Consider the following 55,092-nt stretch of genomic DNA (forward strand, 5'->3'; position numbering starts at 1 on the left):
TCCTATGCGCGTGCCGATCAGCGATCACCCGAACGAGAGTGATGCGCGCGAAAATTCGAGCGGCAGCCGTGCCACGCGGTTTGGGAATCGCTTCTCACCTGTCGTCCCGGTCCCGGAACGGGGCCCCGCAGCCCCGAAACCACCCCCTGACCAGCGCCTTACAGGCGACAAGACAGGTGACAGGCGACAGGTGACACGACAGGCGACAGACAGGCCCAACCGCCCAGGAGAACACCTTGGCCAACCGCAGCACCCCGGCCGACACCCGACCCACCGTGGTTGCCCTGCCCGCCCGCTTCCTCACCCCCGAGGACATCGCCGCGATGTTCGGTGTCCCGCTGGAGACCGTGCACCAGTGGCGCCGCAAGCGCACCGGCCCGCCCGCCTTCCGTGTCGGCCGGCACCTTCGCTACCACCCCGAAGCCGTCGCCCAGTGGGTCGCCGACCAGACCCACCAGGCCGCCTGAACCACCGCCCGGCCCTGCTTCTGACGGCCCTGACACGTCTGACGCGTCAGACGACCGTGACGCCGAACGGGCCGATTTCCCCAGGTAACACGTGCGCGCGAGGGGTGTCTGACGCGTCTGACGCCCATTTCTGACGGCTCTGACACCCCTCCGGCGCCTGGCCTGACGCCTCCCTCCATCACGTCCACGCCCCAACCCCAAGGAGCGGCCTCATGGCCGGACACATCCAAGACCGCTGGTACAAGACCGAGCCTGGCCCGGACGGCAAGCCCCGCCGCGTCCGCACCGACCGCTACGGCACCGGCAAGCGGTACCGGGCCCGCTATGTCGCCCCGGACGGCACCGAGAAGAGCAAGAGCTTCCCCGACCGCCAGAAGCGGCAGGCGGAGGAGTGGCTGGCCCGGATCGAGGCCGACATGTCGCGCGGGCAGTACCTCGACCCGACGGCGGCGAAGACCACGTTCCAGGAGTTCGCCGAGCACTGGCTCAGGAGCCAGACCAGCGACCCCAACACGCAGGCCTCGATGCAGTCGCAGCTCCGGCGGCACGCCTTCCCGCGGATTGGGGCCCGGCCGCTCAGCTCGTTCCAGCCCAGCCACATCCGGGAGTTCGTGGCCGAGCTGGAGACCTCCGGCGTGTCGGGGTCGTACGCCCGGGTCATCTTCTCCAACGTCCGGGCCGTCCTGAGCGCGGCCGTGGACGACGGCATCCTGCTCCGGAACCCGTGCGTCGCCCGGACCGTGCGCCCGCCCGTGGTCGGGGCTCGGCGGGTCGTCCCCTGGGAGCCGGAGCGGGTCTTCGCCGTCCGGGAAGCCATGACCGAGCGCTACCGGGCCACGGTGGACGTCGGCGCCGGCTGCGGGCTGCGGGCTGCGACAGGGCGAGATCCTCGGCCTGGCCGTGGACGCGCTGGACTTCGACGCCAGCACGATGCACGTCACCCAGCAGCTCAAGCTGAGCCGGAGCAAGCCGGTGTTCGCGCCGCCGAAGGGCGGGACGCTGCGGAGCGTACCGCTCCCCCGGCCGGTGGCCGACGCGCTCAAGGCCCACATGGAGCGGTTCCCGCCGGTGGAGATCACGCTGCCCTGGATGAAGGTGGGCGGGCCGCCCGTCACCAAGCAACTGATCTTCACCAGCACGTCGGACCACATCGTCTGGCGCGGCATGCTCAACGAGGACTACTGGAAGCCCGCGCTGGCCGCCGCCGGGGTCATCCCGAAGCCGGGCAAGGGCGAGGGCTACGCGTCCGCCCGGGAGCACGGCATGCACGCCCTCCGGCACTTCTTCGCCTCGGTCCTGCTGGACGCCGGGGAGAGCATCAAGGCCGTCAGCGAGTACCTGGGGCACGCCGATCCGGGCCTGACGCTGCGGGTGTACGCCCACCTGATGCCGGACAGCCGGCACCGGGCCCGGAAGGCCATGGAAGGGGTCTTCGGGGTCCAAGATCACGAAGGCTGACGGCCCACAGACGGCCCGGGAATGACGACGGCCCCTCACCAGCGCCAAAAGCGCAGGTGAGGGGCCGTTTGGCTGTCAGGGTTACTTCTTGCCCTGGTTCTTGACCGCCTCGATGGCGGCGGCAGCGGCGTCGGCGTCCAGGTAGCGGCCGCCGGCGACGACCGGCTTGAAGTCGGCGTCGAGCTCGTAGACCAGCGGGATGCCGGTCGGGATGTTCAGGCCCGCGATGTCGGCGTCGGAGATGCCGTCGAGGTGCTTGACCAGCGCGCGCAGGCTGTTGCCGTGGGCGGTGACCAGAACGGTCTTGCCGGCGGCGAGGTCCGGGACGATGGCGTCGTACCAGTACGGGAGCATCCGCTCGACGACGTCCTTCAGGCACTCGGTGCGCGGACGCAGCTCGCTCGGGATCTCGGCGTAGCGGGCGTCACCGGCCTGCGAGTACTCGTTGTCGTCGGCCAGGACCGGCGGCGGGGTGTCGTAGGAGCGGCGCCACAGCTGGAACTGCTCCTCGCCGAACTCGGCCAGGGTCTGGGCCTTGTCCTTGCCCTGCAGCGCGCCGTAGTGCCGCTCGTTCAGGCGCCAGCTGCGGCTGACCGGGATCCAGTGGCGGTCGGCCTTGTCCAGGGCGATCTGCGAGGTGCGGATGGCGCGACGCAGCAGCGAGGTGTGCACCACGTCGGGGAGCAGACCCTCGGCGGACAGGAGCTCGCCGCCGCGGGCGGCCTCCTTCTCGCCCTTCTCGTTGAGGTCGACGTCGACCCAACCGGTGAACAGGTTCTTCTGGTTCCACTGGCTCTCGCCGTGACGGAGCAGGATGAGTCGGTACGTCGTGTCAGCCATGGCCCCCAGCTTAGTGGAGGGCCGGAAAACCCCTGGTGGGGACCTTGGCCCGGTGGGTAATGTGTGCGCCGCACATCTGCTGCTTACATGCGTCGGCTGACCGGGCCTGCCCGCGCCGCTCAGCGGACGCCTGCCCTCGGGAGCCCCCACATGCTCGTCAGCCTGGTCAGCAACCCCCGGATCCGAAGAGTGGTGCGGGAGACGGTGGGCGGGTTGCCACGGCAGTTCTGGTGGCTCTGGGTGAGCACACTGGTGAACCGGCTCGGATCCTTCGTCGTCACGTTCCTGGCGCTCTATCTGACCGCCGAGCGCGGGTACTCACCCTCCTACGCGGGCCTGGTGGCCTCGCTGTTCGGCCTCGGCTCGGCGATCTCGGCGGTCGGCGCGGGCGTGCTGACCGACCGGATCGGACGCCGGCCGACGCTGGTCGCCGCCCAGCTCGGCACCGCGGTGTCGACCGCCGTGCTCGGCTTCGTGGACGGCCAGGTGGCGATCGCCGCGGTGGCCTTCCTGGTGGGCCTGTGCAACAACGCGACCCGGCCGCCCACCTCGGCGATCATCGCGGACCTCGTCCCGGCCGAGGACCGGGTCCGGGCGTACTCGCTGAACTACTGGGCGATCAACATCGGCTTCGGCCTCTCCGCCGCCGCGGCCGGTCTGATCGCCACCCACGGCTACCTCACACTCTTCCTGCTGGACGCGCTCACCACCCTGGTCTGCGCGGTGGTGATCTTCGTCCGGATCCCGGAGACCAAGCCGCAGGCCTCGCCCGAGCACCCGGCCGACGCCGCCGAGCCGAAGACCAGCCTGCTCGCGGTGCTCCGGGACGCCCCGTTCATGGCGCTGGTCGGGCTGACCCTGCTGGTCGCCCTGCTCTTCCAGCAGGGCTCCACCACGCTGGCCGTGGACATGGGCGCCTCGGGCATCACGCCCACCGAGTACGGGCTGGTCATCGGCCTGAACGGGCTGCTGATCGTGGTGCTGCAGATCCCGCTCACCCGGTGGATGGAGGGCCGCTCGCGGACGGGACTGCTGATTTCCAGCTGCCTGCTCACCGGCTGGGGCTTCGGGCTGGCCGCACTGGCCGGCTCCTCGGCATGGCTGTTCGCGCTCTCGGTGGGCGTCTGGACCGTCGGAGAGATCCTCCACACCCCGGTGATGATGGGCCTGATCGCCGAGCTGGCGCCCACCCACGCGCGCGGCCGCTACCAGGGCGTCTACTCGCTGTCCTGGTCGCTCGCCTCGCTGCTCGGCCCGGCGGGCGGCGGGCTGCTGCTGCAGTACGCCGGGCCGGCCGCGCTCTGGCTGGCCTGCGGGGCGGTCGGCACGGTGGCGGCGCTCGGGTACGTGGCGCTGGCCCGCCGGACGGGTGCGGCCGGGCGCCGCACCGGGGCCGTGACCGAGGTGGCGGCGCCCGCGGCGGCGCCCGCAGCGGAGGTCGAGAAGGCTCCGGCAGGCGCCTGAGGGCCTGGCGCGTCCTGTGGATCTCGCCGGATCAGGACCCGGCGGGGATCCGCAGGACACGCCCGAGGTCAGTCGGCCTTCGGGCCGGTCAGGTGGGCGAAGGCGGCCAGGTTGCGGGTGGACTCCCCGCGCTTGGTCCGCCACTCCCACTCGCGCCGGATCGCCGAGGCGAAGCCCAGCTCCAGCAGGGTGTTGAAGGGCTCGTCGGCGTTCTCCAGCACCGTCCCGAGCAGCCGGTCCACGGCCTGCGGGGTGAGCGCCTCCAGCGGCAGGCGGCCGGCCAGGTAGACGTCGCCGAGCTGGTCGACGGCGTACGCGACGCCGTACATCCGGGTGTTGCGCTCCAGCAGCCAGCGGTAGACGGCCTCGTGGTTCTCGTCCGGGCGGCGGATCACGAAGGCGTTCACCGACAGGGTGTGGTCGCCGACCCGCAGGGCGCAGGTGGTGGACAGCTTGCGGGTGCCCGGGAGGGTCGCCACCAGCGTGTACGGGTCGGCGGCGGCCGGCTCCCAGGCCACCCCGGCGTCGTCCAGGGCGGTGCGCAGGAGGGTCAGGGCCTCGTCCTTGGTGCGGATTGCCATGGGGGTGACGTTACTCGCCAGTACCCGTGAAGCGCAGCCCGTGGAGCGCGGCCCGCAGGGCGCAGCCGCCGCGCGCACCGAACGCCCCGATGTCAGGCCGGGCGGCGGCGGGCCCCGGCCAGGCGGCCGGCCGGGCGGGCCAGGCTGCCGGCGTACACCTCGGCGGTGGTCGCCGCGGCGGTGTCCCAGCCGAAGGCGCCCGCGTGCCGGGCCGCCGCCGCGCCGCGCCGGGCCACCAGCGCCCGGTCGGTCACGTACGGCTCCAGCGCGCTGGCCCACTGCAGCGGGTCGTGGCCGTTCACCAGGGATCCGGAGTCGCCGTCCCGCACCGCGACCGGCAGGCCGCCGACCGCGGCCGCCACCACCGGGGTGCCGCAGGCCTGCGCCTCCAGCGCGACCAGCCCGAAGGACTCGCTGTACGAGGGCATCACCAGGGCCGTCGCCGCGCGGTACCAGTCCGCGAGGCTCGCCTGGCCGACCGGCGGGTGGAAGCGCACCACATCGCCGATGCCCAGCTGGGCGGCCAGCTTGTGCAGGCTCTCCGGACGGGCCAGCCCGGTGCCGGACGGGCCGCCGACCACCGGCACCACCAGGCGCTCACGCAGCTCCGGACGGCGCTCCAGCAGCGCGGCGACCGCCCGCAGCAGCACGTCCGGCGCCTTCAGCGGCTGGATCCGCCCGGCGAACAGCAGCACGGCCGCGTCCTGCGGCAGGCCCAGCCGGGCCCGGGCGTCGGCCGCGGCCGACGGGCCGCCGGGGCGGAAGACGTCCAGGTTCACCCCGGGGTGGACGACGGCCAGCTGGTCCGGCCGGGCGCCGTAGTGCAGCGCCAGCTCGGCGGCCTCCTCGGTGGTGTTGGCGATCAGCCGGTCGGCGGCCTCGACCACCTGGGTCTCGCCGATCACCCGGGCCGCGGGCTCGGGCGTGTCACCCTCGGCCAGCGCGGCGTTCTTCACCTTCGCCATGGTGTGCATGGTGTGCACCAGCGGCACCCCCCAGCGCTGCGCGGCCAGCCAGCCGACCTGCCCGGAGAGCCAGTAGTGCGAGTGCACCAGGTCGTAGTGGCCGGGGCGGTGGCCGGCCTCGGTACGCAGCACCCCGTGGGTGAAGGCGCACAACTGGGCCGGCAGGTCCTCCTTGACCAGGCCCTCGTACGGCCCGGCGGTGACGTGCCGCACCAGCACGCCCGGGGCCAGCTCGACGGTCGGCGCGTCGTCCGAACAGATCGACCGGGTGAACACCTCGACCTCGATGTTGAGCTCGGCCAGGCGCTTGGCCAGCTCGACGATGTAGACGTTCATCCCGCCGGCGTCCCCGGTGCCGGGCTGGTGCAGCGGCGAGGTGTGCACGCTCAGCATGGCTATTCGGCGCGGACGGCGGCGGCCCGGGACGAGCGACTGGAGCCGGCCGCGCGCGGGCGCGGCGGACTGGGCACGGCGTACCGAACGGACGGGGTGCTGGATCACCTGGCTGAAGCCTCCTCGTGTGCGGCCCGTCTCGGCGGTCCGCGTGGCGGGCCGCCGCATGTCCGGTGTGCGCTGCCCCGTCCGGGCACACATCACCACCAGTGTGCCAACCACGAGGCGGTCGTCCGGCATTCCCGGTCCGGGCAGTGAGCTGTCAGGGACCGGCCGGCGCCCCCGGCCGGGCCGACATCCGCCCAGGTCGCGGCACGGGCCGACTACCCTTCTGGACATGGCTGCCTCCTTCGACCCCGCGACCACCGCGCCCGCCCGCGGGCGGACCGGCCGTCCGGTGGGGACCGTCACCCGGGGCACCACCAACACCAACCGGCTGCGCCGGATGGACCGCTGGATCGCGCACACCCTGGGCCGTACGCTGCGCGCCGCCGAGCGGCCGCCGGTGGCGGTCGACCTCGGCTACGGCGCGGCGCCCTGGACGGCCGTGGAGCTGGCCGGGCGGCTGCGCACGGTGCGGCCGGACGTCCGGGTGGTCGGGATCGAGATCGAGCCGGAGCGGGTCGCGGCCGCGCTGCCGTACGCCGAGGCGCCGCTGCTCACCTTCCGGCGCGGCGGCTTCGAGGTGCCGCTGGACGGCGGCGCGCCGGCCCAGCTGATCCGGGCGGCCAACGTGCTGCGGCAGTACGAGGAGTCGGCGGTGGCCGGGGTGTGGGAGCGGCTGTGCGCCCGGCTCGCCCCGGACGGGCTGCTGGTCGAGGGCACCTGCGACGAGATCGGACGGCGACACGTCTGGGTCGCGCTCGGCCCGGAGGGGCCCCGGACGGTGACCTTCGCGGCCCGGCTGGGCGGCCTGGAACAGCCCTCCGACCTGGCCGAACGGCTGCCGAAGGCGCTGATCCACCACAACGTGCCGGGGCGGCCGGTGCACGCCTTCCTGGCCGACTTCGACCGGGCCTGGGCGGCGGCCGCGCCGTACGGGGCGTTCGGGGCGCGGCAGCGCTGGGTGGCGGCGTGCACGGCGCTGGCGGGCAGCTGGCCGCTGGTGGACGCGCGCGGGCGGTGGCGGCAGGGCGAGGTCACGGTGCCCTGGACGGCGCTCGCGCCGTAGCGGGCGGCCGGGGCACGGGCACCGGCGCAGATCAGAGCGACGGGGCACCGTAAGATCATCTCCGCTTACGGGGTGCTCGAACGATCGAGGACCCGTTGTACGGGGGGTCCAGGGGTGGAGACGAACGAGCGGAACAACAAGGCGGTCATCGCGGCGGGGGCCGTGATCGTCGTGGCCTGTGGCGCCGTGGCTGCCCTGGCCGGGACGGGCGCCCTCAAGCCCCACCGGGCGGACGCCACCTGCGCGCCGTCCTCGGCGGACCTCCCGGCGGACTACGCGGCGTTCTGCGCCGCGCTCAACCGCTCCGACCTGCCGACGCTGCTCGGCACGCCGGACGACCGGGTCTCGACCGCCGGGCCCGGCCCCTTCAAGGAGCAGAAGGAGACCATGGCGGAGGTGCGCCTCCAGGACACCGTCGTCAACCTCTCGGAGAGCCCTGTCTCGGCCTGGTCGATGGGCGACTGGACGTCCTTCGGCGCCACCCGGGTCACCGTCCTCGGCCACCCCGCGGTGACCACCTGGGGCCGGACGATGACGCTGTTCGCGCCGGGCGGGAAGAGCAGCCAGGACGGCCCCACCACGCGGAACCTCGTCATCGCGAAGAACGCCAAGGACCCGGGCGGCCGGGCCTTCGAGATCACCGTCTTCCGCCAGGACGGCAAGAACGTCGACGACGCGGTCGTGCAGCGGGTCGCCGAGGCCGTGGTCCCGAACCTCCCGGGCTGGGTCGCGGCCCCGTAGGACCGTACGGCCGCCCGGTCGGACAGGCGACGCGCGCCCTTCGCGCCATTCACCCGAACGAATTATCGAATATCTCTAGCATGTTGACGCCTCGCCACGTCACGATGGAGGCCATCGGGCGACGACATCACACGCCGCTCAGTGCCCACCACGCCCAGCCGCGCACAGCCGTCAGCCACCCTGGCCGAGCAGCACCCCCAGGGCCTGTTCGAACACCTCGTACATCTCCTCCCCGAACAGCACGAACCGCACCTCCGCCAGCTCCGCGCCCGCCCGCACGTCACCGCCGTCCAGCACCTCGGCGACGGTGCCGAGCGCGATCCGGGCCGCGTCCGCCGGCGGCCAGCCGAAGATCCCGGCCGACACCGCCGGGAAAGCCACCGTGCCCGCTCCCAACTCCGCCGCCACGCGCAGCGACTCGCGATAACAGGAGGCCAGCAGCTCAGCCCGCGCTTCGTACTCCTCCGCCAGATACACCGGCCCGACGGTGTGCACCACCCACCGGGCCGGCAGCCGTCCGGCCGTGGTCGCCACCGCGCGCCCGGTGGGCAGCCCCTTGCCCCAGTGCGAGGCCCGCAGCCGACGGCACTCCTCCAGGATCTGCGGTCCGCCCTTGCGGTGGATCGCACCGTCCACCCCGCCGCCGCCCAGCAGGGACGAGTTGGCGGCGTTCACCACCGCGTCCACTCGCTGTTCCGTGATGTCACCCTCGACCAGGGTGATCCGCATCACCATCACCTGCCCCCTTTCCCGAGCCCGCCCGGCAGCCGCCGGAACGGGATCCGAGCCGTCATCCGAGTCTGATCACCACACCGCCACCGGCGTGGCAATAACCACAACGGCGCCGGTCGGCCGAAGAAATCCCCGGAGATCACGTTATGGTCGCGAGAAGTTCCCCGACGCGAGGTGCCAGGCGGGCACCGCGGACGGACGCCGGCCGTTACGCAGTCGGGGAAAGGGAGGAACCACCGATGCCCGCAACGGGAGACGGGCGGGCACCTGGTGCCGCGGACCTGCCGGGCGCCCATGACGGCGCCCCCGTCGGCCATGCCCGTAAGCGCCCGGCAACGACCGGCCCGGCGACGGCAGCTCCCCCGATGCCTCACCCCCGGTCACAGCCGGTCCGGACCGCGCACGGCGGGCGGCACCCGTCACACCTGGCCGAGGTGGGAAACGTTCCGGCACCGGGTGACGGGCCCGCCGACGGCGGTGCCGCACCGCTGCGGCTGCTGGTCATCGAGGATGACGCCTCGGACGCCCAGCTGATCAAGGCCGCGGTCGCCGACAGCGGCACCTCGATCGAGATCCACTGGGCCCGCGGCCTCGACCAGGCCACCCGACTGCTGGCCCAGGCCGCCACCGCCGCCCGGCGCGGGCGCACCCGCAGTCCCGAATTCGGCTGCGTGCTGCTCGACCTGGCCTCCCCGGCCGACCTGCCCCACCCGTCCGACGCCTCGGACGGTCTGGAGGGCCTGCACGAGCTGCTCCGGCGCGCCCCGCACATCCCCGTCGTGGTGCTCACCGACGCCGCCGGGGCCGAACTCGGCGCGGCCGCCGTCGCCGCCGGCGCCCAGGACTTCCTGCTCAAGCACGACACGGACGGCCCGCTGCTGGCCCGCGCCCTGCGCTACGCCGTCGAACGCAAGCGCGCCGACGAGTCCCAGCGCCGCCTGGTCGAGGCCGAGCTGCGCGGCCAGGAGAACGCCCGCCTCCAGCGCCACCTGCTGCCCACCCCGCTGCTGGACGGCGCCGGGCTCTCCTTCACCCGGCGCTACCGCCCCGGGCGGCGCCGCGCCCTGCTCGGCGGCGACTTCTACGACGCCGTGCGCACCGACGACGGCACCGTCCACGTCGTGATCGGCGACGTCTGCGGCCACGGCCCGGACGAGGCCGCGCTCGGCGTCGCGCTCCGGATAGCGTGGCGCACCCTGGTCTTCGCCGGCCTCACCGGCGAAACCCTGCTCACCACCCTCCAGCACGTGCTGGAGCACGAGCGGCGCAGCGACGAGATCTTCGCGACGCTCTGCATGCTGGTCATCGAGCCCGGCGGCGCCGACACCGGCCTCGACTCGCTCGGCACCGGCGAGCGGGCCCGGCTCTACCTCGCCGGACACCCGGCGCCGCTGCTGCTCGGCCGCGACCACGCCCCCGTCTCCCTGCCCGCCGACCTCGCCGGGCCCGCGCTCGGACTGCTGCCCTGCCACGACGGGCAGGCCGCCTGGCCCGCGCACGAGCTCGAACTCCTGCCCGGCTGGCGGCTGTTGCTCTACACCGACGGACTGATCGAGGGCCGGGTCGGGGCCGGGTCGCGCCGCCTCGGCCAGGACGGGCTGACCGACCTGATCGCCGACCACCAGTCCGCGGGGCTGACCCGGGGGCGGCTGGTCGACAGCGCGATCGCCGAGGTGGAGGAGCTGAACGGCGGCGCGCTGACCGACGACGTCGCGGTGCTGCTGCTGGAGCGCAATCCGGTGCAGTTGATCCTCGGCTGAGGGGTTCCGCGCCGGGAGTCCGCGCCGAGGGGTTCCGCGCCGAGGGGTTCCGCGCTGGGCGGTGCCTCCAGGAAACGCCGCAGCCCGGGCGGGTGAGATCCCGCCCGGGCTGCGGCGTTGTCGTCGGCCTACCAGGGGCCGTACGGGCCGGTGTTGCTCCGGCCGCCACGGCCGCTGCCGCCGGTCAGCGCCCGGATCGCCGGGCGGACGTCCACCACGTAGACGATCGAGGCGACCAGGCCGACCAGGGTGCCGATGCTGCCGAGGAAGTTCGCCCCGAACAGCAGGTCCCAACCGAAGCTGATCCCGAGGATGGCCAGCCAGAACCCCTTGGTCTTCTTGTCCGCCGCTCGGTAGGCGTCCTCCCGGCGGGTGGCCGCGTCGAGCAGCGCGAAGAACTTGTAGCCCAGGATGGCCACGGCCATCCACCAGAACGGGTTCAGGTAGGAAAAGGCCAGGATCTGGAACACTCCGGTCATCGCGATCTCCTACGTCTCTCGGCTTGCCACGCCCCGGCCGCCGCCCATCCTGGCACGGCGACCGCCCGCAATGCTGTCAACGTCCGGCCGTCACCGGATGTGCCCGTGGCCGCGGGCCCCGATCACTCCGTGCTGTCGGGAGCGCCCTTCCGGACCTTGGCGGACTTCTTCGGCGTGGCGGCGGGGGCACCGTCCTCGACCAGTTCGGCGGTCCCGGTGGTGTCGATCGTGTCGATGGTGTCGGTGGTGTCGTCCTGCGGGCGGGCCTTGTCGACCACGACCTTGCCGCGCTCGGCCAGCTCGTCGTACGTCTCCTTGGCCTTCACCGCCAACTCGACCGCGCGGGCCACCTGCTGGAGGGCGAAACCCTGGGCCCGCTCCTGCAGCGCCTTCAGGTCGGCGGGGAAGGTGGTGACGGCCTCGGTGACCTTGGCGGGCGCCCCGGTCAGCAGCTCCTGCGCCTCGTGCAGCTTGGCGGTCGCCTTCTCCTGCGCGGTCTTGCGGTCCGCCGCCAGCGCCTCGACCTTGCCCGGCACCTCGCGCAGCTTCTCGTAGGCGAAGTCCCCTGCGCCGGCCAGGGCGTACAGCGGGGTCGGGTCGGTGAGAGTCTTCTTGATGTCGTCAGTGATCGGCATGGTTACCGGTCCTCCCGGTGGGTGTTCTGGATGGCTGCGCCGTCGGTCGTGGGACCGGAGGCCGATGCGGCGTTCTCCTTGAGGAAGGCGTCGTAGACCGCGAGCAGCGCTTGCTTCTGCTGCTCGTTGATCAGCGGATCGGCCAGGATCGAGGCCCGCAGCTCCAGCCCCTCACCCCGCCGTTCCTCCAGGATCCCGGCCTGGACGTAGAGCGTCTCCGCCGAGATCCGCAGCGCCTTCGCGATCTGCTGCAGGATCTCCGCGCTCGGCTTGCGCAACCCTCGCTCGATCTGGCTCAGGTACGGGTTGGACACGCCGGCGGCCTCCGCCAGTTGGCGCAGCGAGTACTGCGCGCTGCGGCGCTGCTCGCGGATGTACTCGCCCAGGGAGGCGACGTTGAGTGAGGCCATGTAGACAGGGTGCGGCAGGGTGCTTGCAATTGCAAGCAGGGTGCTAGCGGGGGCAAGCGGGGGGTGTCTGTTGGTGGGGGGCTTTCGGGAGGGTGGGTGGCCGGGGGCGCGTCCCTCTCGCTAGAGGGAGGTACGGGGTGGGTGGGGGGTTGCTGCGGGTGGGTTGGTGCGGGTGTGGGGGGGGTTGGTGGGTGGTTAGGCCAGGTGGGGGAGGAGGAGGGCGGTGAGGTGGTGGGGGGTGCGCAGGGGGAGGTAGTGGTCGGCGTCGGGGAGCAGGTGGTGGTGGGCGAGGGTGAAGTCCAGGGCGGTCTCGCCACCCATGCTCAGGCCGACCAGGGCGGCGCGGTCGAGGCCGAAGTGGTCCAGGACGGCGCGCAGGTCCTCGACGTCGTCGAAGGTCCGCTCCGGGGGCGTGGACCGGCCGAGGCCGCAGGCGTCGTAGCGGATCACGTCGTGGTGGCGGGACAGTTCGGGGACGACGGCGTCCCACAGCCGGGAGTCCATGCCGGAGCCGTGCAGCAGCACCACCGGGGTGCCGGCGCCGCGGCGTTCGGCCCACAGGTGGCCGCCGTCGGGGGTCTGGACTTCGGAGTCGGTGCTCATGCGGAGGATCCTTGCAGAGCCGCTTCAGGAGCAGGGTTCGTGTGGGGCAGCGTCGACGGCGGCGGGTTGCGGGCGAGGACCGCGGGCGCGCACCGGCCTTCGGTCCGGCCACATCACGGGTGCGTCCAGGGGCCGGGGGTCACGCGGCGTCGGGGAGCCGGACGGGCATCAGGACGGAGAAGGTGCCCGCCCGGCCCGGGGTGCGGATGGCGAGCGGGGCGATCGGGCCGCCGAGTTCCAGCAGGAGCTGCTCGGGGTGGCCGGCGCGGAGGGCGTCGAGGAGGAAGTCGCGGTTGACGGCGACCTGGACGTCCCCAGCCGCGGGGGTGGTGGCGACGGTGAGGCGGCCGTCCTGGGTGAGGGTCAGGACGGTGACGGCGCAGTCGGTGCCCTGGGGGCCGGAGGGGAGGGTGCGGGTGGCGCCGGTCTCGACGGCGGCGCGCAGGTCGGCGGCGGGCAGGGTGATCCGGTGCTGCGGGTCGAGCCGGGTGAGGACGCGGTGGTCGGGGTAGTCGAAGTCGAGCGCGGCGCCCTCGATGCGGTGGCCGCCCGTCTCGGCGCGGAAGGTGCCGGTGCCCAGGGTGAGCGTGACCTCGGCCGGGGCGGTGGGGAGCAGGGCGCGCAGGGCGTCCGCCAGCGGGGTCGGGACGATGGTGCCGGCGGTCGGCTGCTCGGGTGCGCCGGTGGCGGGGACCTCGGCGAGGGCCAGCCGGTAGCGGTCGGTGGCGACCAGGCGCAGCACCGGGCCGTCCGGTTCGAACAGCACTCCGGCGAGGGAGGGCAGTTCCGGGTCGCCGCAGACCGCGAAGCGGACCGCGTCCAGAGCGGCGGCCAGGCCGTCCGCGGGGACGGTGAGGCGGGTCTCGGCGGGGGTGGTGGTCATCGGCTGCTCCCTCTGGTCGATCATCGTGCGGATCAGGGAGAGCTCGCGGCGGGCGTCGGCCAGGCCGTCCTCCAGTCGGCGCAGGTGCGCGTCGAGGACGCGTCGGGCCTCGCCGCTGCCGGGGTCGGCGCCGAGCACGGCGCGGATGGCCGCCAGCGGCAGGCCGACCCGGCGCAGCCGGGCCAGCAGCCGGGCGTCGGCGAGTTGGGCGGGCCGGTACCAGCGGTAGCCGGTGTGCGGGTCGACCCAGGCGGGGCTGAGCACCTCGGCGCCGTCGTAGTAGCGCAGGGTGCCGACGCCCAGGCCGCTGTTGCGGGCCAGCTCGCCGATGCTGTGCAGCTCGCTCTCCATGCCGATGACTCTCCGGGCTCGACCTGGTCGAGGGTCAAGCGAGGTGGGCGAGCTTCTGCGGGTTGCGGACGGCGTGGATCGCGGAGATCAGCGGCTCGCCGCCCGGTCCCCGGGTGAAGTCGAAGACCGAGACGGAGTCGACGGCGCCGTGCACGGTGATCAGCACTCCGGGCTCGCCGTTGACCAGCACCGGGCGGGCGGCCGCGCCCTCGCCCAGCTTGTGGAGCAGGCCGAGGATGAAGCGGGCGACCTTCTCGGCTCCGGTGATCGGCCGCAGCGCGGCGGTGATCACGCCGCCGCCGTCGTTCCAGGAGGTGACGTCGGGGGCGAGCAGTTCGAGCATCCGGTTGAGGTCGCCGCCGACGCAGGCGGCGAGGAACTCGTCGGTGGCCCGGCGGCGCAGCTCCGGCGGGGCGTCGTAGCGGGGGCGGCGGGCGCGCACGTGGGCCCGGGCCCGGCTGCCGACCTGGCGGCAGGCGGCCTCGGTGCGGTCCAGGGCCTCGGCGATCTCCGGGTAGGAGAAGCCGAAGGCCTCCTTGAGAACGAACACCGCCCGTTCCAGCGGGGACAGGCTCTCCAGCACCACCAGCAGGGCGACCGAGACGGCCTCGGCGCGCTCGACGCCGTCGGTCGCGTCCGGCTCGGTGACCAGCGGCTCGGGCAGCCAGGGGCCGACGTAGGACTCGCGGCGGACGGCGGCCGAGTCGAGCCGGTTGAGGGCGAGGTTGGTGACCGTGCGGGCCAGGTAGCCGCCCGGGCTGGCGACCGGGCCGGCGACCTGGCTCCAGCGCAGCCAGGTGTCCTGGACCAGGTCCTCGGCGTCGGCGACGCTGCCGAGCATCCGGTAGGCGATGCCGAAGACCATCCGCCGGTGCTCTTCGAAGTCGGCCAGACGGCTCTCTGAAGTGTCGGTCACCCTCGGGACGTTACCGCACGGTAGACGGCGGGGTTCAGCTGCGGAAGGTGTCGTAGGCGGGGGCGAGCAGGGTGGCGAGGTCGCGGCCGTGCACGGTGATGCCGGAGCGGCCGAGGCGGCGCAGCGAGGGTTCGTCCGGCTCCTCGTCGGGCTGTTCGGGGCGCAGGGTGAAGTCGCCGCGCCAGTAGGCGGCGATGTTGACCATGGGCGCCTTCGAAGCGACCGGGTGCTGCGGCTGGTCGGTCACGCGTCCTCCTCGGCGACGGCGTCCTCGCGGGTGAGGGCGACGAGTTCACGCAGGGCCCCGACCGGCAGGTCGGTCAGCCAGTGCTCCCCCTCGCCCACCACGGTGTCGGCCAACGAGCGTTTGGCGGTGAGGAGTTCGTCGATCCGCTCCTCGACGGTGCCGACGCAGACCAGGCGGCGGACCTGGACGTCCCGGCGCTGGCCGATCCGGAAGGCGCGGTCGGTGGCCTGCTCCTCGACCGCCGGGTTCCACCAGCGGTCGAGGTGGATCACCTGGTTGGCGGCGGTCAGGTTGAGTCCGGTGCCGCCGGCCCGCAGCGAGAGCAGGAACACCCCTGGCCCGTCGGGGGATTGGAAGCGGCGGACCAGCTCCTCACGGCGGGCCCGGGGGACGCCGCCGTGCAGGAAGAGCACCTCCTCGCCGAGCCGGCGCTCCAGGTACGGGCGCAGCATGGTGCCGAACTCGGCGTACTGGGTGAAGACCAGCGTCCGGTCGCCCTCGGCCAGCGCCTCCTCCAGCAGTTCGGCGAGTCGGGCGACCTTGCCCGAGCGCTCGCCCAACGGCGAGCCGTCGTGCAGCAGTTGGGCCGGATGGTTGCACACCTGCTTGAGCTTGCCGATCGCGGCCAGCACGGTGCCTCGCCGCTCCACGCCCCGGATGCCCTCGACCCGCTGCAGCAGGTCGGCGACCACGGCCTGGTAGAGGCCGGCCTGTTCGGCGGTGAGGTTGCACCAGACGGTCATCTCCTGCTTGGCGGGCAGTTCGACCGCGACCGCCGGGTCGGACTTGAGCCGGCGCAGCACGAACGGGGCGGTGCGGCGCCGGAGTTCGGCGGTGCGCTCGGGGCTGCGGTGCAGTTCGACCGGGATCGCGTAGCGCTCCTTGAAGCGCTCGGCCGGGCCGAGCAGGCCTGGGTTGGCGAAGTCCAGGACGGCGTGGAGTTCGGCGAGCCGGTTCTCCACCGGGGTGCCGGTCAGGGCGATCCGGTGGCGGGTGACGGTCAGTGCGCGGATCGCCCGGGACTGCGCGGTGCCGGTGTTCTTGATGTACTGCGCCTCGTCGGCGACCACCCGGCGCCAGCGGATCGCGCGCAGGGCGGCGAGGTCGCGCTGGACCAGCCCGTAGGTGGTGATGACCAGGTCCACGCCCCGTACGGCTTCGGCGAGTTGCTCCGCGCCGAGGCGGTCGGTGCCGTGGTGGACGTGGCGCCGCAGGCCGGGGGCGAAGCGCTCGGCCTCGCGCTGCCAGTTGCCGACCAGGGACATCGGACAGACCAGCAGGGTGGCTCCGGTGGCGCCCTCGGCCTGTTCGGTGGCCAGCAGGGCGAGGGTCTGCACGGTCTTGCCGAGGCCCATGTCGTCGGCCAGCACGGCGCCGAGGCCGAGCCCGGACATCGTGCGCAACCAGGCCAGGCCGCGCCGCTGGTACGGGCGCAGCTCGGCACGGAAGTCCGGCGGCAGCGCGAGGGCGTCGGGGTCGGCCGACTCGGCGGCGGCGCGGCCGGCCAGCAGGTCGCCGAGCGGGCCGTCGGCGCGGACGCCGGTGACCGGCAGTCCGGCGACGGTCGCCTCGGGGTCGAGGGCGAGCCGCAGCAGGTCGGCGGCGGCCAGCAGGCCGTCGCGCTGCTCTGTGAGGAAGGCGAGGGCGGCGGCGATCTGTGCCGGGTCGGCCTCCAGCCAGGTGCCCCGGACGCGCACCAGGCCCTGTTTGGCGGCGGCGAGTTCGGCGAGTTCCTGTTCGGTGAGCGGGGTGCCGTCCGGGCCGAGCGCGGCCTGCCAGCGGAAGGCGACCACGGCGTCCCGGTCGACCTGGCTGGTGACGGCGAGGGTGCCGGGCGCGGGCGGGGTGACGGCGCGCAGGGCGAGCCCGAGCCGGGGGCGGCGGCGCCACCAGGCGGGCAGCAGCACGCCGAAGCCGTTCTCGGCGAGCGCGGGCGCGGCGGCGCGCAGGAAGTCGAGCGCGCCGGCCCGGTCGAGCGGGAGGGCGGACGGGCGGGGGCGGTGGCGCAGCCCGTCCAGGGCGGGCCAGCGGTGGGCGGCGCGGGCGAGTTCGGCGGCCAGGACGTCGGCGGGTTCCCGGCCGTCCGTGGTCTTGCGGGCGAGCGCGGCGTGCGCGGCGCCGCCCTCGTGCAGGTCGGCGGCGCGGACCAGCAGGGAGGGCTCGTCGACGGCCTGGAGCAGGAACTCCAGCTGCCAGGCGTCGTCGGAGGGGCGGCCCTCGGGGTCGTCCGGGTCGGGGCCGAGCGGTTCGAGCAGGCGGAAGCAGAGCCGCAGTGCGGGGTCCGCGGGTTCGGCGGCGGCGTACCAGGCGTCGATCCGGTGGCGCAGTTCGGCGAAGTCCTCGGCCGGGACGTCGCCGAGTTCGCCGGAGGGGGTGGCGAGGGCCTGCAGCCAGCGGTCGGCGGTGGCGGCGCCGGCCGTGGGAAGGGGCTGGTCGGCGAGTGCGGCGCGGGCCTCGGCGTCCACCAGGGCGCCGAGGGCGGCGTCCAGCAGGGCCTCTCCCGTTCCGGCGCCGGTGGGCCACTCCCCCAGCAGCACCGGCGGGCAGCCCGCCGCCAGCGCGGCGGCCTCGCGGCGCCCGGCCGGGGTGGGGTCGGGCCGCCAGCGGGCCTGCGGGCGGCCGTCGGCCGACACGGGCAGCGGCAGCAGCCGACCCCGGCCGACCGCGCGCCAGGCGAGGTCGTGCACCCCGGTGAGCCAGCGCAGCGAGGGGCCGTACACCACCTCGACCCGGCCGGTGCCGGGCAGGTCGGTGCCGGTGACGGCCCAGTGCGGGTCGTGCACCTCGCCGAGCAGTTGGGCGGCGGCCGCGGCGTCGAAGAGCAGTGCCGGGACCCGCCAGGGGGTGAGGACGGCGCCGCCGCGCGGCGGGGTGACCGGCAGGTCGGGCGAGGGGGCGGGCAGGGCGCCGACGGTTGGCAGCAGCAGGGTGGCCCAGCGTTCGGGGGCCTGGCCGGCGAGCCAGCCGAGGCCGGGTCCGATGCCGCCGAGCACGGCGGCCAGTTCGCCGGCCGGGCAGGCGTAGGGGTGGGCGCACGGGGCGGGCCGGTCGGGCTGCGGTTCGGCGGGGCCGGGGTGGGTGCGGGCGTCCTCGGCCCAGAGCGCGAGCCGTCCGTCCGCCCGCCAGAGCGCGTGCAGGACGAACATGAGGGGCCTCTCGGGGCGGGGAGCCGGTTCTTCGCAGCCTAGCCGCGTGGTCCGACAACGGCCGTCGGGCCGGGCTGTGGGGCCGATCGGGTGAATCAGAGGAACGCCCCCACATCTGTGGTTGAAAATTGAACGACATCGCCGTACGCTGGAGCCAAGAAGTTGAAGCCTAAACAAATGGCTTCGAACCCGAGGAGGAGCCATGGGCCTGTTCAACCGCACCAAGACCACCGCCGTCCCCGTCCCCGTCCGGACCCCGGCCGGCCCGGACCTGTCGCACCTGAGCGGCGACTGGGCGATCGACACCATGCACAGCGAGATCGGCTTCTCGGTCCGCCACGCGATGGTCACCAACGTCAAGGGCCGCTTCGCCGAGTACGACGGCAAGCTCCACCTCGACGGCGCCACGCCGGGCAACTCCTCGGCCGACCTGGTGATCAAGGTCGCCAGCATCGACACCAACCAGGCCCAGCGCGACGAGCACCTGCGCACCGGCGACTTCTTCGCCGCCGACACCTACCCGGAGATCCGCTTCCGCAGCACCGCCACCGAGCAGCTCGGCGACGACTCCTACCGGATGACCGGCGAGCTCACCATCAAGGACACCACCCGCCCGGTGGTCCTGGAGCTCGAGTACACCGGCAGCGCCACCGACGCCTACGGCGCCGAGCGGGTCGGCTTCGAGGGCAAGACGGTCGTGGACCGCACCGCCTTCGGCCTGACCTACAACGCGGCCCTGGAGACCGGCGGCGTGCTGATCGGCGAGAAGGTCAAGCTCAGCTTCGACATCTCCGCCGTCAAGGCGGCCTGACCCGGCCGTCCACGGCCCCGGTGACCCGGCGACCCCTGCCGCCGCCCACCGACCGCCGCCCCTGCCCACACCCCCGGGGCAGGGGCGGCTTCCCATGCTCCTACCGGCGCCGCGCCCTACCCGCCGACCAGCGCCGCGTCCGCCGACGGCAGCCAGCTGCCCTGCGGGCGGCGCAACCAGCCCTCGGCCGTACCGAGTCCAGCCGCCGCCCCGGCGAGCGCCCGCAGGCCCGGATGACGCTCGCCGGGCCGGTGCACCAGGCTGACCAGGCTCAGCGGCACCGGCTCCACCAGCGGCACGTTCACCGCCCCCGGGATCCTCGGACCGCCGACCGTGGTCAGCATCGGGTCACCGTGCCGGGCCAGGTAGCGGGCGGTCTCGTCCAGGCCCACCGGCGGGACGTACGGCGCGGCGGCGGTGAGGCCGTGCTCGCGCAGCAGCCGCTCGCCGAGGTCGGTCCACTCGGTGGTGGCCGGGTTGCCCGCGCAGATGTCGACGGGGTGCCCGGCCAGCTCCGCCAGCCGCAGCACCGGGCGGCCGGCCAGCGGGTGGGTGTCCGCCATCATCACCGAGATCCGCTCCAACCGCACCGGCAGCTGGGCGAGTTGGCCGCACACCGGGGCGGGCAGCCCGGCGAAGCGGCCGAAGGAGGCGTCCAGCCGGTGCGCCAGCAATTCGGCGGCGGCCGCGGCCAGTCCACCGTGGAAGCGGGCCAGCAGCTCGCCCTCCGGCCAGTCGGCGCGGGCCCGTTCGAGCACCCGGTCGGCGGTCAGGTCGGGGCCGGTGACATCGCTGTTGAGGTCGAGCAGCAGCGGCCGGGCGGCGGCCCCGGCTCCGGCCTCGGCGAGGATCTCGTCGTGCAGGGCGAGGAGTCGGCGCACCCGGGGCACCAGCCGCCGCCCGGCCGGGGTGAGCTCGACGCTGCGGGTGGTGCGGGTGAACAGCGCCTCGCCGAGCAGCCCCTCCAGGGAGCGGACGTCCCGGCTGAGCGCCTGCTGGGCGACGTGCAGCCGCTCGGCGGCCCGGCCGAAGTGCAGCGTCTCGGCGGTCGCGAGGAAGCCGCGGAGCAGTCGGGGGTGCAGGTCACGGGGCATGCCCGGCAGATTAACAACACGGTGTTGTGAGTACGGCGAAACAGGTGTTGGACGCCCGGCCGCCACCGCCGCCAGGCTTGGCGCATCCCCCTCCGTCCTGATTCCCAGGAGCCCGCTTGCCCTCGCCCGCCCTCCTCGCCTCCTACCGCCGGCTGTTCTCGGCCCCTGGCGCCGCCGCCTTCACCCTGGCCGGGCTGCTCGGCCGGCTCGCGCTGTCGATGAACGGAGTCTCGCTGGTGGTACTGCTCGCCGAGCGGCGCGGCTCGTACGCGCTGGCCGGGACGGTCTCGGCGGCCGGGCTGGTCACCGGGGCGATCGGGATGCCGCTGCTCGGACGGCTGGTGGACCGCTACGGGCAGTCGCGGGTGGCCGTACCGGCCGCGCTCTACAACGCCGCCCCGCTGCTCGCCCTGCTGCTCTGCGTCCGGCTCGGCGCACCGGACTGGACGCTGTACGCCTGCTGGGCGGCCTGCGCGGCCGCGCCCAACCTCGGCGGCATGGCCCGGGCCCGCTGGGCGCACCTGTACCGGGACGACCCGGCCGCCCGGCACCTGGCCAACTCCCTCGAACAGGCCCTGGACGAACTGTGCTTCATGGCCGGGCCGGTGCTCGCGATGCTGCTCTGCACGACGCTCGCCCCGGAGGCCGGACTGCTCACCGCCGGCACCCTCGGCACCACCGGCGCCCTGCTGTTCGCCGCCCAGCGGCGCACCGAACCGCCGCTTCCCGTACGGGCTTCGACCGAGCAGCGGCACGGCTCCCCACTGCGGGTGCCCGGGCTGCGGGTGCTGGTGCTGACCTTCCTGGCCACCGGCACGGTCTTCGGCGCGACCGAGATCACCACGGTGGCCTACGCCGACGCGCTCGGCCACAAGGCGGCGGCCGGCGGACTGCTGGCCCTGGTCGCGGCCGGCTCCTGCGTGGCCGGGCTGCTGTTCGGTCTGCTGACCCCGCGTCGGGCACCCGGCACGCGCTTCCTGGCCGGGGCGGCCGCGATGGCCGGGGTGCTGCTGCTGCCGCTCGCGGCCGGACTGGGCGGGGCCGGGCTCGGGGTGCTCGGGGTCGCGCTGTTCGCGGCGGGCACGGCCACCGCGCCGACCATGGTGACGGGTGTGACGCTGGTTCAGGAGCTGCTGCCGCAGCGGCAGTTCAACGAGGGGATGGCGGTGGCGGTGTCCGGCATCGTGGTCGGCATCTCGGCCGGCGCGGCGCTCGCCGGGACGGTCGCCGAGCACGCCGCCCCCGGCACCGGCTACGCGCTGCCGGCCTCGGCCGCCGCGCTCGCCCTGCTGATCGCGCTGGCCGGGCGGCGGCACCTGATGGCGCGAAAGGGACCGGCCGCGGCGCGAAAGGAGCAGGCGCCGGAAAATCCCGAGCGGGTTGTCAGTGCCTCCGTCTAACTTCGAGGCATGGCGGAAATCACCTACGTCCAAGGCGATGCCACCACGCCCCGGGGCAAGGGCGTGAAGGTGATCGCGCACGTCTGCAACGACCTCGGCGGCTGGGGCAAGGGCTTCGTGCTCGCGCTCTCCAGACGCTGGCCCGAGCCCGAGGCGGCGTTCCGACGCTGGCACCGGGAGCGGGCGAAGAACGACTTCGGCCTCGGTGCCCTGCAGTTGGTGCAGGTCGAGCCGTACGTCTGGGTGGCCAACCTGGTCGGCCAGCGCGGCATCCGGACCGGGCGCTCCACCGGAGTGCCGGTGCGGTACGAGGCCATCGACACCGCGTTGGCCGCCCTGGGTGAGCGCGCGCTCGAACTCGGCGCCTCCGTCCACATGCCGCGGATCGGCTGCGGACTGGCGGGCGGGCGCTGGGCCAGGGTCGAGCCGCTGGTGGCGGCCCGGCTGACGGCGCGCGGCATACCGGTGACGGTCTACGACATCGACTGACCGCTGGTCGACGTCCGGCCGGAGGCCGGCCCGGGCGCGGCCGGCCAGGCGTACACGTACTCGGGCAGCAGGTAGCCGCCCGGGAAGACGCCTTCCTGCGCTCTGATCCGTATCCCGCCCTCGCGCTCGTAGAAGGCGACCGCGCGGGTGTTGCCGCTCAGCACCTCCAGGTACAGCTCGGCGCCGGGGTGCCGCTCGGCGACCTCGGTGCGGGCGGCGGCCAGCAGTTCGCGGCCGATCCCGCCGCCGGTGCGGCCGGGGCGGACGTGCAGGTTGTCCACCAGCACCCGGCCGTCGGGCTGGGGCACCAGATAGACGAACCCGGCCGTCTCACCGGCCTGTTCGGCGATCAGCAGGACCGGAGTATTCTCCGGCTCACCGTAGTCCGCCGCCAGGCGCAGCTCCCACAGCTCGCGCCGCTGGGCGGCCAGTCCGTCCCCGATCGCCTCGTCGGGGACGATCCCCCGGTACGTGGTGCGCCAGCTGTCTGCATGCAGCTCGGCGACGTGCGCGGCGTCCTGCGCTCCGCCGTGCCGGATGGTGGTCTGTCCTGAACCGATCATGTGACGAGCCTCCCACAACAATGGAGTTGAACATGTTCAATCGAACCCGCTACAGTTCCCACCAGCTTTTGAACGCGTTCGAAATAACGGGGGTGGTGGTCGCGGTACCGGATGCGGAGGGGGCATCCGGTGCCGCGAGCACCGACAACACCGACACCGGATGGAACGTCGTCTCCGGTTAGGCTCGTGCACGTGGACGACCTGGCAGCGACGAACCGAACGGACGGCGAGACGGGTGCGGCCGATCTTGCGGCCGCACCCGGCACGGACACCGGGCCCATGCCCGGCGGCCGGGCACAGCCGAAGACCGACAAGAGCGAGGCGACCCGGGCGCTGATCCTGGAGACGGCCATGCGGCTGTTCCAGGAACGGGGCTACGAGAAGACCACGATGCGCGCGATCGCCACCGAGGCGGGCGTCTCGGTCGGCAACGCCTACTACTACTTCTCGGCGAAGGAATTCCTGATCCAGGGGTTCTACGACCGGATGACCCACGACCACGCGGCCGACGCCAGGCAACGCATGGCCCACACCCGGGACTTCGCCGAGCGGCTGCAGATCGCGCTGGTCTCCTGGCTGGACACGGCCGCCCCGTACCACGAGTTCGCCGCGCAGTTCTTCCGCACCGCGGCCGACCCGACCAGCTCGCTGAGCCCGTTCTCCGACGAGTCCCACCCGGCCCGGGCGACGGCGGTCGAGCTGTTCCGCGAGGTCCTCCAGGGCTCCGACCTGGCACCGAAGCTGGACGCCGAACTGGGCGAGCTGCTGCCCGACGTGCTCTGGCTGCACCTGATGATCGTCGTCCTCTACTGGGTCTTCGACCGGACCGAGGACACCGAGCGGACCAGGGAGTTCGTCCGGCGCTCGACCCCGATGGCGGCCCGGCTGATCAACCTCTCGCGCTACCGGGTGTTCCGGCCGATCGTGCGCGACGCCAAGGGACTGATCCAGGATTTCATCCTGCCCACGATCGGCAAGACGGCCGTCAAGTAGCGCCTCCGCCAAGGACCTTGTGGCACGCCTCAGGCCGGCCCGCGAAGCGCGGGCCGGCCTGGGTGCGTATTGGCGGCTCAGAACTCGGTCGGCGTCCAGGCCCGCAGCGGGGCGCGCAGCAGCAGGTCGGCGGCGGCCGCCGCGCCCGGGCGCAGCTCGGTGAGCAGGGCGGCCGCCGCCAGCCTCGGAGCCGTCTCGGAGCCCAGGTAGAGCGAGCCCAACTCGGAGGCTCCGAGGGCGAGATCGGCGTCGTCGGTGGTCCGGGTGCAGCGGCCGGTGCCGTCCCCGGCGACCTCGATCGCGAAGCGGCCGGAGGCGTAACCGAGCCGGTCCTCGACCTCCAGCACGACCCGGCCGGGGGCACCGTACGTCCGGGCGTTGAACGCGGCCTCGACGTCCAGCAGCCGCAGCCACATGGCGTCGGAGTTGTCCTCGCGCGGCGTCGCCGCGCGCGGGTCCTGGAGCAGCAGCGGCAGCGGGTCGTCCGGGGAGAGGCTCTCCACCACGACCTTGCGCACCCAGTCGACGGAGAGGACCAGCCGCCACAGCTCGGCCGCGGTGGGCAGGTCGAGGGCGATGAACTCGTCCACGGTGAGCACCGAGTCGGGGTAGGCCCCGTCCCACTTGTTCTCGACCCGGTAGACCACCAGGCCGGTGACCTCGCCGTCGGCGTCCCGGTGGACGGCGGTGAACGGCTCCTTGAAGTCGCTGCCGGGCACCCGGATCTCGTTGGTGCGGCGTTGCCACCAGATCTCGCCCCGGGTGATCGCGCCCGGCTGGGTGAGCCGCCAGCGGTCGTACAGCTCGGCACCGAACTCGCGATGCTCGGCCAGGGTCACGAAGTCGATCCGGCCGCCGGGCACGCCCGGCAGGCCCTCGCGCAGACCGCGGGTGCGCCCCAGGTCGATGTTCCAGCCGCAGCCCCAGGTGGCCGGGCCGAAGCCGAAGCGGCCGTAGATGTTGTACTCGGCGGCCATCAGGACGGCGACCGCGCAACCGCGCTCGGCGGCGGAGGCGAGGTCGCGCCGCATCATCGCGCTGAGCAGGCCCCGGCGGCGGTGCGTCGCGCTGACCGTCACGTTGGTGACCGCGTCGGCCTGGACGACGGCCCCGCCGGGGACGGCCAGTTCGACGTCGAAGCTGCGGTAGGTGGCGATCTGGCGGTCCCCGTCGAACCCGGCCAGCATCCGGCCCGGCTCCCACTGCATGCGGCGCAGCTCCGGCGCGACACCCGCGTGCGGGCGCAGGAAGCCGAAGTTGAGCGCCCGGTTCCAGGCCTCCACCTCCTCCACGGAGACGGCTCGGACCTGGAGCCCGTTCACGGTGTCAACGGAGGTGTCATCGATGGTGTTGCCCATCGGGCCACCGTACGGCGGTGGCCCGATGGGCGGCATCCGATTTATTCCGTGCCCGACCCGGTGTGCTCCCCCGGTGTCACGACCCAGTGGTTGGTGCGCAGCATCCGGTCCGCGAAGTCGAGGTCGCGTTCGCCGAGCAGCCGGAAGCCGAGCGCCCGGCAGATCCCGTTGGACGGGCCGTTGGTCACCCCGGGGTTGGCGTGCACCTCGCCCCAGCGGCCGTCCTCGGCGGCGGCGTCCAGCAGTTCACGCACCGCCGCCTTGGCGAGGCCCCGGCCCTGGTACTCGGGCAGCACCATCCAGCCGATCTCGGTGACGACGGCGCCGTCCTCCTCGTCCTGCCAGAGCGTGATCGTGCCGGCCGCCCCGCCGTCCTCGGCGCCGTCCGGGACGATCACCTTGATCCAGGCGCTGTCCGCCGCCGCCAGTTCGATGTCCTTGCGCAGCCGCGCCTCCACCTTCTCCCGCGGCAGCGGCCCGCCCAGCTCGGCCATCATCGCCTCGTCGCACCGCATCCGGACGTACGCCTCGATGTCGCCCGCTTCGACGTTCCGCAACCGCACGATGCCTCCTCAGAAGTGGTCGGAGCGGCCACGTTAGCGTCGGCCACCGACATTGGTGCTCCGGCTGGTCGTCGACCCGGTCGACGGGGGTTGCGGCGGGGGTTGCGGCTCACCGACCGGTCGGTAGCCTGCGGAGCACACCATCGACGCACAACGGGGGGAAGCGTGGGAGTCGGCGAGTTGCTCGCGGAGAAGGAAGCCCGGGCGAAGCGGAACGTGGACCTGTTCGGGCAGGCCTGCCGGGTGGTCCTGACGCTGCTGGTGCTGGCGGGCTGGGCCTGGACCCTCTACCTGGCCTTCCTCGCCTCCTGTGAGGTCGGCCACCACGAGAGCCAGTGCGCGGACCGCACCTGGAGCACCGTCCGCGTCGGTGTGGTGACGGTGCTGGTCACCTTCGCCCGGCTCTGGCAGGTGGCCGCCCGCCGGATCCGGCGGCTGGAGGACGAGCTCGCCGAGCGGGACTGACCGGGCCGGCCCCCGCGACACCTCCGTCGGGTTCCGCCGCCGGAGCCGCCACCGCCGGTTGACTGGTCGCCGCATTCGTTCGTGCGCGGCGAGGAGGCCGACGACTGTGGCGAGGTACGTGATCACCCCGGAGGTGGCCCTGCGGCTGACCCGGGACGGGACGGCCGTCCCCGACGGGCACCGGCTGCCGGCCCCGACCCTGCTGCGCTCGCAGCTGCTGGCGCTGCTCTACGGCGCGGTCCGGCGGTCCGAGCTGACCAGGGCGGATGCCGAGCGCGCACTCGACGGGGTGCGCGCTCTGCGGATCCGGCTGCTCGGCGACCGCGTCCTGCAGGCCACCGCCTGGGCGATCGCCGAGCAGCTCGGCCACCCCGACACCCTCGCCGCCGAGTACCTGGCACTGACCCGGCTCCAGGCGGACGCCCTGGTCACCCTCGACCCGAGGCTGGCGAGGGCCGCGAAGGGTGTGGTGGCGCTCACCCCGCTCGAGGAGCTGACCGGGCGTTGGCCTCGGCCGTCAAGGGCGGGCGTAGAAGTCCGGGGTGCCCATGATCCAGAGGCTGGCCTGTTTGACCGGCATGCCGACGCGGGGGGCCTCGATCATCTGGTCGTCGCCGATGTAGAGGCCGACGTGGTGGATGTCGGCGGCGCGGCCGGTGTCGGTCCAGAAGACCAGATCGCCGGGGCGCAGTTGGCGGTAGGTGATCGGGGTGGACTGGGCGTACTGGTCGGCGGCGAAGTGGTTGAGCTCCTTGCCGCCGGTGCGCCAGGCCATCATGGTCAGCCCCGAGCAGTCGTAGCCGTCCGGGCCCTCCCCGCCCCAGATGTACGGAAGGCCGATCTTGGAACGGGCGAAGGCCACGGCGGCGGCCGCGCCGTCGGCGGACCAGGGGCGGGCGACCGGCGGCACCGCCGGCGTCTTGGCCGCGGCGGCGGCAGCGGCTGCCGCCTCGGCGTCGCGGGCGGCGATCGCCTCCAGGGCCTCGCGGCGCTTGCGCTCCAGCTCGACGGTGGTGTTCCGGGCGGCGGCCAGGTCGGCGAGCAGGCGTTCCCGGCGCTGGGTGGCGGCGGCGACCTCGTCCTGCTGGGCGGCCAACCGCTGCCCGGCCCGTTCCTTGGCGGCGCCGACCTCGGCCGCGGCCTTCTCGGCGGCCGCGGTGGCGGTGCGGGCGGTGGCGGAGGCGGCCTTGGCGGCGGCGGCCGTGGAAGTGGCGGCGTCCAGGATCTGCCGGGTGCGCTCGCTGGCCACACCGACCGCGGCCGCCCGGTCGCCGGCCTCGCGCGGACCGTGGGCGCCGAGCAGGGCGTTGAGCGCGGACAGTTCGGCGCCCGCGCCCTGGCGGTACGTTTCGGCGGCCAGTCCGGCGGCGGCCTCGGCGGCCTCGGAGCGCTCGGCCTCGGCGGCGGCGGCGCGGCGGGCGGCGGCGGTCTCGTCGGCGCGGGCCCGGGTGAGGGCGAGCTGGGCGCCGTTGTAGGCCTCGACGGCCTGTTCGGCGCTGCGGCCGGCCCGGTCGAGTTCGGTCCGGGCGGCGGTGAGCGCGGTCTCCAGGGCGGCGACCGTGGTGGCCTTGCCGTCGGCCTCGGCGCGGGCCCGGTCGATCTCCTCGCTGGTCGGGTACGGGTCCGCTCCCCCGGCTTCTCCCCGGGCCTGGCCGGCCGCCGGTTCGGGGTCGGCGGGGGCGGCCTGGGCGGCGGGGAGCAGCCCGAGCAGGGCGGTGAGGGACAACAGGAGAGTCGGCAGGAGCCTGCGCGCCACGAGACATCCCTTCTCACGGGTCCGGAGGGGACGGCGGCGGACGCCGAGCGGCGCGCGGGCGGGCGGCCGGGTGGCGGGGAGTCCGCGACGAATCGTCCCATTACATGACAGAACGGTCACTTGCCGATCATGTTCTCAACTCCGGCGCTTTTCACACCTCGAACGCGCCCTGCCAGCCGGGTGACCGTCCGATGATCCGACCGGACGTCAACTCCCGCCGGGCGCGCACGGCATACGAACTACCGGTGGATCCGGCGGGTCCGCGTTCGCAGGTGGGGGTGTCGCTCGGGCCGGCGCTCCTGCCCGGTCGGGCCGAGCACGTACGTCCGATTGCGCCCGGCCCGGACCGTACGGCGGCGCTGCTTCGCCCCTCGGGAACGGCCCGGACCGCTGCCGGAGGCGCCCTCCACCGGCTGCGCCTGCGCCGTGGGCAGGAGCGCCGCCGCCCCGGCGGCGGCCGCCGAGCGCCGGTCGACCAGCCGGGCCTGGCGGCGGGCCAGCGCCCGGGCGGCGTGCGCGTCGAGGTGGGCGGAGGCCCGGGCGGCCATCCGCTCGGCGACCCGGTGGGCGGCCGGGTGGTTGGCGGACACCTTGTCGGGGGCACCGGCGATCAGGTCGAAGAGCCAGGTGCGGGCCCGGTCGGCGCGCCGGTGCAGCAGGCGCTCACGCCGCAGCGCACGCGCCCGGCGCCGGGAGCGCGGCTTGTACCGCCAGCGGGCCCACGGGCTGCTCGGACGGGCCAGCCGGATCGCGCCGATCCAGGACAGGCCGGGAATCATGATCCCGAGCAGACCGGTCCACATCTTGCCCTTGAGCAGGGAGATCACCGAGGCCAGCGCGTTCACCGAGATCACCGTGATCAGGCCCCACCGGGTCTCCTCGCCGGGCAGGGCGCCGAACGGCACGTACCCGATCAGCAGCAGGGCGGTGAACAGGATCCCGAAGATCACCGCGTCCACCGACTTGCGGCCCTGCTCGCTCCAGTACACGTCGTCCAGGTGCAGGATCAGCGCGAACTCGTCCAGCACCAGGCCGCAGCCGATGCCGAAGAGCAATCCGAACAAGTTGATCCACGGGGTCCCGCCGTGGGTCGCGAACACCCCGATGCCGCCGACCAGCAGGAAGCCCAGGCCGAACACCATGTGGTGGATGTGCAGGCCGCCCGGGGTGACGTTGCCGGGCCACCAGCGCACCTGGGCGCGGATCATCCGCACGCTGAAGCGGATGAAGACGAAGGAGGTGATGAAGCCGACCAGCAGCAGGAACAGCGGTTGCTTGTGCGCGTTGACGATGTGCTCGCGGTAGCCGTCCAGCAGTGTGGTCATGGGTCTTACCTTCGTTCCTGGTCCTGCGTCCTGCCCGCTGTGACATGGCCCGGGGCCCAACACGCCTCCAACGCCGGCCGACGTGCGATCAGAACCCCCGGGTGCGCTTCGCCGCCCGGCGCGGCACCGCCGGGTAGAGCGAGGGGAGCTCGGCGCCGACCGGCAGCTTCAGGAACAGCCGGGCGATCTCCCCACCGAGGTTCACCCCGACCGCCAGCGCCATCGCGATCGCCGCCGCCCGGAAGACCGACACCAGGCCGGTGCTGGAGTGCCCCTGGGCGAAGGCCAGCATCCCGAGGTAGAGCGCCGAACCCGGCATCAGCGGGCCGATCGCGGCGGTCACGTACGGCAGCGCCGAACCGTTGCGGTAGCGCGCCATCAGCTGGCCGAAGAGGCCGACCAGGCCGGCCGCCACGCCCGTCGCCGCGATCGGGTTGACACCCGCGTTGTAGACCAGCGCCCCGTAGCTGGCCCAGCCGATGCCGCTGTTGACGGTGACCAGGGCGAGGGTGCGGCGGTCGGTCTGCAGCAGCATCGCGAAGGCCAGGGTCAGCAGCATCGCGGCGACCATCTGGACCGGCGGGTAGCTGATGCCGGCCAGGCTCTCGTCCGGCTTCAGCTTCGCCTCGAAGCCGACCCCCAGGTAGAGGATCACCATCACGCCGATCACGATGCCCGCGACCAGGTAGACCACTTCCAGCAGGCGGGCCGCGGCGGTGATGTAGAAGCCGGTCAGACCGTCCTGGACGGCGGCGACCAGGGCGCGCCCGGGCAGCAGGGCGAACAGGCCACCGGTGATCACGACCGAACCGCGCAGGCCCCAGTCGTTGAAGGACAGGATGATGCCCGAGGCCGCGGCCGGCATCGCGGCCGCCACGAACTGGTAGAACTCCGGCAGCCGGCGCCGGGCCAGCGCGGAGGCCAGCCGGTCGCCGAGCACGGCCGCGACGAAGGCGCTGGCGAAGACCAGCCAGGCCTTGTCGTCGATCCGCCCGCCGACCAGGAAGGTCGCCGCGCCGGCCAGCAGACCGGTGGTCAGGGCGAGCAGCCAGGCCGGGTACGGGTGCCGGTTGCGGCGGATCAGGGCCAGCCGGCGGTAGGCGTCGTTGACCGTCACCTTCTCCGCGGTGATGTCGGCGACCAGCTCGTACACCGCGTTCAGCCGGGTGTAGTCGGAGGTGCGGCGGCGCACCACGCGGTCGGCGGTGACCGGCGGCTCGACCAGCGAGGGCTGGTACGAGATGCCGATCAGGGTGAAGGTCACCTGCGGCTCGCAGCGGTCCAGCCGGTAGGCGTGCGCGATGCCGAGCATCGCCGCCTCGACGTCCTCGGCGCCCTCACCGCTGGCCAGCAGCAGCTCGCCGATGCGCAGCGTCAGGTCGAGGATGCGCGGAACGTTGCGGGTGGTGCCGGCGGAGGGGTGCAGCTCACGGGCGGTCCGCTCGAAGGCGGGGCGCTCGGACATCGGGGTGCGCAGCAGGGTACGCATCCGGTCCGGCCAGGGCGCCTCGCCGGGGCCGCCCGGGGTGAGTTCGGGGATCGGGATGCCGGTGGGCGGGGTGTAGCCGGCGGCGCGCCACTCCTCGGGGGTGAGGGTGTCCTCGGCGACCGAGCGGCGGCGGGCCGGGCGTTCCGCCCCGGGGCGGGGATGCACGTCGACGGCGAGCTCGGGGTGCGGCTCGGCGCGTGGCGGCGGAGTCGGTTCCGGGGTCGGTTCCGGAGTCAGCAGGCCCTTGGTCTCGGGGACGGGCGGGGCGAGCGGGACGACGACGGTCGGCTCGACGGGCGGGGCGGGGTGGCCGAGCAGGCCCTCGGTGGGCGGTGCGTCGGCGGGGTGCACCGGCTTCGGCGGTGCCTGCCGCGCCTGACGGACCGCCCGGCCTCCCCTCGCCCGCTTGCCCGCACTCGGTCGGCCCCGCTTAGGCACTTCCACTCCTCGCCGCCCCTGGTGGCCGCCGGCCACCGTTCGATCTCGGGTTACACCTTGCCTGATCGAACAGCGTGACGCACATGTACGCGACGTCCCGTGACCTGCGCCGCGATCGCCTACCCGGCGCGATGGCGGGCGGCGGACGCCGTGCCGGAACGGCGGGCCCGGAGCAGTTCGATCGCCACCGGGATCACCGAGACCAGCACGATGCCGACCAGGATGGCCTCGATGTTGTCCCGGACGAAGGGGATCTGCCCGAGGAAGTAGCCGAGCACGGTGACGCCCCCGCCCCAGAGCACGCCGCCGACCACGTTGAACACCACGAAGCCGCGGTAGTTCATCCTGCTCACCCCGGCGACGATCGGGGTGAAGGTGCGGACGATCGGCACGAAGCGGGCCAGCACGATCGCCTTGGGGCCGTGCCGCTCGAAGAAGGCGGCGGCCTTCTCGACGTTCTCCTGCTTGAAGACCCGGGAGTCGGGGCGGCGGAACAGGCTCGGCCCGACCTTCCGGCCGAACAGGTAGCCGACCTGGTCGCCGGCGACCGCGGCCAGCACGATCAGCGCGCAGACCAGCCAGAGCGGCTGGTGCAGGTAGGTGCCGCCGGCCACCAGCAGGCCGGTGGTGAACAGCAGCGAGTCGCCGGGGAGGAAGAAGCCGATCAGCAGACCGGACTCGGCGAAGACGACGGCCAGGATGCCGATCAGGCCGAAGGCGGAGATCAGGTTGGTCGGATCGAGCCAGGAGGGGCCGAGGGCGAGGCTGGTCACGGTGCGGGCACTCCCGGGAGCGAGGCTTGGCAATGAAAGAGTAAAGCACTGACAAAGACTCGACTGCGGTTCGAATGGTTCCCCGGCGGAGGCGGGAGCACGAACGCCGGGGAACGCCGCCGGCCCCGGCGGTCAGTGGTGACCGTCGGGGCCGGGGTGTCCGGGGGAACGGGGGCTCAGAGCCCGTAGCGCTCGATGATCTCCGTGTGCCGGCCGAGGTCCGCCTCCGCCGCCTTGGCCAGGTCGAGCCAGGCGAGCGGGTGCTCCCAGCCGGCGGTGAGCCGGTGCAGCAGCGCGTCGGCCTCGGCGGCCGAGGCGGTAGGGGGCACCCCGAGCGCGGCGTAGATGCCGGGCAGCTGCTCCTCCTCGTCCTCGTCCGCCGGGTCGTGGACGCTGTACTGCTCTCCGCTGTACGCCCAGACCGCGTAGCCGCTCTCCCGCAGGTCGTCGCGCAGCGCGGCCCAGGCCTCGTCGCCAGGCCAGGCGCCGTCGATCCAGTAGGTGGTGTAGCCGGCCGGGTCGAGCGGGGCCAGCAGCTCGAACACCGGGCGCCAGCGCACCCGCTCCGCCTCGGGGACGTCCTCTCCCGGCGGCTGCTCCAGCAGGGCCGGGGCGAACACCACCACGTCGCCGTGGTTGAGCGTCAGGTCGTCGCCCAGCACCGGCAGGATGCGGGCGGTGGCCGGGCCGGTCCGGACGGCGGGCAGGTCGGCCGTCGCGCCGTTGGTACGGGTGGCACGGACCGTGACGAGCTGCCACTCCTCGTCGACCGGGCCCTCGGGCTCGTCGAACTCGATGCCGATCCGCGCGCCGGTGGAGCGGACCACGGGCCAGTCCCGGTTGGCGGTGGCCGCGGTGATCAGGTGCCAGAGGTCGGGCTCCTGGACCGTCCGGTGCAGCTGCTCCTCCCCGGCCTCCTCGGCCGGCAGGGCGTGCTCCAGCAGGTCCTGGTAGAGCCGCTGCGCGGTGGCGTGGTCGCCCAGCCGGGTGGCGGCGGTCGCGGCCAGCCGACGGGTGTTGATCCGGCTGTCGTCCAGCGCGAGGATCGCCTCGCACTGCTCCAGCACCTCGGCCCAGCGGCCCTCGGCGGCGGCCCAGCGGGCGCGGATCCAGTGCCCGTCGGACGGGCTGGTCACGGCCAGCCGCTCGGCGAGGCGGCGCACCCCCTCGGCGTCCGCGGCCTCGATCAGGGCCTGGCCGAGGGTGCCGGTCAGCTCCTCGCTGCCCGGGTCGGCCTCCAGCCGCCGCCACAGCAGGTCGGCGGCGGCCCGGGCGTGGCCGAGGCCGCCGAGCACGTTGGCCAGCAGGAGGGTCAGTTCGGTGGCGCCGGCCTGCTCACCCTGGTACCGGTCCAGGGCGACGGAGAGCAGGTCGGCGCCGGTCTCGTAGGACACCCGGGCCTCGGCCAGGTGCGCCGTCAGTTCGCCGGGCGGAACCGGCAGCTCGGACACCGGCAGTGCCTCGGCGGCCGCGCGCAGCGCGGCGACCTCCTCGGCCACGCCGTCGGCGCGAAGCAACTGGGTGAGCTTACGCTCCCCCGTCGCGGCGAGCGTGAGCGCCACCGTGCGGGCGCCGCGGGCGACGGCCAGCCGACCCGCCACCAGCAGCAGGTCCACGCACGGGCGGTGCGAGCCGGTGGCGTCCAGGTACCCGACCCAGTCGGCCAGCACGGCGCCCAGCTCGGCGTCGTTCTCCCAGGCGCCGGCCGCGACCAGCAGGGCGACCGTCTCCGCCCACGCCTGGCGCAGGTCGGCGTGGTGCCCGGCGGCCTCGCGGGAGGGCAGCAGCGGGAGCGCCTGCGCCGTCCGGCCGAGCGAGGCCAGCGCACGGGCCCGCAGCAGGCCGCCCCAGAGCCGGTCGCTCTCGTCGAGCTCGCGGCCCCGGGTGCGCTCGGCCTGTTCGGCGGTGTCGACCAGCGCGAGCACCTCCTCGTGCCGGCCCAGCCGGTGCAGGGTGCCGGCCCGGGCATGGTGGAAGTGCAGCGAGAGGCGCTCGCCGGCGGCCTGTATTCGGGCGGCCGCGGTGTCCAGGTGGCTGAGCGCCTCGGCCGGGCGGCCGTCGTCATCCAGCGTGTCGGCGTACTCGCGGGAGAGGCAGTCGAAGCAGGCGCGGGCGGGCTCGATCCGCTCCAGCGTCTCGGCGAGCACCTCCAGCCGCTGCGGCACGTAGCCGGGGCCGTCGACCCGGGCGTGGCAGATCGCGAAGTCCTGCACCACGCAGACCGACTGCGGGCAGCCGGCCGTCTCCTCGCGGTGGGCGAACTCCAGCAGCTCGACCGCCTCGGGCAGGGCCTGCTCGCCCTGGTGGCGCTTGTTCAGCAGGTTCTGCATCCGCCAGTGCCGCAGGTAGACCTCGACCCAGGGCAGGCCGAGCGCCCGGGCGGCGGCCACCGCCTCCGGGTAGACCGCGTCCAGCTGCTCGTTGCGGCCCTCGTTGGCGTGGCCGGGGAGCTCGTAGATGGCGTCGGCCAGCCGCCGGTGGCCGGCCTCGGCGAGCTGGCGGTGGGTGTCGTGGACCCAGGCCCAGATGTCGGTCGTCATGCGCGCTCCCCGTACGTCGTGCTGATCAGTTGTCTACCGCAGGCCACTGACAATCCGTCGGCCACGCCCGTCACGCCTCGCCCGAGAGCGCCCCGGGGCTGTCCGGGACGGACGGCAGGCCGGCCGGGACGGCGGCGGTCAGTGCGGAGACCGCGGTGCCGATGCCGGCCAGCGCGGCGCCGAGGTCCCCCTCGGCGGGGCCGGCCGAGGCGGAGGCCATGATCACCTTGAGCGAGCGGAGCAGCCCGGCCGCGGTGGCGCTGCCGGTGTGCCCGGTGCGGTAGGCGGTGAGCAGGTCCTGGACGGCCGGGCAGGCCAGGTTGAGGTAGAGCCGGGCCTTGGCCCCGCCGTCGGTGCGGGCGGTGAACGCCCGGGCCAGCCGCAGCGCGGCGGACGGGATCCGGGCGTCGGCCTGGTCGTCCTCGATCCGGGCCTTCAGCTCGGCCTCACGGTCCGGCACCAGGACCAGCGGCAGGCCGGGCGGGTCGAAGCGGGCCGGGACCAACTGCTCGCCCGGCTCGGCGAGCGCGCCGGCCAGCCAGGCCGACTCCTCGGGTGGCAGGGGGCGCTCCGGGTCGCGGAAGAGTTCGCGGTTGCCCCGCTCGCTGCCCAGCTCGACCAGCCGACAGCCGCGCAGCTGGGCGTAGCGGCGCAGGAACGGCAGGACGGCGTAGCGGTCGCCGCGGGCGATCGGCACCTGCATCGCCCGGTAGAGCATCTCCTCGAAGCCGCCGCCGCTGCCGAGCGCGACGTGCACCGCTCCGCCGCCGGCCGCGCGCAGGCCGCCGGCGGTGAGGTCGCCCTGCGAGGTGGGCACCGGGACGTCGTCGGCGAGCAGGGTGAACAGCCGCTCGTCGCAGAGCGCGGCGCCGAGCAGGTCCTGGCCGTGCCGGGTGAGGATACGGCGCCAGGCGGCGGGCCGCAGCCGGGCCGTCTCGTACAGGCCGTCCACGATGGCGTCGGCGAGGGCCTTCTGCAGCGCGCGGTAGTGCTCGTCGCGCTGGAGGTCCTCGCGGCTGGCGGTGGGGGTGAGCCGGCTGGACTCGACCACGCCGCCGATGAACCCGGCCCAGCTGGGCAGCAGGTCGCGGGCGTCCTCGGCGAGCAGCATGCCGCGCAGGTAGACGGCGAGGTCGCGGTTGTCGCTGCTGCCGTAGGTGCCGCCGTCCTGGACCCAGAGCAGGCCGATCGCGTCGGTGCCGCCCTCGGCGGCCCCTTCTTCCCGGACGGGCTGCACGGGGAAGGCGGTGAGCGGCTCGAACCGGCGGCCGAAGGCGGTGGCGAAGCGCATCCGCGCGGCGTGCTGGTCACCGTCGAGGTTCTGCCGCCAGGGCACCTGGACGGAGTTGACGGGCTCGGTGTCGTCGCCGACGTAGACCGGTATCGGCAGCAGCACGCAGTAGCGGCCCAGGACTTCGCGCAGCGCGTGTTCGTCGGCGAGGTGGGCGTGCCCGGCCTTGAGCGCCAGCTCGACCACGGTGCCCGGCTGCGGCCGGGCGGGGACCGGCTCGACCTGGTACTGCTCGCCGCCGCGGCTGCGGTAGCGGTGGCCGAGCCGCGGCTCGCGGTGCGAGGTGGTGGTGACGGTGACCTCGTCGGCGACCGAGAAGGCGGACAGGAAGCCCAGGCCGAAGGCGCCGATCAGCTCCTGGTTGCCGGTCAGTTCGCGCAGCATCCGGGTGTAGCCGGTGCCGACGGTGGCGAGGTAGGAGTGGATCTCGGGCTCGGTGAGGCCGGCCCCGGTGTCCTCGATGGCGACGGTCCGCCGGGTGGCGTCGGCACGCACCCGGATCAGCGGACGGTGGTCGCCGTCCGGGTCCTCCAGGAACCGGCGGGTGTGCGAGTCGTGGGCGTTCTGGACGAGTTCGCGCAGGGCGACCAGCGGGGTGGAGTAGAGGTGGGTGGCGAGGACGTTCACCAGGCCGCCGAGATCGACCTCGGTGGTGCGCAGGTCCTCGGCGGGGGTGGGCTCGGTCGGGGCACCTTCAGACATGGGTCCCCAGTGTGCCAGTGCGACAATCCGCCGACCATTTCTTTCCTCCTGACGGAATGACGGACGACGAGTCACGGAATGACGGACGACGAGTCGATGACGCATGACGGTCAACTCCGAATTGACCGATCCCCCACCATCGAGGGAAGTGCCACCCGTTTGGTGGAGTTTGTCCACGTCGCCGGGGGATGCTGATCGCGCGACGCCAGGCAACGGCGCCACGGAGCGGCCACTCCGGAGCGCGCCACTCTCGCACTTCCAGCTCAGGGAGACCAGCGTGTCCCGTATTCGCGCAGCCGCCGCCGTCACCGCCCTCGGGGCCTTCCTCCTCGTCGGCGTCGGCGCCGCCACCGCGCACGCCGACAACGGTGTCGGCGCGATCGACCACTCCAACGGCAGCGTCGTGAGCAACGTCGGCTCCGGCAACGTCATCGGCAGCGTCCACGGCAACGTGGTCAACACCCAGCAGACGGCCACCGGTTCCGGTGCGAGCAACCAGAACAACGGCCTCGTCGTGGCCGGCAACGGCGGGAACATCGGCGCCGTGCAGGGCAACGGGAACTTCGACGCCCGGGTCCACTACCCGCACGTCCTCCACTAGGCCGGCCGGCCCCGAACGGGCCGGGTGCCCGCCCCGCGCCGACGGGGTGGGTGCCCGGCCCGACCCGTGCGCCGGGTCGGCACCGGCCGCGCCGGGTCGGCCCCGGCGGGTCAGGACAGTCCCAGCACCGCCCGGCCGAGCCGCAGCAGACAGTCCCCGAGGTCCGGCCGGGTGCTGTGCGGACGGTTCCGCACCCCGTCGTTGACCAGCGCGAACAGCGCGTGCACCCGGATCCGGGCGTCCACCGCGTCGACCGTGGGGCTCACCTGCCGCAGCAGCTCGACCCAGGTGCGCAGGAAGTCCCGCCGGAAGTCCACCGCGGCCCGGCGGTCCGGCGGGGCCAGCCGCTCGGTCTCGCTGAGCATCGCGCCCAGGTAGTCGCCGTTGCGCAGCGCGAAGTCGACGTACGCGCCGAGCCCGGCCGTCAGCGCCGCCTCCGGTCCGGCGGCGGCCGCGATCGCGCCGTCCACCTCGTGCCGGAGCCGCTCGCGGCTGCCCACCAGGGAGGCGGCGAGCAGCTGCGCCTTGCTGTCGAAGTGCCGGTACACGCTGGGGCCGGATATGCCGACGGCGGCGCCGAGTTGGTCGGTGCTGACGTTGTCGAAGCCGCGCTGGTGGAACAGCCGGACGGCCGCCGCGAGCAGTTCCTCCCGGCGCGCCCGCGGCCTGGCCTCCGGCGCGGATGCGGGTGCGGGTGCGGGGACCGGGGCGGAGGCGGCCGCGGGGGCCGTCTCGGGGGCGGCGGCCGTACCGTCCAGGGACACCGTGAGGACGGCCGCGACCATCCCGCGCAGCAGCGCCTCGGCCCGACGGGGCTGCGGTGCGGCCGACTGGTAGGACAGCCCGGAGCAGGCCGAGAGCGCCGACCAGCAGAGCAACTCGGCGTCCGCCTCGGCCAGTTCGGGCCGCTCGGCGCGCAGCACGGCGGTCATCAGGGCGGCGTCGGCACGGAGTTCGCGCCGCAGCGCCGCCCGGCGGGCCGGCGGCAGCAGTCGGGCGTCGCGCTGCACCAGGGTGCCGAGCGGGCGGTGGCCGACCGCCACGGCGGCCAGCACGGCACCGAGTTCGGCGGTGGTGGCGGCCGCGCGCAGGCCGTCGGCAAGCGCGTCCAGGCCCAACCGGACGGCCCGGTCCAGCAGTTCGGGCTTGCCGCGGAAGTGCCGGTAGAGCGCGGGCGCGGTGATGCCGACCCCGGCGGCGACCTCGGTCATCGAGACCTGGTGGTAGCCGCTGCGGTGGAAGCGGTCGGCGGCCACCGCGAGGATCTGGGCGCGCCGACCGGGCGGCCGTCGGACCACCATGACGCACCTCCTCCGGGGGCTTCTTTGAACGCCGTCCAAAGGCTAGCAAGGATTCACTTGCCGCCCCTGTCCGCCCGGAATCCCGGGCCGGACAACTCTGGACAGTCGAAGCTACCCGGGATTAACTTGTCGGGCCACCACCTGGGCCGTTCCGCCGTGGCCGGTACTCCGGCCGGCACCGTCGAAGGGAGCGCCGCCGTGCGCCGCACCGTGTTCAACGAGGACCACGAGGCCTTCCGGGAGACCATCCGGGACTTCATCGCCAACGAGGTCGTCCCGGTCTACGAGAGCTGGGAGACCGACGGCCACCCGCCGCGCGACTTCTACCGCCAGCTCGGCGAACTCGGCATCTACGGCATCGAGGTGCCGGAGGAGTACGGCGGCGCGGGCGAGAGCGGATTCAAGTACCAGGCGGTGACCGCCGAGGAGACCGCCCGGGCGGGCGTGAGCTTCGGCTCCTCCGGCGTGCACACCGGGCTGGTGCTGCCGTACCTGCTGGAGTACGCGAACGAGGAGCAGAAGCGGCGCTGGCTGCCCGGCTTCGTCTCCGGCGACATCATGACCGCGATCGCGATGACCGAGCCGGGCGCCGGCTCCGACCTCGCGGGCATCACCACCACCGCGCGGCTCTCCGAGGACGGCACCCACTACGTCCTGAACGGCGCCAAGACCTTCATCACCGGCGGCGTGCTGGCCGACCTGGTCCTGGTGGTCTGCCGCACCTCGCCGTACGACCCGGAGAACCGCCGGGCCGGCCTGTCCATCCTGTGCGTGGACACCACGTCGCCGGGCTACACCGTCGGCCGCAAGCTGCAGAAGATCGGCCTGCGCACCTCGGACACCGCCGAGCTGGCGTTCAGCGACGTCAAGGTGCCGGTGGAGAACCTGCTCGGCGAGGAGGGCAGGGCCTTCTCCTACCTGACCCACAACCTGGTGCAGGAACGCCTCGCGATCGCCGTCAGCGCGTACGCGTCGGCCGCGGCGGCGGTGCGGTTCGCGGTGCAGTACGTCAAGGAGCGCAAGGTGTTCGGCAAGGCGGTGGCCGAGTTCCAGAACACCAAGTTCACCCTGGCCGACTGCGAGTCCCAGGTGATGGCGCAGCAGTCGATGGTGGACCGCGCGCTGGAGCTGTACCAGAACGGCGAGTTGAGCGTCGCGGACGCGGCCGCCGCGAAGCTGTTCTGCACCGAGTCGGCCTCCGTGGTCATCGACAAGTGCCTTCAGCTGCACGGCGGTTACGGCTACATCCTGGAGTACCCGATCGCCCGGCTCTACACCGACAACCGGGTGTTCCGGATCTACGGCGGCACCAGCGAGGTCATGCGCAGCATCGTCGCCAAGTCGCTGGGACTGTAGGCGCGCTGCAGGAGCACTGGAGGATTTCCAAGCTGCGGCGGGCCGTACCCCCATGACGGCCCGCCGCGCCCGTCCCGTACGGGCGGACGCGCCCGGCTTGGCGAGCAGGCCCAGCTGGGCGAGCCGGCTCAGTTGGGCGAGCCGTGCTCCGCGCGCCAGGCCTCCCAGCCGGCCGCGGAGGCCACCCTGGCCTCGCGCAGGGCCCGCTGGGCGAGTGCGGTCGGCGGGGTCTCCAGGCTGCGCACCCAGTTGCGGCCGGCGGTGAGCAGCGCCGCGCACACCATCGCCGCCCCGGCCGCGCCGAGCATCGAGCCGATGCCCGTGAGCACCAGGCCGCCGGCCAGCATCGAGCGGCTGACCTGGACCCCGCTCAGGATTCTCTCGTTGGTCGCCATGCCTCCACGATGGGGGCAGTCGGCGGGGGCTGCACCTCGGGCGACCCGCTCCGGGCCCCTCCGGGTGCGCTTCGACAGCGCGTCCGCGACCCTGGGCACGGGGTGAGGAGGAGCGATGCCCGATCTCGAACAGCTCGCCGTGGAGCACGCGGCCCTGGCGGCCGAGAGCCCGCACGGCCGCAGCGCCCACCTGGTGCTGCACGACGGCGTGCTGCGGCAGACCGTGATCGCGCTGACCGCCGGCACCGCGCTGGACGAGCACACCCCGCCCACCGCCGGAAGCGTCCAGGTGCTGCGCGGCCGGGTCTCGCTGACCATCGCCGGGCGGCGGACGGAACTGTCCGTCGGCGAGCTGGAACCCGTCCCGCAGGAGCGGCACGGGCTGCTCGCCCACGTCGACTCGGTGGTGCTGCTGACGGCCGTCACCGCGTGACGGCGGCCGCCGTCAGCCCGCGGTGGTGCCCAGTACGCTGCCGCTGACCAGCCGCAGCCCGCGCAGGAACTCCTGCCCGCTGGGTACCAGTTCGGGCGCGGCCAGCCACTGGGCGACGTACCCGGCCAGCAGGATCTGGTAGAAGGCGCCGCGGGCGAGCTCCTCCTCGGTGTCCGGCACCTCGGGCAACCCCTGGAACAGCGCGGCGAGCCCGAGCCGCCCCTCCTTCTGTGCCTCCGCGAGGGCCTGCGCGAGCTCAGGCTCGTGACCGGCCTGGGCGAGCGCCTCGAACTGGGCCGCCCAGAGCCCGCGGTGCTCGGCGAAGACGCCCTTGAGCCCCTCCCAGGCGGCGGCGAAGCGTTCCTCCGGGTCGCCGGAGCTCTGGTTGGCGGCGACGACCACCGCCCCCAGGGCCTGCCCCAGTTCACCGATCGCCTCGATCATCGCGGCGTTGAGCAGGGCGTCCTTCGAGCCGAAGTGGTAGCCGATCGCGGCCAGGCTGACGCCCGAGGCGCTCGCGATGTCGCGGGCCGTGGTGCGCCCGTAGCCCTTCTCGTACAGGCAGCGCTTGGCGCCGGCCATCAGGTCTTCGCGGTTTCCCATGCCCTTGATCCTACGGAAGGACTGCACAGATGTCTTGCACGCACGTCTAGGACAATCGATTTACACATACGTACTAGACAAGCGTCTGGCACGTCCGTACCATCTTCCCCATGACCGCAACCACCGGCCGCGCAGGCCGCCGCGAATGGATCGGCCTGGCCGTCCTCCTGCTCCCCACGCTCGTCCTGTCCATGGACATGGGCGTGCTGTTCTTCGCCGTCCCGTACATCTCCACCACGCTGGCGCCCAGCGGCACCCAGCAGCTGTGGATCATGGACATGTACTCGTTCCTGCTGGCCGGGCTGCTCATCACGATGGGCGCGCTGGGCGACCGGATCGGCCGCCGCCGGCTGCTGGTGATCGGCGCCGCCGGCTTCACCGGCGCCTCGCTGCTGGCCGCCTGGTCCGGCAGCGCCGAACAGCTGATCGCCGCCCGCGCCGTGCTCGGCGCCGCCGGGGCCACCGTGATGCCCTCGACCCTCGCGCTGATCCGCAACATGTTCCACGACCCCAAGCAGCGGCAGATCGCCCTCGGCGCCTGGGGCGGCATGCTCACCGCCGGAGCCACCCTCGGCCCGGTCGCGGGCGGCCTGCTGCTCGACCACTTCTGGTGGGGCTCGGCCTTCCTGCTCGCCGTCCCGGTCATGGTCCTGGTCCTGCTGACCGCACCCGTCCTGCTCCCCGAGTACCGCACCGCCGCCCGCACCGGCCGCTTCGACCTGCCCGGCGCCGTGCTCTCCCTCGCCGCGATCCTGCCGCTGGTCTACGGGATCAAGACCCTCGCCGTGGACGGCTGGAGCCTGCCGCCCGCGCTCGCCGTCGTCGCCGGGCTGCTGATCGCCGCCGCGTTCGTCCGGCGCCAGCGCACCGCCGCCAGCCCGCTGATCGACCTGAGCCTGTTCCGGATCCGCACCTTCAGCGGGGCGATCAGCGTCAACACCCTCGCGATGTTCGCGATGATGGGCTTCGCCCTCTTCACCTCGCAGTACCTGCAACTGGTCAAGGGCATGAGCCCGTTCACCGCCTCGCTCTGGTCACTGGTGCCGAGCGTCGGCGTCGGCGCGGCGATCGGGATCAGCTCCGCGCTGGCCGGCAAGGTCCGCCCGGCGGCGCTGATGGGCGGCGGCTTCCTGGTCGGCGCGGCCGGGTTCGCGATGATGACCCAGGTCGGCGCGCACTCGCCGCTGGCGCTGATCCTCACCGCGGCGGGCGTGCTGGCCGCGGGCACGGTCGGGACCATGACGATGACCGCCGAGATGGTCGTCTCCGCCGCTCCCGTCGAGCAGGCCGGCGCCGCCTCCGCCACCTCCGAGACCGCCGTCGAACTCGGCAGCTCGCTCGGCATCGCCCTGCTCGGCGCGGCGGGCGCCGCGGTCTACCGCCACCAGCTGGACGGCGCCCTCCCGACGGGCGTCGGCGGCCAGGCCGCCGACACGGCCCGGGACACCCTCGGCGGCGCGGTCGCCGTCGCGGCCCACCTGCCCGGACAGCTCGGCACGGACCTGCTGGAGACCGCCCGCAACGCCTTCACCGACGGCCTGCACGTCGCCGCCGTCGTCGGTCTCCTCTTCGCGCTCGGCGCCGCCCTCCTCGCCCACCGCCTCCTCCGCCACCTCCCGGCCGCCACCCCGGCCCCCGCCCCCGAGGCGGTTGCCGCCTGACCCACCCGACGGCCCCGGCCCACGCGAGTCATCGAGAGCCCCCGCCCATCCCGGGCGGGGGCTCTCCGCCATCCGGGGGCAACCTCACCCCTGCGGCGCAGGCGCAGGGGTGAGGAGAGGGCCGGGGCGGCGGGCGGGCTCGGGATCGCCTCGGAGGCGGGTGGGGAAAGGCCCGGCGCCGGGGTGGGTGGGCGTGTCAGGGTGGGGTCATGGCGACTGGTCACGGGCGGGTGCGCGGGAGTTACGACGCGGTGGCGGAGGAGTACCTGGGGCGGATCGGGGGCGAGCTGGCGTACAAGGTGGTGGACCGGGCACTGCTCGGGGTGGTCGTGGAGGAGGCGGCCGGCGGGGTGGTCGCCGACCTGGGATGCGGGCCGGGGCACGTGGCGGGGTGGCTGGCCGAGCAGGGGGCCGGGGTGGTGGGCGTCGACCTGTCGCCCCGGATGGTCGAGCTGGCCCGGCGGGAGCAGCCGAAGGCGGAGTTCCGCACCGGCGACCTGCTGGCGCTGCCGGCCGCCGACGGGGAGTTCGCGGCCGCGGTGGCGCTGTACTCGGTGATCCACCTGGAGCCGGAGGAGCTGCTGCCCGCCTTCGTCGAGATGTGGCGGGTGCTGCGGCCCGGCGGGGTGCTGCTGGTCTCCTTCCACCTGGGCGACGAGGTGCGGCGGATGGAGGAGTGGTGGGGTCACCGGGTCGACGTGGACTTCCACTTCCGGGGGACCGACGCCGTCGCCGCCCGCCTCGCCGAGGCCGGGTTCGCCGTCGAGGCGCGACTGGAGCGGGAGGGCCTGCCCGAGGAGGCGCCCACCCGGCGTGGCTACCTGTTGGCGCGGCGCCCGCGGTGACCGGCCGATGACCGTCCACCCGGGGGTGGACGCCGGAGCTTCCACCCCCGGGTGCGTGCCGTGGCGGGCCGGCCGGAGGACCGTGAAGGGGTGACCACGACCGTCAGGAGCCTTCATGTCCCTGCCGTCCCTCCTCTCCGTGCTCGGCCTCGCCTGCTGGATCGGCTACGAGCTGTTGCTGCGCCGCCGCGAGGACGCCGCCACCGGTAGCTGGCGCGCGGACGACCGCGACCGCGGCTCGACCCGGCTGCTGATCGGCTGCTACCTCGCGTCGGCCCTGGTCGTGGTGCTGTTCAGCCGCGCCTCGATCGGCGAACTGCCCACCTGGGCAGGCTGGTTCGGGGTCGCCCTGATCGCCGCCGGGCTGGCGCTGCGGGCCTGGGGCATGCGCACCCTGGGCCGCTACTACACCCGTACCCTGCGCACCGTGGACACCCAGCACGTCGTCCGCACCGGCCCGTACCGGTTGATCCGACACCCCGGCTACGCCGGCAGCCTGCTGGTCTGGGGCGGCTACGCGCTCGGTACGGCGGGCTGGGCGGCGGCCCTGGTGGTCGTCACACTGCTGCTCGGCGCGTACGGTTGGCGGATCGCCGCCGAGGAGCGGCTGCTGTTGTCGGCCTTCGGCCCGGCGTACGCGCAGTACCGTACGGTCTCGAAGCGGCTGGTGCCGTTCGTCTACTGATCGCACCGGCGCCGGTACGGATGTGAGCCGGCACACCGAACCGCCCGGGACACGACCGCCCACACCCATGATCCGCTTGAACGGCACCCGGTTTTTGGCCAGCGTTTCCCGGCCGGTGTATCCGTTCGCCGTCAGGTCCAGGCATACTGGCGAGCATGGGCGCTAGCGCCCCCCGTGACTCTAGACAAGAAGGGACCGGTGGCCAGGGATGCTGCGGAACGGTCTTGAGCCCTGGCACATCTTCGTGGTGCTGGCGGTCGTCATCCTGCTGTTCGGGTCGAAGAAGCTGCCGGAGATGGCGCGCGGCCTCGGCAAGTCGATGCGCATCCTGAAGGCGGAGACGAAGGCGATGCGCGAGGAGGACCCCTCGGCGGAGGCCGGCACCGCCCAGAGCACGGCCGCCCCGCAGCAGCCCGCCGACCGTCCGGCCGTCACGCCGACCAACGTGACCAAGGCCACCGAGGCGACGCGCCCCGAGACGACCGCCTGAGTCGCACAAGCTCCCGTCGAGCCCCTGGTGGATCCCCACCAGGGGCTCGACGCTTGTCCGGGGGCGACCGCGCGCGGCAGGTCGGAGACACCCGGGACGCGGGAACCGATCGCCGGCACGGGGCCGCCCGGGCGCGGCGTCAGTCGTCCTGCGGGTCGCCTGCGGTGGCGTGGAGGGTGGCGAAGAGAGCCGAGAGGCGGGCGTTCCAGTTGGCGTAGGTGGGGGCGTCGACGGCGTGCTTCTTGCCCAGGTCCTTGATCACTTTCTGGGCGCCCTTGAGCTCCTGGGCGGCGTCGTCGGGGTTGCCCTCGTTGAGGCGGGCGGCGGCGTCGTCGAGGATCTGCAGCAGCTCCGTCTGGCGGTCGCGCTCCTTGGTGATCTGCGCCTGGGCGACGGCCTGACGGAACGACTGGAGCTGCAGCGCGGCGGGCTGGTTGCGCGGGACGGCCTGGGTGGGGGCGGGGAGACCCGCGGCCGTGGTGGGGGCGGCGCCGGGGGGCGTCGTCGGCGTCGGGGTCCCGGCCGCCGCGCTGCTGGGTGCGGTGGCGGCGGGGTGCGCCTTGGTGGCGGCGGCGGTGCCGGCCGGCTCGTCGAAGGCGGTGAGGGCCAGGGCGGCGACCCCGGCCAGGCCCGCGATGCCGAGGGCGCCGAGGACCAGGGGCTTGCTGCGGCGGCTCCGGGCGGGGGCCGACGGGGCGGCGGGCACGGGTGGCGCGGTCGGGATCGGGGCCATCACCGAGGTGGCGGCGGCTGCGGGACGGGGCGGCTGGGACGAGTGAGGCAGGTGGGGCGGCAGCAGGGTGGTGTGCTGCTGGTTCGGGTGCTGCGGGGCGACCGGTGGGAGCAGCTGGGTGGCGGCTGCGGTGGTGGCGAGCAGCTCCGCCGTCGGGTCGCCGACGGCCAGGCCCGGGACGGTGCCCAGCAGCTCGGCACGCGCCGCGGCGGCGTCGGCGGGTCGCTCCGCCGGGTTCTTGGCGAGCAGGCGCAGCACGGCCGCGTCCAGGGCCGGCGGCAGACCGGGGCGCCGTACGGACGGGGGCAGGGGCTGCTCGCTGACGTGCTTGAAGGCGATCGCCACCGGGGTCTCGGCGGTGAACGGGGTCTCACCGGTGAGCATCTCGGTCAGCACGCAGCCGACCGCGTACAGGTCGGTGCGGCCGTCCAGGGCGGAGGCGGTGGCCTGCTCGGGCGAGAGGTAGGCGGCTGTACCGAGCACGCTCGCGGTCTGGGTCAGGTTGTTGGAGGAGCCCGCTCTGGCGATGCCGAAGTCCACGACCTTCACGCCGCCGTCGTCGGTGATCATGATGTTCCCGGGCTTGATGTCCCGGTGCACCAGCTCGGCCGCGTGCGCCACCGTCAGCGCCTCGCAGACCGCCGCCGCGATCCCCACCGCCCGCTCCACCGGCAGCTGCGGCTGCTGGGCCAGGACGGCGGCCAGCGAACGGCCCTGGACCAGCTCCATGACGATGAACGGGGTGCCCTGGTCCACGCCGGAGTCGAAGACCATGACGATCCTCGGGTGCACCAGCATCGCGGCGTGCTGGGCCTCCCGGCTGAAGCGCTCGGCGAAGCGGGGATCGTCCGCCAGGCCCCCGTTGAGGACCTTGACGGCCACCTGGCGGCCCAGCACGTGGTCGACGCCGCGCCAAACGGTGGCCATGCCGCCGACGCCGAGTATCTCGACGAGTTCGTAACGCCCGTTCAGCGCCCGTCCGATCACCTGCAACTCCCCTCACGTGCGGCGCCCGGGGTTCCGGGCCGCGTCGTGCACCTGTGCACGATAGCCGCCTCGTCGTTGGGGATGGTCGGGGGCCGGGGCGGGGTTCCGGGCGGGACGGGGGGATGTTGTGGGGGTGGCCCTCGGGAGGACGGGCGCGGGTGGGCAGGGACCGCTGAGGGCCCCGGAGGGGCTTCGCACCGGGGGTGGGGGGGGGGGGGGGGGGGGGGGGGGGCCCCCCCCCCCCCCGGCGGGGGGGGGGGGGGGGGGGGGGTGTGGCGCACGGGGGGGGGCGCCCGGGGCACCGGGCAGCGGCCCCCCCCCCGCCGGCGCGGGGGTGCGGCCCGCCCTGACTGCGGGCGGGCGGGCCGCACGTTCCGGGCCCGCCGGGCCGGGGGCGCATCCGGGGTGAGCGCCTGCCGGGCCGGCCGGGGCCGGCCGGGTGGACGGCGGGCACGGGGGAGCCGACCGGCCACCCGGGGTCTTCGGGTGGTTGTGCGTCCTGCGGGTGGTGCGGGTGGTGCGGGTGGTTCAGTCCGGGTGGGCGACGAGCCCGGGGGGAGTCGCTCGCCGCCCACCCGGAGTTCTGGGGGTCATCTCCGGGCCGACTGGTCGTCCTCGGAGGGGACGGTTCTGCTCGGACGGATGTCCGGCGGGGTGGGTGCGGCCGGTGGGGTCGGGACGGTCACGCCGCCCTTGCCGGGTTTGGCGCCGCTACCGCCGCTGTCCTGGCCGTTGGTGCCGCCGCCGTTGGCGTTGGCCTTGCCGGGGTCCGCGCCGTTCCTGCCGTCGGTCCCGGAGCCGTTGCCGTTGCCGTTGCCCGTACCGGGGTCGGTACGGCCGGGGGTGCCCGGCTGTCCGGTGGCGCCCTGGTGGTCGCCGCCCGGCTGGCCGAGGTCCCCGTTGCAGTAGTCCGTCACGTGGTCCGCCCCGCCGGCCGCCGCGATCAGCTGGGCGAAGAACGGGTCGGCGGCCAGCTGGTGCGGGCGCTCGCCCTTGCCCGTCCGGTCCGCGAAGCCCTGGCAGAGCGGGACCATCGCGGACGGCAGGACGGGTCGGGCGCCGTGTCCGTCGGCCGTGGGGGTGCCGGGCGCGGCGGTGTCGGAGGGGACGGCCGCCTGCGGCCCGCCGGAGGCGCCGACGGACGGCCTGGCGGACCCGGACGGGGTCGAGGAGGCGGAGCCCGTGCCGGCCGTACCGGAGGCGGACGCGCCCGACGGGGTGCCGGTCGAACCGGTCGGGACGCCCACCGTGTGCTCCGGCTCGGACGGGCCGCCGCTCAGGGGGGACGGCAGGTTGCCGGTGCCGGCGGCGACCGCGACCCCGCACAGCGCGGTGGCTCCGAGCACGGCGGCAGCGGCCTTCGTGCTGAAGGCCCTGGCCAGCGCGGCGGTTGCCATCGATCGTCTCCGGACGGGGGTCACTACGGGGTCGGGCGTGAGACTCGCCTCCCGGAACGCGGCCAGTGCGGCCTCCTCCCCGGCCAGTTCCGCCGCCGTCGCCGGGGCGGCGGCCGCGGCCAGCACCCGGGCGACGTGCCCGGGACCGTCCGGTCCGGTGAGCGAGGCGTCCTGCCCGGCCGACGGGCCGCCCACGGCACCGCCGAGCAGTTGCTCGGCGGTATCACGGTCGATCCGACGGGATCGGTTGGTGCTCATCTCATGTCCTTCAGCGTCGCGGCCCGGCGTTCTGTCACACCCTGCGGAGAACTTTTTTTCGCGAATCTCTTCGCGGGTTCCTTCGCGGACTCCCCCGCGGACTCCTTCACCGGGCCCGACGGCTGCTTTCCGGCCCCCGGTTCGACCCGGCGGGCAGCCGGGATGCCGGCCCCGGAGGCGAACGGCTGCTCCAGCAGCTTGGCCAGCCGCCGCAGCCCCCGGTGGGCGGCCATCCGGACGCTGCCGGCCCGCTTGCCGAGCACCTGGGCGGCGCTCTCGGCGTCCAGCTCCATGACCACTCTCAGCAGCACCGCCTCGGCCTGGTCGCGCGGCAGCCGGGAGATCAGCGCCAGCGCGTCGGCGGTGCCGACGGTGGTCAGCGCGGCGCCCGCGGTGTCGTCCCCGGCCGCGAGCTCGACCAGGTACTCGAAGGGCAGGTCGGCGACCGGGCGGCGGCGCCGGGCGCGCAGGTGGTCCATGGCGCGGTTGCGGGCGATGGTGGCGGCCCAGCCGCGGAAGCCTTCCCCGTCGCCGGAGAAGCCGCGCAGGTCGCGGGCGATCTGCAGCCAGGCCTCGGAGGCGATGTCCTCGGCGTCCTGCATGTCCTCGGGCCGTCCGCCGACCAGCACCCGCAGGTAGCGCAGCAGACCCGGCTGGACGGTCCGGAACAGCAGCCGGAACGCCTCCTCGTCCCCGTCCTGGGCGGCGCGGACCGCCTCGGTCAGGTCGGGGGGAGCGGGGGCCGGGCCCCGCGGTGGGCCGGCGGGAGGGACTGGTCCGGACCGGCCGAGGGGGCTGCCGGTGCCCGCTCCGGGGCGTTCTGCACTCTGCACCCGCCACATCATGCGCCATCCGGGCGAACGGGTCGGCGCCGGACCTTCAGCCCGCCGGACGGCACCCGCCGGGTGCCGCTCGACCCGGACGACGCCGTCGCCGCCGTCCGCCCCTGGACGCGCTGGGCCGCGAGCCGTACGTCGCCCCCTGGGAACGTGCAGGTCGGAGGGTGTGTCACGGGGCGCACCGTGACAACTGTCATGCGGATCAGGCAACGGACGGCACTGCTCTGACGGGGGGTCGGCCGGAAAGACTGGAGGCACGACGCGGGCCGGAGCCCGCGGCCACCAGTCGGGGAGGAACCCACCATGAGCAGCCAGACCGTCAGCGCCGCCGACACCACCGCCCCCGCCACCTCTCCGGCCCAGGGCGCCGCGCACACCAAGGCGCCGAACCCGCTGCTCTCCGGGCTCCGCCCGCTCGCCCTCGACGTGGCCGCCCCGCTGGCCGGCTACTACGTACTGCACTCGGTCTGCGGTCTGAGCGAGTTCGCCGCGCTGGCCTGGAGCAGCGCCTTCCCGGCCGGCCGGACCGTTCTCGGGCTGCTGAGCGAGCGCAAGCTCAACCTGTGGGCCACTCTGATGCTGGTGGTCAACCTGGCGGGCCTGGCGCTCACCTTCGTCACCGGCGACGCCCGCATGATGATCGCCAAGGACGGCGGGCTGAGCGGCACCGTGGCGCTGGCGATCCTGGTCTCGGCCCTGGTCGGCCGGCCGGTGATGACCCCGATGCTGATGCCGTTCGTCACCAAGGGGAACCGGGAGCGCGCCGGCGCCTGGCAGCGACTGGTCGAGGGCCGGGCGGCCGCCTCGCGGGCGTTCCGTCGCCACGAGCGGGTGTTCGCCGGGATCTGGGGCACCGCGCTGCTGGCCGAGTGCGTGGCCCGGGTGGTCGGCGCCTTCACCCTGCCGGTCTCGACCATGGCCTGGCTGTCCACCGTGTTCCTGATCGGCGCGATCGTGGGCGGTTCGATGCTCGGTCAGATCGCGGTCGAGCCGATCGAGAAGCTGGTCAGCGCCGAGGCCGAGCACCCGACCGCCGCCTGAGCCGTCCGAACCGCCAGACGACCGGACATCGACAACCGCCTGAACTGCCGGTTCCGACGATTCGAACAGTCAGGAACCATCGGAATCCCCCGGGAGTCCTTATAACGAGGGGGTAACGGGACCCCCGAAACGACGAACCGGGGAGCCCATCATGCGGACGAACGCGCTGACCACCACCGAGGACCGCACCCTCGTCTGGGACGGCTGCCTGAACGTCCGCGACCTGGGCGGCCTGCCCACCGCCTCCGGTCGGCTGACCGCCCGCGGGGCGGTAGTCCGGGCGGACAACCTGGACCGCCTCACCCGCGAGGGCTGGGACGCCCTCCTCGACCACGGTGTCCGCACCGTGGTCGACCTGCGCGACGCCGAGGAGTACCAGCCGCTCCTCCCGCTCCCCGAGGACGTCGAGCTGATCCGCGTCCCGCTGGACGAACTGGCCGGCTCCGCCTGGTGGGACACCTACGGCCGACTGGACGGCACCCCGCTGGCCCTGCGCCCCTACCTGGACCACTGCCCGCACGCCGCCGTCGCGCTGATCGCCGCGATCGCGGGCGCCCGCCCCGGCGGCCTGGTGGTGCACTGCGGCGCCGGCCGTGACCGCACCGGCCTGGCCGCCCTGCTGCTGCTCGCCCTGGCCGGGGTCGACCGGGCCGCGATCGCCGAGGACTACCTGCTGAGCGGCCCCAACGTCCGCCCGCTCTACGGGATGCTCGGCCTGCCGGACCCGTACCAGCGGATCGACGCGGTGCTGGTCGAGGCCGGGACCACCGCCGAGGCCGTCCTGGAGTCCACGCTCGACGGGCTCGACCCGGCGGGCCACCTGCTCGCGGCGGGGGCCACGCCGGCCCAGATCGCCGCCGTCCGGGACCGACTGCTGCCCGCCGCCTGAGGCCCGGCCGAGGACCTCGCGGGGCCCGGCCCGGGCCGCAGGGACACTACTCACGGGTAGCGTCAACCGATGGTTGACGATCATGGATCGACAACCTATGGTTGACGCATGGAGAATCCCGTTGTTCCCAACACCACTCCGCTGCGCCTCGACGACCTGATCGCCGCGATCAAGAAGGTCCACGTCGACGCGCTCGACCAGCTCTCCGACGCGGTCATCGCCGCCGACCACCTCGGCGACCTCGCCGACCACCTGATCGGCCACTTCGTGGACCAGGCCCGCCGCTCCGGCGCCTCCTGGACCGACATCGGCCGCAGCATGGGCGTCAGCAAGCAGGCCGCCCAGAAGCGCTTCGTCCCCAAGGAGCCGGGCACCCTGGCCGACCTCGACCCCAGCCAGGGCTTCTCCCGGTTCACGCCCCGGGCCCGCAAGGTCATGGTGGCCTCGCAGGAGGAGGCCCGGCAGGCGGTCAACGCCGAGATCACCCCCGAGCACATCCTGCTCGGCCTGCTCGCCCAGCCCGAGGGCATCGGGCTCAAGGCGCTCGCCGCCCAGGGCGTCACCCCGGAGGCCGTCCGGACGGCGGCCACCGCCGTCCTGCCGGCCGCCGTCGAGCAGGCGGTGCCGGCGCTGATCCCGTACGGCGCCCAGGGCAAGAAGGTGGTGGAGCTGACCTTCCGCGAGGCGCTCAAGCTCGGACACAACTACGTCGGCACCGAGCACATCCTGCTCGCGCTGCTGGAGTGGGAGAACGGGCAGGGTGTGCTCACCGGGCTGAAGGTGGACAAGCCCGAGGCGGAGACCTTCATCTCGGAGGCCATCGCCGCCATCATCGCCGCCCGCGACGCGGAGGCCGAGCGGCAGCGGTGAGGAACCGGCGCCCCGCCCCGGACGGAACTCCCCTCCGGGGCAGGGCATTTCCGTGCGCTGCCGGTCAGCCGCGCGCTAGAACCCGGAGATGTGGGTGGTGACGATCCGGACCCGGCCGTCGACGACCGCCTCCAGCGCCGCCCGCAGTCGGGCCGAACGGGCCGGGCCGAGCAGTTCCAGGGCCTCCTCGACGGGGGCCCAGCGGTAGGTGTCCAACTCACCGGCCGGGACGGTCACGGGGGTGCCGTCCGGGACGGTGCCGAAGTCGAACATGAAGTGCTCGGCCGGGTGGTCCAGTTCGCCCGAGGGGTGGGTCCAGGAGACGGCCAGCAGCTCGCCGGCCTCCCGCACGATGCCGGTCTCCTCCTCCAACTCCCGCGCGGCGCACTCGACCGGGCCCTCGCCCAGGTCGATCGTCCCGCCCGGGAACTGCCAGTGCTCGCGGTACCCCGCCTTCACGATCAGGATCCGGCCGGACTCGTCGCGCAGCAGGCAGCCCGCCGCCGCGTAGATCCGGGGCAGCGAGGCCAACCATTCCTCGCGGGACCTCAAGGGCTCGGCCGTCACTGTGTTCCTCCTCGGGCAGGGTGGGTGCGGTCGCCCCCACTCTGCCATCGGACGATCCGACGCGGATCCGCCCCGGACCGATGAGTCCGCGCCCTCCCGAGGGTCCAACCGGTATGAGGACCGCACCGGACGAAGCCGTACTGACCTGTGACCTGGGCGCGCTGACCGCCCCCGACCTGGCCGTCGTCGACGCCCTCGCCCGGCTGCGGCTGGCCGCCGCCCGGCACGGGGTCGGCCTGGTGCTGCTGAACGCGGGCGGCCCGCTGCGGGAGCTGCTCGCGTTCAGCGGGCTCTCGGCGCTGCTGCCGGGAGCGGCGGATCCGCTGGACCTCGCGGAACTCGTGGAGTGGGCGGCCCTGACGGAGCCGGCGGGGCCGACGGAACTCGCGGCACCACCGGAACTCGCGGAGCCGGCGTGGCTACTCGGCGTCCAGCCGGGGCGGGAGGCCGAAGAGCGGGAAGAGCACGTCGGTGTCCAGGAAGTTGGTGAAGCCGGTGATCCGCCCCTCTGACACCTCCAGGACGATCAGCGCCCACGGCTCGTGCCCGCCCGCCGGGCTCGGCCGGTACTGGGCGAAGGCCGGCCCGCCGTTGGCCGTCACCGGCAGCAGCCGGGAGCCCCGGCAGCCGTGCCCCGGGCCCAGCATCCAGGCCCGGATCTCGTCCTGCCCCTGCAGCCACATCGCGAACGGCGGCATGTTGAGCGTGACGTCCTCGTGCAGCAGCGCGGCCAGGCCGTCCATGTCGTACGCCTCGAAGGCGCGGACGTATCGGTCCAGCAGCGCGCGGTGGTCCGCGTCCAGTGCCGGGGCCGGGCGGACGGCCGAGACGTCCGCGGCGAGCACCGCGCGGGCCCGCTGCAGCGCGCTGTTGACCGAGGCCACCGTGACGCCGAGCAGTTCGGCCACCTCGGCGGCCTTCCAGCCGAGCACCTCGCGCAGGATCAGCACCGCCCGTTGCCGGGGCGCGAGGCGCTGCAGCACGGCGACGAAGGCCAGCTTCACCGACTCGCGCTGGGCGGCCACCTCGGCCGGGTCCCCCGTCTCGGGGAGCACCCGGCCGTCCGGCGCGGGGCCGATCCACGTCACCTCGGGCAGCTGGGTGCCGCTCGCGGTGGCCACCGTCACCGGCCCGGCCAGGTCCATCGGGCGGGCCCGGGCGCTCCGACCGTTCAACGCGTCCAGGCAGACGTTGGTGGCTATTCGGTACAGCCAGGAGCGCAGCGCTGCCCGGCCCTCGAAGCCCTTGTGCCCGCGCCAGGCCCGGACCATGGTCTCCTGCACCGCGTCCTCGGCCTCGAAGACCGAGCCGAGCATGCGGTAGCAGTAGCCCGTCAACTCCGTGCGGTACCGCTCCAACTGGAGCTCGACCGGCTCCTCCGTGATCACCTCGGTCATGGCCGCCCCCGTCGTCCTGCCGTGTTCTGATGCGCCGACAGGAACCTAGCGCACGGCACCGACAGTCGGGTCACTGCTTGCCGTACTCCTGACCGGAACCGAAGCCGGTGGTCATCAACTTCCACTGGGTGGGGGCCTCCTGGCCGTCGATGCCGGTCGGGTTGAGGCTGACCACCACGGTGCGGGAGAGGTCGCGGGTGGCGAAGACCGCGCTGGTGTAGCCGGGGCGGGAGCCGGTCTTGCCCCAGACCTCGGTGCCGTTGGGCAGGACGGCGCGCAGCAGGCCGCCCTTGCTGAAGCAGGCGTGCCCGGCGGTCGGGCCGATGTCGCAGCTCTTGTTGTGGTGGTTCGGCAGGTCCGGGACGTCGAACAGCTCGGCCTGCTGGGCGGGCGGCAGCAGTCGGCCGCGGAAGAGGGCGCCGAAGAAGTGCTCCAGGTCGGCGGCGGAGGAGATCATGCCGCCCTCGGCCCACGGGTACGGGCTCTGCTCGGTGACGTCCACCCGGTCGGTGCTGCCGTCGGCGGCCTTGACGTCCACGTAGCCGGTGGCGTGCGGGCCGCGGATGTCGAGGTCGTCGGCGTCCGGGACGTAGGTGGCGTGCAGGCCGAGCGGGCGGGTGATCCGCTGCCACACCTGGTTCGCGTAGGTGTCGCCGGTGACCTTCTCGATCACCATGCCGGCGATGAAGTAGTTGTTGCCGTTGTACTGCTGGGCGGTGCCGGGCGGGAAGCTCATCGGCTGGGTGAGCATGTCGGCCACCACCTGCTCGGGGGTGAACCCGTCCGCCTTGTGCGCGGCGAACCACCCCGTGCTGCCGTCCCCGGAGGTCATGCCGCCGCCCCCGGGCAGGCCGCTGGTGTGGTCGAGCAACTGCCCGACGGTGACCGGCGGGTAGTCGGCCGGGAGCAGACCGGGCAGGTACTGCTGGACGGTGCCGTTCAGGTCGACCTTGCCCTCGGCGACGAGCTGGAGCATCACCGTCGCGGTGAACACCTTGGTGATGCTGCCGATCCGGAACCTCGCGTCGGCCGGGACGTCGTCCCCGGAGGTGCCGCGCCAGCGGGCGTCCGGGCCCGCGGTGCGCACCAGGGCTCCGGTGATGTCGCCGGGGAGCGTGTGGACGGCCGCGTCGAGGGCGTCCCGGTCGAGCGGGCCGGGTCGGGACGTCGCGGTGGCGGCGGCGGTGGCGGCCGGCGGGGCGTCGGCGGCCAGGGCGGGGGACGCGGCGCCGACCGTGACGGCGGCGAGCAGCACGCCGGCCGCCGCGAGGGTGGTCCAACGACGGCTGGGCGTGGGGGCGTTCATGCGGGGACTCTCCAACGGCGATGCGCCCGGAGGGGGCGGCGGCTCGGACGGGACCGAGTCTTCGGGAGAGCGGCCGCGCGCGACATCGGGGAACGCCCGGAGACAGCCCGGAGACGCCCCGGACAACGCCCCTGATCATGCGTCAG

At 74.0% G+C, this 55,092-nt stretch carries 53 protein-coding genes and 1 pseudogene; 23 read left to right on the top strand and 31 right to left on the bottom strand.

The window, feature by feature from the left end; translation table 11 throughout:
- Positions 1–236 precede the first annotated feature (236 nt).
- Positions 237–467 (top strand): helix-turn-helix domain-containing protein, encoded by a 231-nt coding sequence (locus tag ACGF12_RS11260; RefSeq protein WP_393028041.1) that lies wholly within the window; start codon positions 237–239, stop codon positions 465–467.
- Between the two features lie 212 nt (positions 468–679).
- Positions 680–1,925, top strand: a pseudogene (locus ACGF12_RS11265) (tyrosine-type recombinase/integrase).
- An 81-nt stretch (positions 1,926–2,006) separates the two neighbouring features.
- Here the strand turns inward: ACGF12_RS11265 and ACGF12_RS11270 are convergent.
- Complete coding sequence (locus ACGF12_RS11270; RefSeq protein WP_387631476.1) at positions 2,007–2,765, bottom strand: phosphoglyceromutase; 759 nt, start codon at positions 2,763–2,765, stop codon at positions 2,007–2,009.
- Positions 2,766–2,915: 150 nt separating this feature from the next.
- On the opposite strand from ACGF12_RS11270, the gene ACGF12_RS11275 reads away from it, so the two are divergent.
- Complete coding sequence (locus ACGF12_RS11275) at positions 2,916–4,229, top strand: MDR family MFS transporter (RefSeq protein ID WP_393028042.1); 1,314 nt, start codon at positions 2,916–2,918, stop codon at positions 4,227–4,229.
- Between the two features lie 68 nt (positions 4,230–4,297).
- Here ACGF12_RS11275 and ACGF12_RS11280 read toward each other — a convergent pair whose 3' ends face one another.
- Positions 4,298–4,810, bottom strand: a complete 513-nt coding sequence (locus ACGF12_RS11280; protein WP_393028043.1) for a YbjN domain-containing protein — start codon at positions 4,808–4,810, stop codon at positions 4,298–4,300.
- A gap of 92 nt (positions 4,811–4,902) precedes the next feature.
- The gene (gene mshA, locus ACGF12_RS11285; protein WP_393028044.1) at positions 4,903–6,276 is read right to left on the bottom strand and encodes a D-inositol-3-phosphate glycosyltransferase; all 1,374 of its coding nucleotides are present in this window, start codon (positions 6,274–6,276) and stop codon (positions 4,903–4,905) included.
- 229 nt (positions 6,277–6,505) lie between these two features.
- Between mshA and ACGF12_RS11290 the strand changes: the two genes are divergently transcribed.
- Positions 6,506–7,339 (top strand): class I SAM-dependent methyltransferase, encoded by an 834-nt coding sequence (locus ACGF12_RS11290; protein WP_393028045.1) that lies wholly within the window; start codon positions 6,506–6,508, stop codon positions 7,337–7,339.
- Positions 7,340–7,453: 114 nt separating this feature from the next.
- On the top strand, positions 7,454–8,080 hold the full coding sequence (locus tag ACGF12_RS11295; RefSeq protein WP_393028046.1) for a DUF6215 domain-containing protein: 627 nt from the start codon (positions 7,454–7,456) through the stop codon (positions 8,078–8,080).
- A gap of 171 nt (positions 8,081–8,251) precedes the next feature.
- Here ACGF12_RS11295 and ACGF12_RS11300 read toward each other — a convergent pair whose 3' ends face one another.
- Positions 8,252–8,815 (bottom strand): O-acetyl-ADP-ribose deacetylase, encoded by a 564-nt coding sequence (locus ACGF12_RS11300; protein WP_393028047.1) that lies wholly within the window; start codon positions 8,813–8,815, stop codon positions 8,252–8,254.
- 362 nt (positions 8,816–9,177) lie between these two features.
- Here ACGF12_RS11300 and ACGF12_RS11305 point away from each other — a divergent pair, with 362 nt between their 5' ends.
- Positions 9,178–10,572 (top strand): PP2C family protein-serine/threonine phosphatase, encoded by a 1,395-nt coding sequence (locus ACGF12_RS11305; protein ID WP_393028048.1) that lies wholly within the window; start codon positions 9,178–9,180, stop codon positions 10,570–10,572.
- 128 nt (positions 10,573–10,700) lie between these two features.
- On the opposite strand, the gene ACGF12_RS11310 is transcribed toward ACGF12_RS11305, so the two are convergent.
- The 8 genes from ACGF12_RS11310 to ACGF12_RS11345 form a co-directional block, all read right to left on the bottom strand.
- Positions 10,701–11,051, bottom strand: coding sequence for a DUF2516 family protein (locus ACGF12_RS11310; protein ID WP_393028049.1), 351 nt, complete (start codon positions 11,049–11,051; stop codon positions 10,701–10,703).
- Between the two features lie 122 nt (positions 11,052–11,173).
- Entirely contained in the window at positions 11,174–11,686 is a 513-nt protein-coding gene (locus tag ACGF12_RS11315; protein ID WP_393028050.1) for a hypothetical protein, read from the bottom strand.
- Between the two features lie 2 nt (positions 11,687–11,688).
- On the bottom strand, positions 11,689–12,096 hold the full coding sequence (locus ACGF12_RS11320) for a helix-turn-helix domain-containing protein (protein ID WP_387619696.1): 408 nt from the start codon (positions 12,094–12,096) through the stop codon (positions 11,689–11,691).
- 195 nt (positions 12,097–12,291) lie between these two features.
- Complete coding sequence (locus ACGF12_RS11325; protein WP_393028051.1) at positions 12,292–12,699, bottom strand: alpha/beta fold hydrolase; 408 nt, start codon at positions 12,697–12,699, stop codon at positions 12,292–12,294.
- 139 nt (positions 12,700–12,838) lie between these two features.
- On the bottom strand, positions 12,839–13,933 hold the full coding sequence (locus ACGF12_RS11330; RefSeq protein WP_393028052.1) for a MerR family transcriptional regulator: 1,095 nt from the start codon (positions 13,931–13,933) through the stop codon (positions 12,839–12,841).
- Positions 13,934–13,967: 34 nt separating this feature from the next.
- Positions 13,968–14,798 (bottom strand): RNA polymerase sigma factor SigJ, encoded by an 831-nt coding sequence (gene sigJ / locus ACGF12_RS11335; protein ID WP_393028141.1) that lies wholly within the window; start codon positions 14,796–14,798, stop codon positions 13,968–13,970.
- 85 nt (positions 14,799–14,883) lie between these two features.
- Positions 14,884–15,096: a hypothetical protein gene (locus ACGF12_RS11340; RefSeq protein ID WP_393028053.1), complete on the bottom strand. Its 213-nt coding sequence runs from the start codon at positions 15,094–15,096 to the stop codon at positions 14,884–14,886.
- Positions 15,093–18,242: an SNF2-related protein gene (locus tag ACGF12_RS11345; protein ID WP_393028054.1), complete on the bottom strand. Its 3,150-nt coding sequence runs from the start codon at positions 18,240–18,242 to the stop codon at positions 15,093–15,095. Before ACGF12_RS11345 ends, ACGF12_RS11340 begins: the two co-directional genes overlap by 4 nt.
- Before the next feature lie 202 nt (positions 18,243–18,444).
- Here ACGF12_RS11345 and ACGF12_RS11350 point away from each other — a divergent pair, with 202 nt between their 5' ends.
- On the top strand, positions 18,445–19,053 hold the full coding sequence (locus tag ACGF12_RS11350) for a YceI family protein (protein ID WP_393028055.1): 609 nt from the start codon (positions 18,445–18,447) through the stop codon (positions 19,051–19,053).
- A gap of 116 nt (positions 19,054–19,169) precedes the next feature.
- Here ACGF12_RS11350 and ACGF12_RS11355 read toward each other — a convergent pair whose 3' ends face one another.
- Positions 19,170–20,147, bottom strand: a complete 978-nt coding sequence (locus tag ACGF12_RS11355; RefSeq protein WP_393028056.1) for a LysR family transcriptional regulator — start codon at positions 20,145–20,147, stop codon at positions 19,170–19,172.
- Positions 20,148–20,263: 116 nt separating this feature from the next.
- On the opposite strand from ACGF12_RS11355, the gene ACGF12_RS11360 reads away from it, so the two are divergent.
- Both ACGF12_RS11360 and ACGF12_RS11365 read left to right on the top strand, forming a co-directional pair.
- Positions 20,264–21,547 (top strand): MFS transporter, encoded by a 1,284-nt coding sequence (locus ACGF12_RS11360; RefSeq protein WP_393028057.1) that lies wholly within the window; start codon positions 20,264–20,266, stop codon positions 21,545–21,547.
- A 9-nt stretch (positions 21,548–21,556) separates the two neighbouring features.
- Positions 21,557–22,036: a macro domain-containing protein gene (locus tag ACGF12_RS11365; protein ID WP_393028058.1), complete on the top strand. Its 480-nt coding sequence runs from the start codon at positions 21,557–21,559 to the stop codon at positions 22,034–22,036.
- Here the strand turns inward: ACGF12_RS11365 and ACGF12_RS11370 are convergent.
- Positions 22,021–22,599, bottom strand: coding sequence for a GNAT family N-acetyltransferase (locus tag ACGF12_RS11370; protein WP_393028059.1), 579 nt, complete (start codon positions 22,597–22,599; stop codon positions 22,021–22,023). The genes ACGF12_RS11365 and ACGF12_RS11370 overlap by 16 nt on opposite strands.
- Before the next feature lie 32 nt (positions 22,600–22,631).
- Here ACGF12_RS11370 and ACGF12_RS11375 point away from each other — a divergent pair, with 32 nt between their 5' ends.
- On the top strand, positions 22,632–22,781 hold the full coding sequence (locus tag ACGF12_RS11375; protein WP_393028060.1) for a hypothetical protein: 150 nt from the start codon (positions 22,632–22,634) through the stop codon (positions 22,779–22,781).
- Positions 22,782–22,791: 10 nt separating this feature from the next.
- Complete coding sequence (locus ACGF12_RS11380; RefSeq protein ID WP_393028061.1) at positions 22,792–23,592, top strand: TetR family transcriptional regulator; 801 nt, start codon at positions 22,792–22,794, stop codon at positions 23,590–23,592.
- Between the two features lie 77 nt (positions 23,593–23,669).
- On the opposite strand, the gene ACGF12_RS11385 is transcribed toward ACGF12_RS11380, so the two are convergent.
- Together ACGF12_RS11385 and ACGF12_RS11390 are read right to left on the bottom strand one after the other, a co-directional pair.
- Complete coding sequence (locus tag ACGF12_RS11385) at positions 23,670–24,950, bottom strand: GNAT family N-acetyltransferase (RefSeq protein ID WP_393028062.1); 1,281 nt, start codon at positions 24,948–24,950, stop codon at positions 23,670–23,672.
- A gap of 41 nt (positions 24,951–24,991) precedes the next feature.
- Positions 24,992–25,513, bottom strand: a complete 522-nt coding sequence (locus ACGF12_RS11390) for a GNAT family N-acetyltransferase (protein ID WP_393028063.1) — start codon at positions 25,511–25,513, stop codon at positions 24,992–24,994.
- Between the two features lie 165 nt (positions 25,514–25,678).
- On the opposite strand from ACGF12_RS11390, the gene ACGF12_RS11395 reads away from it, so the two are divergent.
- Positions 25,679–25,978, top strand: coding sequence for a hypothetical protein (locus tag ACGF12_RS11395; protein WP_393028064.1), 300 nt, complete (start codon positions 25,679–25,681; stop codon positions 25,976–25,978).
- Between the two features lie 517 nt (positions 25,979–26,495).
- Here ACGF12_RS11395 and ACGF12_RS11400 read toward each other — a convergent pair.
- From ACGF12_RS11400 to ACGF12_RS11425, 6 genes are all read right to left on the bottom strand, one after another.
- Entirely contained in the window at positions 26,496–27,734 is a 1,239-nt protein-coding gene (locus ACGF12_RS11400; protein ID WP_393028065.1) for a C40 family peptidase, read from the bottom strand.
- A 239-nt stretch (positions 27,735–27,973) separates the two neighbouring features.
- A complete protein-coding gene (locus ACGF12_RS11405; RefSeq protein WP_393028066.1) occupies positions 27,974–29,059 on the bottom strand; it encodes a hypothetical protein in 1,086 nt (361 codons plus the stop codon).
- Between the two features lie 88 nt (positions 29,060–29,147).
- Positions 29,148–30,899, bottom strand: a complete 1,752-nt coding sequence (locus ACGF12_RS11410; RefSeq protein ID WP_393028067.1) for a threonine/serine exporter ThrE family protein — start codon at positions 30,897–30,899, stop codon at positions 29,148–29,150.
- A 206-nt stretch (positions 30,900–31,105) separates the two neighbouring features.
- Positions 31,106–31,759 carry a DedA family protein gene (locus ACGF12_RS11415; protein WP_387619753.1) on the bottom strand — a complete coding sequence of 218 codons (654 nt, stop codon included), beginning with the start codon at positions 31,757–31,759 and terminating at the stop codon, positions 31,106–31,108.
- Between the two features lie 176 nt (positions 31,760–31,935).
- Complete coding sequence (locus tag ACGF12_RS11420; protein ID WP_393028068.1) at positions 31,936–34,299, bottom strand: tetratricopeptide repeat protein; 2,364 nt, start codon at positions 34,297–34,299, stop codon at positions 31,936–31,938.
- A 70-nt stretch (positions 34,300–34,369) separates the two neighbouring features.
- Entirely contained in the window at positions 34,370–36,292 is a 1,923-nt protein-coding gene (locus ACGF12_RS11425) for an ATP-binding protein (RefSeq protein ID WP_393028069.1), read from the bottom strand.
- 277 nt (positions 36,293–36,569) lie between these two features.
- Here ACGF12_RS11425 and ACGF12_RS11430 point away from each other — a divergent pair, with 277 nt between their 5' ends.
- A complete protein-coding gene (locus ACGF12_RS11430) occupies positions 36,570–36,893 on the top strand; it encodes a hypothetical protein (protein WP_393028070.1) in 324 nt (107 codons plus the stop codon).
- Positions 36,894–37,003: 110 nt separating this feature from the next.
- Here ACGF12_RS11430 and ACGF12_RS11435 read toward each other — a convergent pair whose 3' ends face one another.
- Positions 37,004–38,194: a TetR/AcrR family transcriptional regulator gene (locus tag ACGF12_RS11435; protein WP_393028071.1), complete on the bottom strand. Its 1,191-nt coding sequence runs from the start codon at positions 38,192–38,194 to the stop codon at positions 37,004–37,006.
- A gap of 198 nt (positions 38,195–38,392) precedes the next feature.
- Here ACGF12_RS11435 and ACGF12_RS11440 point away from each other — a divergent pair, with 198 nt between their 5' ends.
- Positions 38,393–39,550, top strand: a complete 1,158-nt coding sequence (locus tag ACGF12_RS11440; protein WP_393028072.1) for an acyl-CoA dehydrogenase family protein — start codon at positions 38,393–38,395, stop codon at positions 39,548–39,550.
- 128 nt (positions 39,551–39,678) lie between these two features.
- Here the strand turns inward: ACGF12_RS11440 and ACGF12_RS11445 are convergent, their stop codons facing one another.
- On the bottom strand, positions 39,679–39,945 hold the full coding sequence (locus tag ACGF12_RS11445) for a hypothetical protein (RefSeq protein ID WP_393028073.1): 267 nt from the start codon (positions 39,943–39,945) through the stop codon (positions 39,679–39,681).
- 115 nt (positions 39,946–40,060) lie between these two features.
- Between ACGF12_RS11445 and ACGF12_RS11450 the strand changes: the two genes are divergently transcribed.
- Positions 40,061–40,378: a cupin gene (locus ACGF12_RS11450; RefSeq protein ID WP_393028074.1), complete on the top strand. Its 318-nt coding sequence runs from the start codon at positions 40,061–40,063 to the stop codon at positions 40,376–40,378.
- 12 nt (positions 40,379–40,390) lie between these two features.
- On the opposite strand, the gene ACGF12_RS11455 is transcribed toward ACGF12_RS11450, so the two are convergent.
- On the bottom strand, positions 40,391–40,981 hold the full coding sequence (locus ACGF12_RS11455; protein ID WP_393028075.1) for a TetR/AcrR family transcriptional regulator: 591 nt from the start codon (positions 40,979–40,981) through the stop codon (positions 40,391–40,393).
- A gap of 110 nt (positions 40,982–41,091) precedes the next feature.
- On the opposite strand from ACGF12_RS11455, the gene ACGF12_RS11460 reads away from it, so the two are divergent.
- The 4 genes from ACGF12_RS11460 to tatA all read left to right on the top strand — a co-directional run bounded on the left by ACGF12_RS11460 (position 41,092) and on the right by tatA (position 44,662).
- Positions 41,092–42,642: an MFS transporter gene (locus tag ACGF12_RS11460; RefSeq protein ID WP_393028076.1), complete on the top strand. Its 1,551-nt coding sequence runs from the start codon at positions 41,092–41,094 to the stop codon at positions 42,640–42,642.
- Between the two features lie 209 nt (positions 42,643–42,851).
- The gene (locus ACGF12_RS11465; RefSeq protein ID WP_393028077.1) at positions 42,852–43,487 is read left to right on the top strand and encodes a class I SAM-dependent methyltransferase; all 636 of its coding nucleotides are present in this window, start codon (positions 42,852–42,854) and stop codon (positions 43,485–43,487) included.
- 115 nt (positions 43,488–43,602) lie between these two features.
- Positions 43,603–44,172 carry a methyltransferase family protein gene (locus ACGF12_RS11470; RefSeq protein ID WP_393028078.1) on the top strand — a complete coding sequence of 190 codons (570 nt, stop codon included), beginning with the start codon at positions 43,603–43,605 and terminating at the stop codon, positions 44,170–44,172.
- 208 nt (positions 44,173–44,380) lie between these two features.
- On the top strand, positions 44,381–44,662 hold the full coding sequence (gene tatA / locus ACGF12_RS11475; RefSeq protein ID WP_393028079.1) for a Sec-independent protein translocase subunit TatA: 282 nt from the start codon (positions 44,381–44,383) through the stop codon (positions 44,660–44,662).
- A 139-nt stretch (positions 44,663–44,801) separates the two neighbouring features.
- Here tatA and ACGF12_RS11480 read toward each other — a convergent pair whose 3' ends face one another.
- The 3 genes from ACGF12_RS11480 to ACGF12_RS11490 all read right to left on the bottom strand — a co-directional run bounded on the left by ACGF12_RS11480 (position 44,802) and on the right by ACGF12_RS11490 (position 48,879).
- Positions 44,802–46,382 carry a protein kinase gene (locus ACGF12_RS11480; protein ID WP_393028080.1) on the bottom strand — a complete coding sequence of 527 codons (1,581 nt, stop codon included), beginning with the start codon at positions 46,380–46,382 and terminating at the stop codon, positions 44,802–44,804.
- A 590-nt stretch (positions 46,383–46,972) separates the two neighbouring features.
- Positions 46,973–48,037: a hypothetical protein gene (locus ACGF12_RS11485; RefSeq protein WP_393028081.1), complete on the bottom strand. Its 1,065-nt coding sequence runs from the start codon at positions 48,035–48,037 to the stop codon at positions 46,973–46,975.
- Positions 48,034–48,879, bottom strand: a complete 846-nt coding sequence (locus tag ACGF12_RS11490; protein WP_393028142.1) for an RNA polymerase sigma factor — start codon at positions 48,877–48,879, stop codon at positions 48,034–48,036. The genes ACGF12_RS11485 and ACGF12_RS11490 overlap by 4 nt, the downstream gene beginning before the upstream one ends.
- A gap of 300 nt (positions 48,880–49,179) precedes the next feature.
- On the opposite strand from ACGF12_RS11490, the gene ACGF12_RS11495 reads away from it, so the two are divergent.
- From ACGF12_RS11495 to ACGF12_RS11505, 3 genes are all read left to right on the top strand, one after another.
- Positions 49,180–49,917, top strand: a complete 738-nt coding sequence (locus ACGF12_RS11495; RefSeq protein WP_393028082.1) for a VC0807 family protein — start codon at positions 49,180–49,182, stop codon at positions 49,915–49,917.
- A 151-nt stretch (positions 49,918–50,068) separates the two neighbouring features.
- The gene (locus ACGF12_RS11500; protein WP_393028083.1) at positions 50,069–50,806 is read left to right on the top strand and encodes a tyrosine-protein phosphatase; all 738 of its coding nucleotides are present in this window, start codon (positions 50,069–50,071) and stop codon (positions 50,804–50,806) included.
- A gap of 108 nt (positions 50,807–50,914) precedes the next feature.
- The gene (locus ACGF12_RS11505; protein WP_393028084.1) at positions 50,915–51,676 is read left to right on the top strand and encodes a Clp protease N-terminal domain-containing protein; all 762 of its coding nucleotides are present in this window, start codon (positions 50,915–50,917) and stop codon (positions 51,674–51,676) included.
- 75 nt (positions 51,677–51,751) lie between these two features.
- Here ACGF12_RS11505 and ACGF12_RS11510 read toward each other — a convergent pair whose 3' ends face one another.
- The gene (locus tag ACGF12_RS11510; RefSeq protein WP_393028085.1) at positions 51,752–52,243 is read right to left on the bottom strand and encodes an NUDIX domain-containing protein; all 492 of its coding nucleotides are present in this window, start codon (positions 52,241–52,243) and stop codon (positions 51,752–51,754) included.
- A 113-nt stretch (positions 52,244–52,356) separates the two neighbouring features.
- Between ACGF12_RS11510 and ACGF12_RS11515 the strand changes: the two genes are divergently transcribed.
- Positions 52,357–52,755 carry an STAS domain-containing protein gene (locus ACGF12_RS11515; protein WP_393028086.1) on the top strand — a complete coding sequence of 133 codons (399 nt, stop codon included), beginning with the start codon at positions 52,357–52,359 and terminating at the stop codon, positions 52,753–52,755.
- On the opposite strand, the gene ACGF12_RS11520 is transcribed toward ACGF12_RS11515, so the two are convergent.
- Positions 52,663–53,640: a sigma-70 family RNA polymerase sigma factor gene (locus ACGF12_RS11520; RefSeq protein ID WP_393028087.1), complete on the bottom strand. Its 978-nt coding sequence runs from the start codon at positions 53,638–53,640 to the stop codon at positions 52,663–52,665. The two genes, ACGF12_RS11515 and ACGF12_RS11520, sit on opposite strands and share 93 nt — an antisense overlap.
- A gap of 70 nt (positions 53,641–53,710) precedes the next feature.
- Entirely contained in the window at positions 53,711–54,946 is a 1,236-nt protein-coding gene (locus tag ACGF12_RS11525; protein ID WP_393028088.1) for a serine hydrolase domain-containing protein, read from the bottom strand.
- Positions 54,947–55,092: the final 146 nt, after the last annotated feature.

It is taken from the genome of Kitasatospora sp. NPDC048296 (assembly GCF_043201815.1).
In the GTDB taxonomy this organism is placed as follows: Bacteria; Actinomycetota; Actinomycetes; order Streptomycetales; family Streptomycetaceae; genus Kitasatospora.

Coding starts and splice junctions, on each gene's coding strand:
- ACGF12_RS11435 (WP_393028071.1), bottom strand. CDS start 38,194: ATGGTGGTCCGACGGCCGCCCGGTCGGCGCGCCCAGATCCTCGCGGTG.
- ACGF12_RS11495 (WP_393028082.1), top strand. CDS start 49,180: ATGAGCAGCCAGACCGTCAGCGCCGCCGACACCACCGCCCCCGCCACC.
- ACGF12_RS11370 (WP_393028059.1), bottom strand. CDS start 22,599: ATGATCGGTTCAGGACAGACCACCATCCGGCACGGCGGAGCGCAGGAC.
- ACGF12_RS11280 (WP_393028043.1), bottom strand. CDS start 4,810: ATGGCAATCCGCACCAAGGACGAGGCCCTGACCCTCCTGCGCACCGCC.
- ACGF12_RS11300 (WP_393028047.1), bottom strand. CDS start 8,815: ATGGTGATGCGGATCACCCTGGTCGAGGGTGACATCACGGAACAGCGA.
- ACGF12_RS11305 (WP_393028048.1), top strand. CDS start 9,178: ATGCCTCACCCCCGGTCACAGCCGGTCCGGACCGCGCACGGCGGGCGG.
- ACGF12_RS11420 (WP_393028068.1), bottom strand. CDS start 34,299: ATGACGACCGACATCTGGGCCTGGGTCCACGACACCCACCGCCAGCTC.
- ACGF12_RS11490 (WP_393028142.1), bottom strand. CDS start 48,879: ATGTGGCGGGTGCAGAGTGCAGAACGCCCCGGAGCGGGCACCGGCAGC.
- ACGF12_RS11485 (WP_393028081.1), bottom strand. CDS start 48,037: ATGAGCACCAACCGATCCCGTCGGATCGACCGTGATACCGCCGAGCAA.
- ACGF12_RS11470 (WP_393028078.1), top strand. CDS start 43,603: ATGTCCCTGCCGTCCCTCCTCTCCGTGCTCGGCCTCGCCTGCTGGATC.
- ACGF12_RS11345 (WP_393028054.1), bottom strand. CDS start 18,242: ATGTTCGTCCTGCACGCGCTCTGGCGGGCGGACGGACGGCTCGCGCTC.
- ACGF12_RS11460 (WP_393028076.1), top strand. CDS start 41,092: ATGACCGCAACCACCGGCCGCGCAGGCCGCCGCGAATGGATCGGCCTG.
- ACGF12_RS11310 (WP_393028049.1), bottom strand. CDS start 11,051: ATGACCGGAGTGTTCCAGATCCTGGCCTTTTCCTACCTGAACCCGTTC.
- ACGF12_RS11505 (WP_393028084.1), top strand. CDS start 50,915: ATGGAGAATCCCGTTGTTCCCAACACCACTCCGCTGCGCCTCGACGAC.
- ACGF12_RS11450 (WP_393028074.1), top strand. CDS start 40,061: ATGCCCGATCTCGAACAGCTCGCCGTGGAGCACGCGGCCCTGGCGGCC.
- ACGF12_RS11290 (WP_393028045.1), top strand. CDS start 6,506: ATGGCTGCCTCCTTCGACCCCGCGACCACCGCGCCCGCCCGCGGGCGG.
- ACGF12_RS11405 (WP_393028066.1), bottom strand. CDS start 29,059: ATGACCACACTGCTGGACGGCTACCGCGAGCACATCGTCAACGCGCAC.
- ACGF12_RS11455 (WP_393028075.1), bottom strand. CDS start 40,981: ATGGGAAACCGCGAAGACCTGATGGCCGGCGCCAAGCGCTGCCTGTAC.
- ACGF12_RS11375 (WP_393028060.1), top strand. CDS start 22,632: ATGTTCAATCGAACCCGCTACAGTTCCCACCAGCTTTTGAACGCGTTC.
- ACGF12_RS11275 (WP_393028042.1), top strand. CDS start 2,916: ATGCTCGTCAGCCTGGTCAGCAACCCCCGGATCCGAAGAGTGGTGCGG.
- ACGF12_RS11270 (WP_387631476.1), bottom strand. CDS start 2,765: ATGGCTGACACGACGTACCGACTCATCCTGCTCCGTCACGGCGAGAGC.
- ACGF12_RS11320 (WP_387619696.1), bottom strand. CDS start 12,096: ATGGCCTCACTCAACGTCGCCTCCCTGGGCGAGTACATCCGCGAGCAG.
- ACGF12_RS11325 (WP_393028051.1), bottom strand. CDS start 12,699: ATGAGCACCGACTCCGAAGTCCAGACCCCCGACGGCGGCCACCTGTGG.
- ACGF12_RS11385 (WP_393028062.1), bottom strand. CDS start 24,950: ATGGGCAACACCATCGATGACACCTCCGTTGACACCGTGAACGGGCTC.
- sigJ (WP_393028141.1), bottom strand. CDS start 14,798: ATGGTCTTCGGCATCGCCTACCGGATGCTCGGCAGCGTCGCCGACGCC.
- ACGF12_RS11365 (WP_393028058.1), top strand. CDS start 21,557: ATGGCGGAAATCACCTACGTCCAAGGCGATGCCACCACGCCCCGGGGC.
- ACGF12_RS11520 (WP_393028087.1), bottom strand. CDS start 53,640: ATGACCGAGGTGATCACGGAGGAGCCGGTCGAGCTCCAGTTGGAGCGG.
- ACGF12_RS11445 (WP_393028073.1), bottom strand. CDS start 39,945: ATGGCGACCAACGAGAGAATCCTGAGCGGGGTCCAGGTCAGCCGCTCG.
- ACGF12_RS11425 (WP_393028069.1), bottom strand. CDS start 36,292: ATGTCTGAAGGTGCCCCGACCGAGCCCACCCCCGCCGAGGACCTGCGC.
- ACGF12_RS11465 (WP_393028077.1), top strand. CDS start 42,852: ATGGCGACTGGTCACGGGCGGGTGCGCGGGAGTTACGACGCGGTGGCG.
- ACGF12_RS11315 (WP_393028050.1), bottom strand. CDS start 11,686: ATGCCGATCACTGACGACATCAAGAAGACTCTCACCGACCCGACCCCG.
- ACGF12_RS11515 (WP_393028086.1), top strand. CDS start 52,357: ATGAGGACCGCACCGGACGAAGCCGTACTGACCTGTGACCTGGGCGCG.
- tatA (WP_393028079.1), top strand. CDS start 44,381: ATGCTGCGGAACGGTCTTGAGCCCTGGCACATCTTCGTGGTGCTGGCG.
- ACGF12_RS11350 (WP_393028055.1), top strand. CDS start 18,445: ATGGGCCTGTTCAACCGCACCAAGACCACCGCCGTCCCCGTCCCCGTC.
- ACGF12_RS11525 (WP_393028088.1), bottom strand. CDS start 54,946: ATGAACGCCCCCACGCCCAGCCGTCGTTGGACCACCCTCGCGGCGGCC.
- ACGF12_RS11330 (WP_393028052.1), bottom strand. CDS start 13,933: ATGGAGAGCGAGCTGCACAGCATCGGCGAGCTGGCCCGCAACAGCGGC.
- ACGF12_RS11355 (WP_393028056.1), bottom strand. CDS start 20,147: ATGCCCCGTGACCTGCACCCCCGACTGCTCCGCGGCTTCCTCGCGACC.
- ACGF12_RS11500 (WP_393028083.1), top strand. CDS start 50,069: ATGCGGACGAACGCGCTGACCACCACCGAGGACCGCACCCTCGTCTGG.